Source organism: Pseudomonas sp. NPDC087185, assembly GCF_044744955.1.
Taxonomy (GTDB): domain Bacteria; phylum Pseudomonadota; class Gammaproteobacteria; order Pseudomonadales; family Pseudomonadaceae; genus Aquipseudomonas.
This window is the reverse complement of record NZ_JBIUZK010000007.1, coordinates 1-57,671: the sequence shown is the minus strand read 5'-3', so window position 1 is coordinate 57,671 and position 57,671 is coordinate 1. Positions and strand designations below refer to the sequence as shown.

At 57.1% G+C, this 57,671-nt stretch carries 52 protein-coding genes and 1 pseudogene (1 of these 53 running past the window's edge); 20 read left to right on the top strand and 33 right to left on the bottom strand.

Annotated features, from left to right (window positions below; all coding sequences use genetic code 11):
* The 3 genes from ACIPIJ_RS22765 to ACIPIJ_RS22755 form a co-directional block, all read right to left on the bottom strand.
* A protein-coding gene (locus ACIPIJ_RS22765; protein WP_401080796.1) for a branched-chain amino acid ABC transporter permease LivH crosses the window boundary here: on the bottom strand, nt 1-690 show its 5' portion. The gene continues 225 nt to the left of window position 1, outside the view; 690 of the gene's 915 nt are visible here — the first part of the coding sequence; it begins with the start codon at nt 688-690; its stop codon lies beyond the left edge, outside the window.
* Between the two features lie 76 nt (nt 691-766).
* Nucleotides 767-1,882, bottom strand: a complete 1,116-nt coding sequence (locus tag ACIPIJ_RS22760) for an ABC transporter substrate-binding protein (RefSeq protein ID WP_401080794.1) — start codon at nt 1,880-1,882, stop codon at nt 767-769.
* A 252-nt stretch (nt 1,883-2,134) separates the two neighbouring features.
* Nucleotides 2,135-3,310 carry an NAD(P)/FAD-dependent oxidoreductase gene (locus ACIPIJ_RS22755; protein WP_401080791.1) on the bottom strand — a complete coding sequence of 392 codons (1,176 nt, stop codon included), beginning with the start codon at nt 3,308-3,310 and terminating at the stop codon, nt 2,135-2,137.
* A 322-nt stretch (nt 3,311-3,632) separates the two neighbouring features.
* Here ACIPIJ_RS22755 and ACIPIJ_RS22750 point away from each other — a divergent pair, with 322 nt between their 5' ends.
* The 4 genes from ACIPIJ_RS22750 (at nt 3,633) to ACIPIJ_RS22735 (ending at nt 9,222) form a co-directional block, all read left to right on the top strand.
* Nucleotides 3,633-4,409, top strand: coding sequence for an SDR family NAD(P)-dependent oxidoreductase (locus tag ACIPIJ_RS22750; RefSeq protein ID WP_266033168.1), 777 nt, complete (start codon nt 3,633-3,635; stop codon nt 4,407-4,409).
* A 463-nt stretch (nt 4,410-4,872) separates the two neighbouring features.
* Complete coding sequence (locus tag ACIPIJ_RS22745; protein ID WP_279838996.1) at nt 4,873-6,579, top strand: DUF5597 domain-containing protein; 1,707 nt, start codon at nt 4,873-4,875, stop codon at nt 6,577-6,579.
* Nucleotides 6,580-7,112: 533 nt separating this feature from the next.
* Nucleotides 7,113-8,270, top strand: a complete 1,158-nt coding sequence (locus ACIPIJ_RS22740; protein WP_138736392.1) for a S9 family peptidase — start codon at nt 7,113-7,115, stop codon at nt 8,268-8,270.
* 16 nt (nt 8,271-8,286) lie between these two features.
* Nucleotides 8,287-9,222: a VOC family protein gene (locus ACIPIJ_RS22735; protein WP_243055402.1), complete on the top strand. Its 936-nt coding sequence runs from the start codon at nt 8,287-8,289 to the stop codon at nt 9,220-9,222.
* Nucleotides 9,223-9,318: 96 nt separating this feature from the next.
* On the opposite strand, the gene ACIPIJ_RS22730 is transcribed toward ACIPIJ_RS22735, so the two are convergent.
* From ACIPIJ_RS22730 to ACIPIJ_RS22695, 8 genes are all read right to left on the bottom strand, one after another.
* The gene (locus ACIPIJ_RS22730) at nt 9,319-10,107 is read right to left on the bottom strand and encodes a cyclase family protein (RefSeq protein ID WP_401080786.1); all 789 of its coding nucleotides are present in this window, start codon (nt 10,105-10,107) and stop codon (nt 9,319-9,321) included.
* 44 nt (nt 10,108-10,151) lie between these two features.
* Nucleotides 10,152-11,135 (bottom strand): fumarylacetoacetate hydrolase family protein, encoded by a 984-nt coding sequence (locus ACIPIJ_RS22725; protein ID WP_266033152.1) that lies wholly within the window; start codon nt 11,133-11,135, stop codon nt 10,152-10,154.
* A gap of 40 nt (nt 11,136-11,175) precedes the next feature.
* The gene (locus tag ACIPIJ_RS22720; RefSeq protein ID WP_279838989.1) at nt 11,176-12,381 is read right to left on the bottom strand and encodes an MFS transporter; all 1,206 of its coding nucleotides are present in this window, start codon (nt 12,379-12,381) and stop codon (nt 11,176-11,178) included.
* Between the two features lie 9 nt (nt 12,382-12,390).
* Nucleotides 12,391-13,740, bottom strand: coding sequence for a carbohydrate porin (locus ACIPIJ_RS22715; RefSeq protein ID WP_401080782.1), 1,350 nt, complete (start codon nt 13,738-13,740; stop codon nt 12,391-12,393).
* 94 nt (nt 13,741-13,834) lie between these two features.
* Nucleotides 13,835-15,049 carry an MFS transporter gene (locus tag ACIPIJ_RS22710; protein WP_401080780.1) on the bottom strand — a complete coding sequence of 405 codons (1,215 nt, stop codon included), beginning with the start codon at nt 15,047-15,049 and terminating at the stop codon, nt 13,835-13,837.
* A 70-nt stretch (nt 15,050-15,119) separates the two neighbouring features.
* Nucleotides 15,120-17,570, bottom strand: coding sequence for a glycoside hydrolase family 3 protein (locus tag ACIPIJ_RS22705; RefSeq protein WP_401080777.1), 2,451 nt, complete (start codon nt 17,568-17,570; stop codon nt 15,120-15,122).
* Nucleotides 17,560-18,180: an NADPH-dependent FMN reductase gene (locus tag ACIPIJ_RS22700; protein ID WP_132845601.1), complete on the bottom strand. Its 621-nt coding sequence runs from the start codon at nt 18,178-18,180 to the stop codon at nt 17,560-17,562. The genes ACIPIJ_RS22705 and ACIPIJ_RS22700 overlap by 11 nt, the downstream gene beginning before the upstream one ends.
* An 18-nt stretch (nt 18,181-18,198) precedes the next feature.
* Nucleotides 18,199-19,293, bottom strand: a complete 1,095-nt coding sequence (locus tag ACIPIJ_RS22695; protein ID WP_266033135.1) for an LLM class flavin-dependent oxidoreductase — start codon at nt 19,291-19,293, stop codon at nt 18,199-18,201.
* A gap of 369 nt (nt 19,294-19,662) precedes the next feature.
* Here ACIPIJ_RS22695 and ACIPIJ_RS22690 point away from each other — a divergent pair, with 369 nt between their 5' ends.
* The gene (locus tag ACIPIJ_RS22690; protein WP_132845603.1) at nt 19,663-20,307 is read left to right on the top strand and encodes a TetR/AcrR family transcriptional regulator; all 645 of its coding nucleotides are present in this window, start codon (nt 19,663-19,665) and stop codon (nt 20,305-20,307) included.
* Nucleotides 20,308-20,506: 199 nt separating this feature from the next.
* On the opposite strand, the gene ACIPIJ_RS22685 is transcribed toward ACIPIJ_RS22690, so the two are convergent.
* From ACIPIJ_RS22685 to ACIPIJ_RS22620, 14 genes are all read right to left on the bottom strand, one after another.
* Nucleotides 20,507-21,418, bottom strand: a complete 912-nt coding sequence (locus ACIPIJ_RS22685; protein WP_266033126.1) for a LysR family transcriptional regulator — start codon at nt 21,416-21,418, stop codon at nt 20,507-20,509.
* A gap of 75 nt (nt 21,419-21,493) precedes the next feature.
* Nucleotides 21,494-22,726: an OprD family porin gene (locus ACIPIJ_RS22680; RefSeq protein WP_266033123.1), complete on the bottom strand. Its 1,233-nt coding sequence runs from the start codon at nt 22,724-22,726 to the stop codon at nt 21,494-21,496.
* An 81-nt stretch (nt 22,727-22,807) separates the two neighbouring features.
* Nucleotides 22,808-23,209: a hypothetical protein gene (locus ACIPIJ_RS22675; RefSeq protein ID WP_279838976.1), complete on the bottom strand. Its 402-nt coding sequence runs from the start codon at nt 23,207-23,209 to the stop codon at nt 22,808-22,810.
* Complete coding sequence (gene accC / locus ACIPIJ_RS22670; protein WP_266033117.1) at nt 23,199-24,575, bottom strand: acetyl-CoA carboxylase biotin carboxylase subunit; 1,377 nt, start codon at nt 24,573-24,575, stop codon at nt 23,199-23,201. Before accC ends, ACIPIJ_RS22675 begins: the two co-directional genes overlap by 11 nt.
* On the bottom strand, nt 24,568-25,002 hold the full coding sequence (locus ACIPIJ_RS22665; RefSeq protein WP_279838973.1) for a biotin/lipoyl-containing protein: 435 nt from the start codon (nt 25,000-25,002) through the stop codon (nt 24,568-24,570). The genes accC and ACIPIJ_RS22665 overlap by 8 nt, the downstream gene beginning before the upstream one ends.
* On the bottom strand, nt 25,002-25,784 hold the full coding sequence (locus tag ACIPIJ_RS22660) for a LamB/YcsF family protein (protein ID WP_266033111.1): 783 nt from the start codon (nt 25,782-25,784) through the stop codon (nt 25,002-25,004). Before ACIPIJ_RS22660 ends, ACIPIJ_RS22665 begins: the two co-directional genes overlap by 1 nt.
* A gap of 15 nt (nt 25,785-25,799) precedes the next feature.
* Nucleotides 25,800-26,765 carry a biotin-dependent carboxyltransferase family protein gene (locus tag ACIPIJ_RS22655; RefSeq protein ID WP_401080771.1) on the bottom strand — a complete coding sequence of 322 codons (966 nt, stop codon included), beginning with the start codon at nt 26,763-26,765 and terminating at the stop codon, nt 25,800-25,802.
* Nucleotides 26,762-27,448 (bottom strand): 5-oxoprolinase subunit PxpB, encoded by a 687-nt coding sequence (gene pxpB, locus ACIPIJ_RS22650; protein WP_401080768.1) that lies wholly within the window; start codon nt 27,446-27,448, stop codon nt 26,762-26,764. The genes ACIPIJ_RS22655 and pxpB overlap by 4 nt, the downstream gene beginning before the upstream one ends.
* 71 nt (nt 27,449-27,519) lie before the next feature.
* Complete coding sequence (locus tag ACIPIJ_RS22645; RefSeq protein ID WP_401080765.1) at nt 27,520-28,851, bottom strand: MFS transporter; 1,332 nt, start codon at nt 28,849-28,851, stop codon at nt 27,520-27,522.
* Nucleotides 28,851-29,492, bottom strand: coding sequence for a hypothetical protein (locus ACIPIJ_RS22640; RefSeq protein ID WP_401080762.1), 642 nt, complete (start codon nt 29,490-29,492; stop codon nt 28,851-28,853). The genes ACIPIJ_RS22645 and ACIPIJ_RS22640 overlap by 1 nt, the downstream gene beginning before the upstream one ends.
* Before the next feature lie 270 nt (nt 29,493-29,762).
* Nucleotides 29,763-30,971: a pyridoxal phosphate-dependent aminotransferase gene (locus ACIPIJ_RS22635; RefSeq protein ID WP_401080759.1), complete on the bottom strand. Its 1,209-nt coding sequence runs from the start codon at nt 30,969-30,971 to the stop codon at nt 29,763-29,765.
* Nucleotides 30,968-31,597, bottom strand: coding sequence for an RraA family protein (locus ACIPIJ_RS22630; protein ID WP_060545570.1), 630 nt, complete (start codon nt 31,595-31,597; stop codon nt 30,968-30,970). Before ACIPIJ_RS22630 ends, ACIPIJ_RS22635 begins: the two co-directional genes overlap by 4 nt.
* Nucleotides 31,594-32,259, bottom strand: a complete 666-nt coding sequence (locus ACIPIJ_RS22625) for an RraA family protein (RefSeq protein WP_387524243.1) — start codon at nt 32,257-32,259, stop codon at nt 31,594-31,596. The genes ACIPIJ_RS22630 and ACIPIJ_RS22625 overlap by 4 nt, the downstream gene beginning before the upstream one ends.
* Before the next feature lies 1 nt (nt 32,260).
* The gene (locus ACIPIJ_RS22620) at nt 32,261-32,923 is read right to left on the bottom strand and encodes an RraA family protein (protein ID WP_401080755.1); all 663 of its coding nucleotides are present in this window, start codon (nt 32,921-32,923) and stop codon (nt 32,261-32,263) included.
* 107 nt (nt 32,924-33,030) lie between these two features.
* Between ACIPIJ_RS22620 and ACIPIJ_RS22615 the strand changes: the two genes are divergently transcribed.
* From ACIPIJ_RS22615 to ACIPIJ_RS22605, 3 genes are all read left to right on the top strand, one after another.
* On the top strand, nt 33,031-33,930 hold the full coding sequence (locus ACIPIJ_RS22615; RefSeq protein WP_387524247.1) for a LysR family transcriptional regulator: 900 nt from the start codon (nt 33,031-33,033) through the stop codon (nt 33,928-33,930).
* A 90-nt stretch (nt 33,931-34,020) separates the two neighbouring features.
* The gene (locus ACIPIJ_RS22610) at nt 34,021-34,830 is read left to right on the top strand and encodes an alpha/beta fold hydrolase (RefSeq protein ID WP_401080752.1); all 810 of its coding nucleotides are present in this window, start codon (nt 34,021-34,023) and stop codon (nt 34,828-34,830) included.
* Nucleotides 34,831-34,913: 83 nt separating this feature from the next.
* On the top strand, nt 34,914-36,350 hold the full coding sequence (locus ACIPIJ_RS22605; RefSeq protein ID WP_401080749.1) for an alanine/glycine:cation symporter family protein: 1,437 nt from the start codon (nt 34,914-34,916) through the stop codon (nt 36,348-36,350).
* A gap of 165 nt (nt 36,351-36,515) precedes the next feature.
* On the opposite strand, the gene ACIPIJ_RS22600 is transcribed toward ACIPIJ_RS22605, so the two are convergent.
* Nucleotides 36,516-36,749 carry a hypothetical protein gene (locus ACIPIJ_RS22600; RefSeq protein WP_401080747.1) on the bottom strand — a complete coding sequence of 78 codons (234 nt, stop codon included), beginning with the start codon at nt 36,747-36,749 and terminating at the stop codon, nt 36,516-36,518.
* A gap of 295 nt (nt 36,750-37,044) precedes the next feature.
* On the opposite strand from ACIPIJ_RS22600, the gene ACIPIJ_RS22595 reads away from it, so the two are divergent.
* On the top strand, nt 37,045-37,545 hold the full coding sequence (locus tag ACIPIJ_RS22595; protein ID WP_401081333.1) for a S8 family serine peptidase: 501 nt from the start codon (nt 37,045-37,047) through the stop codon (nt 37,543-37,545).
* A gap of 248 nt (nt 37,546-37,793) precedes the next feature.
* Nucleotides 37,794-38,183 (top strand): DUF4209 domain-containing protein, encoded by a 390-nt coding sequence (locus ACIPIJ_RS22590; protein ID WP_401080744.1) that lies wholly within the window; start codon nt 37,794-37,796, stop codon nt 38,181-38,183.
* A gap of 598 nt (nt 38,184-38,781) precedes the next feature.
* Here ACIPIJ_RS22590 and ACIPIJ_RS22585 read toward each other — a convergent pair.
* Nucleotides 38,782-39,057: a hypothetical protein gene (locus ACIPIJ_RS22585; protein ID WP_401080742.1), complete on the bottom strand. Its 276-nt coding sequence runs from the start codon at nt 39,055-39,057 to the stop codon at nt 38,782-38,784.
* Nucleotides 39,058-39,561: 504 nt separating this feature from the next.
* On the opposite strand from ACIPIJ_RS22585, the gene ACIPIJ_RS22580 reads away from it, so the two are divergent.
* Nucleotides 39,562-41,010: a tyrosine-type recombinase/integrase gene (locus ACIPIJ_RS22580; RefSeq protein ID WP_401080739.1), complete on the top strand. Its 1,449-nt coding sequence runs from the start codon at nt 39,562-39,564 to the stop codon at nt 41,008-41,010.
* Between the two features lie 281 nt (nt 41,011-41,291).
* Here the strand turns inward: ACIPIJ_RS22580 and ACIPIJ_RS22575 are convergent.
* The 5 genes and pseudogenes from ACIPIJ_RS22575 to ACIPIJ_RS22555 form a co-directional block, all read right to left on the bottom strand.
* Nucleotides 41,292-42,016 (bottom strand): annotated as a pseudogene (locus tag ACIPIJ_RS22575) (2-oxoadipate dioxygenase/decarboxylase family protein).
* A 273-nt stretch (nt 42,017-42,289) separates the two neighbouring features.
* The gene (locus ACIPIJ_RS22570; protein ID WP_401081330.1) at nt 42,290-43,621 is read right to left on the bottom strand and encodes an NAD(P)/FAD-dependent oxidoreductase; all 1,332 of its coding nucleotides are present in this window, start codon (nt 43,619-43,621) and stop codon (nt 42,290-42,292) included.
* 153 nt (nt 43,622-43,774) lie between these two features.
* Nucleotides 43,775-43,891, bottom strand: coding sequence for a hypothetical protein (locus ACIPIJ_RS22565; protein WP_401080736.1), 117 nt, complete (start codon nt 43,889-43,891; stop codon nt 43,775-43,777).
* Nucleotides 43,892-44,211: 320 nt separating this feature from the next.
* Complete coding sequence (locus ACIPIJ_RS22560; protein ID WP_401080733.1) at nt 44,212-45,246, bottom strand: ABC transporter substrate-binding protein; 1,035 nt, start codon at nt 45,244-45,246, stop codon at nt 44,212-44,214.
* Nucleotides 45,247-45,711: 465 nt separating this feature from the next.
* On the bottom strand, nt 45,712-45,960 hold the full coding sequence (locus ACIPIJ_RS22555) for a hypothetical protein (protein WP_401080730.1): 249 nt from the start codon (nt 45,958-45,960) through the stop codon (nt 45,712-45,714).
* Between the two features lie 1,015 nt (nt 45,961-46,975).
* Between ACIPIJ_RS22555 and ACIPIJ_RS22550 the strand changes: the two genes are divergently transcribed.
* From ACIPIJ_RS22550 to ACIPIJ_RS22530, 5 genes are all read left to right on the top strand, one after another.
* Nucleotides 46,976-48,295, top strand: coding sequence for an NAD(P)/FAD-dependent oxidoreductase (locus tag ACIPIJ_RS22550; protein ID WP_401080727.1), 1,320 nt, complete (start codon nt 46,976-46,978; stop codon nt 48,293-48,295).
* 9 nt (nt 48,296-48,304) lie between these two features.
* Nucleotides 48,305-49,090: an NAD(P)-binding domain-containing protein gene (locus tag ACIPIJ_RS22545; RefSeq protein WP_401080724.1), complete on the top strand. Its 786-nt coding sequence runs from the start codon at nt 48,305-48,307 to the stop codon at nt 49,088-49,090.
* Between the two features lie 284 nt (nt 49,091-49,374).
* Nucleotides 49,375-50,724 carry an MFS transporter gene (locus ACIPIJ_RS22540; protein WP_401080721.1) on the top strand — a complete coding sequence of 450 codons (1,350 nt, stop codon included), beginning with the start codon at nt 49,375-49,377 and terminating at the stop codon, nt 50,722-50,724.
* A gap of 39 nt (nt 50,725-50,763) precedes the next feature.
* A complete protein-coding gene (locus ACIPIJ_RS22535; protein WP_401080718.1) occupies nt 50,764-51,114 on the top strand; it encodes a cupin domain-containing protein in 351 nt (116 codons plus the stop codon).
* A gap of 11 nt (nt 51,115-51,125) precedes the next feature.
* Nucleotides 51,126-51,467, top strand: coding sequence for a RidA family protein (locus ACIPIJ_RS22530; RefSeq protein ID WP_401080715.1), 342 nt, complete (start codon nt 51,126-51,128; stop codon nt 51,465-51,467).
* Between the two features lie 56 nt (nt 51,468-51,523).
* Here the strand turns inward: ACIPIJ_RS22530 and ACIPIJ_RS22525 are convergent, their stop codons facing one another.
* A complete protein-coding gene (locus ACIPIJ_RS22525; RefSeq protein ID WP_401080712.1) occupies nt 51,524-52,570 on the bottom strand; it encodes a GlxA family transcriptional regulator in 1,047 nt (348 codons plus the stop codon).
* A 208-nt stretch (nt 52,571-52,778) separates the two neighbouring features.
* Here ACIPIJ_RS22525 and ACIPIJ_RS22520 point away from each other — a divergent pair, with 208 nt between their 5' ends.
* The 4 genes from ACIPIJ_RS22520 to ACIPIJ_RS22505 all read left to right on the top strand — a co-directional run.
* On the top strand, nt 52,779-54,170 hold the full coding sequence (locus ACIPIJ_RS22520; RefSeq protein WP_401080709.1) for an NAD(P)/FAD-dependent oxidoreductase: 1,392 nt from the start codon (nt 52,779-52,781) through the stop codon (nt 54,168-54,170).
* 11 nt (nt 54,171-54,181) lie between these two features.
* The gene (locus ACIPIJ_RS22515) at nt 54,182-55,156 is read left to right on the top strand and encodes an NAD(P)-dependent oxidoreductase (RefSeq protein WP_401080706.1); all 975 of its coding nucleotides are present in this window, start codon (nt 54,182-54,184) and stop codon (nt 55,154-55,156) included.
* Nucleotides 55,153-56,604, top strand: a complete 1,452-nt coding sequence (locus ACIPIJ_RS22510) for an aldehyde dehydrogenase family protein (RefSeq protein WP_401080703.1) — start codon at nt 55,153-55,155, stop codon at nt 56,602-56,604. The genes ACIPIJ_RS22515 and ACIPIJ_RS22510 overlap by 4 nt, the downstream gene beginning before the upstream one ends.
* A 102-nt stretch (nt 56,605-56,706) precedes the next feature.
* Nucleotides 56,707-57,671: acetolactate synthase large subunit (locus ACIPIJ_RS22505; protein WP_401080700.1), on the top strand; the 965-nt coding region annotated here is incomplete at its 3' end.

Sequence of the window (57,671 nt, the reverse complement as noted above, 5' to 3'; positions counted from 1 at the left end):
CGCATAGAAGTCGAACGACCCGTAGTTCAAGGTAATCAGAACGCCGGCAAGTGCCGCCATGGCGGCACCGATCATGAACACGTAGCTGATGATCCGATCATTATTGATACCGAGGATCGAAGCCATCTTGGCATCCTGCTGCACGGCACGGCACATGCGACCCAGTTTGGTGTTGCCGATGATGTAGGCCAACAGCGACATGCCCGCGAGCGCCGCGAACAAGATGAACAACTTGATATGAGTGACCTGGATGAACCCGCTGCCCAGTTCTATTCGCAGGGTGCCTTCCAACAATGTGGGTATACCCTGCTGGCGACTGCCTTGGGAGACCTGCACGTAATTTTGCAGAATGAGCGACATACCGATCGCGCTGATGAGGGGCGCCAGGCGCGTTGATTTTCGCAGAGGTCTGTAAGCGATCCGCTCTATGACCAACCCATACACACAAGTCACGACCACGGCAAAGATCAAGGTGCCGAAGACCAGAAATGGAAATGACTGGATTCCAAAAAAGCTCAGAACAGCGAGACCGATCGCCGCTAGATAGGCAGAGATCATGTAGACCTCGCCGTGGGCGAAATTGATCATGCCGATCACGCCGTAGACCATCGAATAACCCACGGCGATCAAACCGTACACTGCACCTAGGGTCAGGCCATTGATAAGTTGTTGCACGAATAAGGGATCCACGATTACTTGTCCTCACCAGGTTCCGGCGGGCGTAGCTACCCCTCACGCAGAGCGCGAAGGGCATGCTGCGCAAGGATTAGAGTTGTTTGTACGTGCCGTCTGCGGACCACTGATACATCACGTAATCCGAGTGAGTGAGGTCACCCTTAACGTCCCACGAGCGAGCGCCGAGCGAGGTAGGAACCGGATTGCTCTTCAACCATTTCGCAGCCTGGGCAACATCGAGATTGCCATTGGCTTGGTAGGCGGCGGCAATGGCCTGAAGCGCGGTGTAGGCGTATAGCGTAAAACCTTCCGGCTCGTAACCCCGGGCCCGGAAACTATCTACCACTGCCTTACCGGCCGGGTTTAGCCTGGGGTCTGCGCCAAAGGTAAACAGGACACCCTCCACGAACTGTTTACCACCCGCAGCGGTCACCATGTCGTCAGTCATGATGCCATCGTCCGAGATGAATGCGGCATTGAGCCCCTGCTCCCGCATTTGACGCACCAACGGACCCGCCTCTGGATGCAGGCCGCCAAAGTACACCGCGTCGGCCTCCAGCGCGCGCATCTTGGTAACCACCGAACTGAAATCTTTCTCGCCGCGGGTCAACCCTTCGTATAGCACCGCCTCAATACCTTTTTTGCGCAGCTGAAGACGAGTTGCGTCAGCGATACCCTGTCCGTAAGTGTCTTTGTCATGCAGGATGACGATACGCCTGGCCTTGAGAACGTCGGCGATGTAATTGGCAGCCACAGCCCCTTGTTGGTCATCTCGTCCGCAGTTGCGGAACACGGTATCCAGCCCTCGCTCCGTCAATTGTGGACTTGTCGATCCAGGGCTCATCGCAAGCACACCGGCATCGGCGTAGATGTCGGAAGCAGGAATGGAAGAGGAAGAGCAAAAGTGCCCTACGACTGCTGTCACCTTGTCCGCATCCACCAGTTTGTTTGCTACTGATACCGCCTGTTTGGGTTCGCAGGCATCATCGCCTTTGACCAGGCGAATTTTTTCACCGTTAACGCCACCTGCAGCGTTAATCTGTTCTGCAGCTGCGGTTGCGCCTCGCCAGAGTTGCTCGCCGTAATTCGCATAGGGTCCACTCATGGGGCCGGCGACGCCGATGACCAGGTCGGCATGGGCAACGTTGCCAAGTGCCAGTGTGGAAAAAGAGAAAGCGCACAGCAAAGAAGGTTTAAACACGTGCATTTCGTTCGCTCCAGTGCAAGGAACCGATCAAGACGTGCCGTTACAACCACGGTGGCTGAAGGCCCGGCATGCTATCGAAACAGCAGTGAATGCAGGGCCTGGGATGGCCATGCAGCTTGAGCCATTATTTGTTTGGTAAACGACGGCAGGCTCTCGCGTCGTAAGTTATTTTGCGACTCCGCCGGTGCAATAGCTTGTACGCAGCCGGCACCGTGTTTGCGGTTTTTTGCATAGCCGCCGCAGCCGGAGTGCTTAGTAGACCACGCCTTCTCGAATCGGTTGGTTGCGCACGACTCGGTCAAACGACAGCTCACTCACGTCGATGCTGCGGTATTCGCCGTGGACAATGTGCTCCGCAACCGCACGCCCGGTTGCAGGTGAGTGCATGACGCCATGGCCAGAAAATCCAGTCGCCAACACGAAATTGCTGATCTCGGGATGAGCGCCAATGAATGCGTTGTGGTCGAAGAGATTCATTTCGTAGTAACCGGCCCATGCCCGCTTTACCCGCAACTGCTCGAGGGCGGGAATGCGATGAGCCAGCAGTGGCCAGACCCTGTCTTCCAACAGGTAGTGATCCGGCTCGAAATCTCCGTCTTCGCACTGGTCCAGATGCTCCTCGGGAGCAATGCCGCAGATAAAGCCCTCGCCTTCAGGCCTGATCCACGCACCCGTTGAATCGAAGAGCATGGGAAAGCCGGCCTTTTCAAGAGGAGCCTTGATGTGAAATGCGGTCCGCTTTCGTGGCTCCACCGGCAATTGCAGCCCCGCCATTCGCGCAAGCATCCCACCCCAGGCGCCAGCGGCGTTAACGCACCAGTCACAACTCAATCGCTCGCCGCTATTGGCTAGGCGCAGACCCGTTATACGCCCCCCCTGAACGTCCAGGCCCACCACTTCGTCATGGATGTATTCAACGCCCCTTTGACGAGCAGCACGCCTGACCAGTTGCATCAAAGCCCAAGCATCGAACCAGCCTTCGTTGCGGGTGCCGTATGTTCCAATGCCGATATCCTCTACATTCATCCATGGGAATCGCCGGTTCACTTGCTCCGGGTCGAGAATATCGATCTCGGCGCCCAACTCGATTTGCACCCGCGCGGCATTGCGATGACGCTGCTCATGGCCTTTGTCACCCAAGATCAGATAACCCTGCTCCACAAAGCCTATGTCAGCATCCTGTCCGAACCACTGCTTGATGTTGCGGAACAGGTTCGCGCCGAACAGGCTCATGGCGATGTTATAAGGCTGATGAAATTGACTTCGAATAGATGCGGCGGATAATGCCGTTGAGCAAAACTGATACGTACTATCACGTTCGACTACCTTGATCTGGCCTGTGAATCCCTGTTCCCGCAGGAAGAATGCGGCAAAGCTGCCAATCACTGCGCCGCCGACGATCACTACGGTTTCTGAAGTTTCGGGCATTCCGCCCTCCTTGCGCCTTTATGGTTTCAATGAATGACTCACTGTTTTCGCAGTGAACGCTCCCTCATTGTGCGGCGTCCTCTACCCGCTGACTTGTATTCACGGCTTGGCAGGCTGGCGGTATTTAGCACAACGAGGGCGATGCACTCTCTATCGCGCGTCATCGCACAGCCAACCTGGCTTGTGCAGAAAGCCGCAGAAGAGATGGTGCGTTCATACAAGTCAGATTCCTTCTCCAGCGGCACCATATCGCTACCGCACAGCCGTGCTCCTCGTTCGAGTGCAGGGGGGCTGTGCCAAGTAGTCTTATAGGAGTAAACAGATGAAGCATGCAGGCAAAGTGGTCATCGTCACCGGTGCAGCTCAAGGGTTGGGGCTGGCGTGTGCACAACGCTTTATTGCAGAGGGCGCGAAGGTGCTACTGGTGGATGTGCAAGAGGGCAAACTGCACGAGCAAGTAGAGCGGCTGGGCGAAAATGCCGCTGCGTTCACTGCCGACCTCGATGATCTGAACGCAGGCAAAGCCAAGCAACTGGTCGAGCATGCACTGCAGCACTTCGGCTCGCTGGATATTTTGGTGAACAATGCCGGTGTCATCCACACCGCAGAGTTCGTCGATTTTCCGGAGGACCAGTTCGACCGAACACTGCGGGTCAACCTCAAGGCACAATTCCTTATCGGTCAAGCCGCTGCCCGTGTGATGATCGAACGCGGCATCAAAGGCGCCATTGTCAACATGTCGTCTATCAATGCCGAGTTGGCCAACCCTACCGCCGTGGCGTATGCCGTCTCCAAAGGCGGAATCAAGCAGCTGACTGCAGTCATGGCTGTGGGCCTTATCAGCCACGGTATTCGAGTCAACGCGGTAGGGCCAGGAACCATCAGCACGGACATGGTTCGCAACGCGATCATGTCGAACCCTACCCAGCGTCACGCCGTTCTCTCCCGCACGCCAATCGGTCGTCTTGGCGAAGCCTCTGAAGTCGCCAGCGTCGTGTCATTCCTGGCCAGTGACGACGCATCGTACATGGTAGGCCAGACTGTTTACCCTGACGGTGGCCGCCTTATCCTCAACTACACCGTGCCAGTCAACGAGTGACACGCCAGACGGCGCTGATGTAGGCAACGTCTCTGCCGGGTGTCGTAATACTTTCTCTCATGCTGAAAGCCCCCGGCTGCTGCGCAGCCGGTACCGGGGCAAGCGCTTGTTGGTTCTGGATGTCGAGTGTGTCGACATCTGCGCTCGTTCGCTCTGCGATGGAGGAGCACGGTGCTCGCGTTACCAGTCCCACGCGCACCAGGGTTATGACGATTCACTTCATCGTCGACAATCCTGGTGCTGCTGCCCCCCTTCGTATCCCATGCGTTCGCCAGTGCCTTACGATTGACGCCCTCCGCTTCCAATGCTAGCGTGCAATTTATAGAATCTTCGTTCTATTTAATGCCAATGCTGATCCGATTAACCCTCTGTAAAGGGTTTATTACGCGAACTATTGTTCTATTAGCACGGGCGCGCCGGATAGCAACGCGCTGCACCTAACAAAAATAATGAGGACGTTTTGATGTACAAAGGCACGAGATTTCCGCTTTGGCAGGGCATGAGTTGGCTGATACTGGCCGCCACACTGAGCTTGGGAAGCGCCTATGCGAAAGATTCGCCGACCCCTGAAGTACGTCGTAACAATGGACTATTGCAGCTCATGGTCGATGATCGCCCCTACATCGCACTTGCCGGTGAGGTGCATAACTCCTCGGCTTCAAACACTCAGTATATGAAAGCCACCTGGGACAAAATGGAGGCCCTCAACGTCAACACTGCAATCATCCCCATCTACTGGGAGTTGACTGAGCCTGAGGAGGGGCGTTTTGACTTCGCTTTAATCAAGGATCACTTAGCTCAGGCTCAGGCCAGAGGCATGCGGATAGTACTATTGTGGTTCGGTAGCAAGAAAAATGCGCGCTCGACCTATGCCCCTGACTGGGTGCGGGCTGATCCCAAGAGGTTCCCTCGCACCGTTATCGGCTCGCCCGGCCTGCAGCAAAAACAAGGTGAATTGCCGGTACTCAGCATTTTCAGCCAATCGACGCTCGACGCCGACGCCAACGCGTTCGCTCAAGTGCTGAAGTTTCTTGCGACACATGACAAACAACACACAGTCATCGCCGTTCAGGTGCAAAACGAAACGGGGCTGCTCGGCGATAGCCGTGAGCGTTCACCGGAAGCAGAAGAGGCCTGGAAGCGTGAGGTGCCAAGCGAATTGATGGCTCACCTTGAACACAACAAGCAAGCCCTATCGCCGTTTATCAAGGAGGCATGGGCCAAGCAGGGTTACCGGACTACCGGCACGTGGCCTGAAGTATTTGGTGACGACATGAGGGGAGATGAAATTTTCATGGCGTGGCACCAGGCACGGTCTGTCGATACAGTCGCCGCTGCGGGCAAGAAACAACTTCCACTGCCGATGTATGCCAACGCCTGGCTGGGCCCACAAGCTCCACAGGACAGCGCAGGCACGTACCCTTCCGGGGGGCCGGTGCCGCAGGTAATGGATATTTGGACCGCTGGGGCCCCCCAGCTTGACTGGCTGTCACCCGACATCTACGTAGATGACTTCGATGCATGGGCCAGCCAATACACAACTTCCGACAATATGCTGTTCGTCCCCGAGGCTCGATTTATCGTGGGCAATTTATTCAAAACGATCGGCCTCTACCGCGGCGTCGGCTTTTCACCTTTCGGCATTGAGGACGGGTTTCTGGGCAACGAGATCGCAGAGGTTTACGGCCTGTTAGGCCCTATGACAGAAGTGATTGCGCGTGCACAGGCGGACAATAAAATTCGCGGTTTCGCGCTCGAGCCCACCAGCCAGGAACAATTCACGTTCGATAATTACACCATTACGGTTAAAGGCCAACATGAAAGCCTATTGACTAAATTGCGTGACATGGGGGTCCCTCCGCCAGTGGATCGCAGAGCCAAGAAACAGCAAGCTGACTCGAGCGTTGCTCCCGACAGTAGCGACCTGCGTCCCAGCGGCTTGATCATTGAAACAGGTAGCGACGAATTTCTGATCGTGGGCCGTGATCTTTATTTGGAGTTCAAACCCAAGCAAGGCAGTCAGGAGTCTGTAGAGATTTCTCGCGTCGAGGAAGGTAGCTTCCAAGCGGGCAAGTGGGTCGCAGGCCGCGTATTAAACGGTGATCAACGCTTGCGACTGGTCCCTCCGGATCGCTTCGGTATCGCTAAGATCAAGCTGATACGTCACTAAGCCTTGGTGTGCTAGGGCTTTGGGCGGCCCTAGCATCGAACCTCACAGTTGCCCTATTCACGGTTGGCAGCGTCGAAGAACAGGTCAGCACTCCCTTGCGGTACCACCATGCGACCACACACGCGGCTAACAAATGCCTGCGGCGCTGGCGTCAACGATCACCTGTTGACGATCTACCTCCTGCTTGCGCTGCAGGTTGCCCCCCCTCCGCACCTCGATGTGATCTTACACAGCCAGGCATGGGACGCTTAGCAAGCCCAAATTGGAAGCAGAGCGCATCGGCAGCAGCCCTCGGTACGGTTGCCCGCTGTCCAGCAAAGCACGGTGTTAACAGCGATTAAAACCTAAAAAGCTGGCTAAATCAGAATTGTGATTCTAGTATTGGCATTCCAGGATTAGCTCAGTGGCAGCGCATCACTCAAACCTGCACCTGCGGGGTGAGCGTGGGAAGCCCGCGCTTCCTGGGCATCAGCTACCAGCACCTGTTGAACGTGTGTTGTTAGTCGTTTAGCTCCAAGAGGAAAATAATAATCATGTTCCGATACTTCCCCACCAACTACGCGTGGAACTTGTCCGTGGATCTTGCCTTGGAAATGGGTGCCCGTATCGGCGAAATCGTCGAAATGTGCGAACCCCTGCAGGACGCCGCAAAGCAGCCGGACGCAGCAGGTACCCAGGCGTTTCGCGAAACGTGGTCGAAAATGGCAGACAAGCTGTGCGACCTCGCAAGCGAGGACCTTGCCTTGGGCCGAAGGTTGTCTGCCGGTGAAAAGTACAATAGAGCGGCCATCTATTACCTGACATGCGAGCGCCTGCAAGCGCACAACACCCCCGGTAGGCTTGCCCTCTACCAACGGTTTCTGGACACCTTCGCCCGCGGCGTCGATCTGTCGAGAGAGAACTGCGAACGTGTCGAGATTCCTTATGCAGATGGGGTGCTATCTGGGTTACTGGTACGCGCCGAAGGTGTAACCGGGCGTGCCCCCTTGCTGGTACAGCTCAATGGCCTGGACTCCGTAAAAGAGATGAAATATCGAGTTGGGCTACCAGCCTGGCTGGCCAAGCGTGGTGTGGCCTCGCTCATACTCGACCAACCCGGGACCGGCGAGGCGCTCCGTTTGCATGGCCTCAAAGCGCGCTACGACGCTGAACATTGGGGCAGCCGCGTGTTCGACTGGCTCGAGACGCGTGACGATGTAGATACCCAGCGCATTGGCTGCGAAGGCGTTTCTCTAGGCGGTTACTACTGCCCGAGGATTGTCGCCTTCGAGCCCCGTTTTGCCTGCGGCGTGGTCTGGGGCGCCAACCACGATTGGCGAGACGTGCAGCAACGTCGCCTGGAGCGAGAAGGCGACTTCCCCGTGCCACATTACTGGGATCACGTGCGCTGGGTCTGGGGCGGTAAAGACATCGATGAATTCATGAGCATCGCTGAAAACGTTCATCTCGACGGTGTAGTCGAGCGGATCAAGGTGCCGTTCTTGGTGACCCATGGCGAGCAGGACTCGCAGATCCCAGTCAAGTGGGCGTACCGCACCTTCGAGCAGTTGGTGAACAGCCCCAAGCGCGAGTTGAAGATTTTCACCGCGCGCGAAGGCGGCGTACAGCATTCGAGCTTCGACAACTCCATAAACGCGGGACACTTCATTGCTGACTGGGTTGCCCAGACCCTTGGCGGCCGCACGGCCTGACAGAAGAGAGACAATCATGAACATCATTGGACCCGATTACCTGGTGTTTGGCGTGGACGACGTCCAGCAGTGTGTCAAGTACCTGACCGACTACGGCCTCAAGCCCGTCGATGTAGATCAGCATGGTGGTTACCTGGAGGCGCTGGACGGCACCGGTGTGCTTGTCCGTCACCGCAGTGACGGGCGTTTGCCAGCGCCCATGGAAACCGCCACTATGCTTCGCGAAACCGTCTATGGGGTCGCCGACGAACAAGCCTTGCAAGCCATCGAAGCCGAATTGAGCAAGGACCGTGTCGTTGTCCGCGGTGAAGATGGGGTACTGCGAGCCGTGGACGACATGGGCTTCGCGCTGGGCTTTCAGATCACTCGTCGTCAAGCACTCCAGCTCCCCGGCGAGATCAGTAATGCGCCGGGGGCGCAGAGTGGCCGTCCAGTCAACGACCTGGGAGCCAGCGACGCGATCGAAGCTCTCCCGCGTAGCCTGTCGCATGTCGTGTACTTCGTGCCCGACTACGCCAAGGCGGAGGCGTTCTATGCTCGACTCGGTTTCGTCTGCACTGACCGATTCACTGGGGTGGGGCCGTTCCTGCGGCCTGCTGGCACACTCGATCACCACACCTTGTTCCTGATCCAGACCCCACCCTTCCTGAAGGGTATCGAACATTTCACCTTCCACTTGGGCGGCCCGACTGAAGTGCTACTAGCCGGTAGCCGTTTCGTCAAGAAAGGCTATGAGTCGTTCTGGGGCCCGGGACGTCATCAGTTGGGGTCGAACTGGTTCTGGTATTTCAATAGCCCGCTGGGCTGCCACGTAGAGTACGACGCGGATATGGACCTGCATGATGACGACTGGGCTGCGCGCGAGGCGCTGCCGGGTGCCGACAACTCGCAGTACTTCCTGTTCAGTCACCAGGAAAAATGGGCGCCAGGGGGGCCGCCACCCAAGCATTGATCGCACATAACGACAAAGGGCTAAGTCTGTATCCCAGACTTAGCCCTTTTTTATGTCCCAGAATCAAAGCTGGCGCCTTTTTGCAGGGCCCGCTCATCACTGTTCGAAAATCGCTACCGCCCTTACGAAACCTGCCGAAGCATGCTTGATCTTGTAGGGAAAGCACGAAACGAGAAAGCCTTTGGCTGGCAACGCCGCAAGATTTGCGAGTTTTTCCATCTGGCCGTAACCGATATCCCGACCTACCTTGTGCCCTTCCCAGATCAACGAGGCGTCACCGCTTACAGCGAACCGTTCACGGGTGTATTTGAACGGCGCGTCCCAGCTCCAGGCGTCGGTGCCCACCACCTTGACGCCTCGATCGAGCAGATAGAGCGTGGCCTCACGCCCCATACCGACCCCGGCGTCCAGATAACCAGGTTGTCCAAACAATTCACCTGCGCGGGTGTTGACCAACACGATGTCCAACGGCTGCAAGTCATGCTCGATACGCAGCAGCTCGGCCTCAACTTGCGCTGCAGTTACCACATGCCCATCCGGCAAGTGACGAAAATCCAGTTTCACACCAGCTTGCAAGCACCAGTCCAAGGGCAGTTCATCGATACCGAAAGCTGGCTTGCCGCCGTCGGTGGTCGACGCATAATGCCATGGCGCATCCATGTGAGTGCCGCTGTGCGTGGTAAGGGTCAGCCGCTCTGCCGCCCAGGACTCTTTGCCGGGCAACTGCTCCAGGGTTAGGCCGGGGAACATCGCCGCCATTTCCGGCCATCCCTGCTGATGGTCCATATAGTCGATGTGCGGTAGTAACGGCGGCGGGTCGGTGTACGGGTTGTTATCCAACGTCACGGAGAGGTCGACGAGGCGTCGTTTGCCTGGAAGCGTCATGCGCTGAGTCCTTGAAGAATGAGTTGAGGGTTGGCAGCGCTCAGTCAAATACCGGCGCGCACCACACGCTGATCAATCGCGCCAAACAAGGCCTGCCCTTGCAGGTCTCTTGCCTCCATGCGCACCCGGTCGCCGAAGCGCATGAACGGCGTCCGTGCCGCACCCTGCTCCAACATCTCCATGGCGCGGCGCTCGGCAATACATGCCGAGCCGACATTGCGATCGGCATTGGATACCGTACCGGAGCCGAGCACGGTGCCTGCGCTCAAGCGCCGAGTCAGCGCAGCATGAGCGATCAGTTCATGAAAGCCGAAATTCATAGCGCCACCGTGGGGGTGGCCGAACCATTCGCCGTTCCACTCCACGCTCAATGGCAAGTGCACCCTGCCCTCGTGCCAGGCGTCACCCAGCTCGTCAGGGGTAACCGCCACCGGAGCAAAGCTGGAGGACGACTTGGCTTGCACAAAGCCAAAGCCGGTTTTCATTTCGCGCGGCCCTAGCGCGCGCAAACTCACGTCGTTGAGCTGGACCAACAGGCGGATATGGGCGAGCGCCTGATCGGCCGAACAGCCCATCGGTACTTCATCTACCAGCACGCCAAACTCGCCTTCAAAGTCGATGCCATGCGCGTCGCTTGGCAGTGCCAGATCATCCGTCGCCCCCAGAAAGTCATCCCCAGCCCCTTGATACATCAATGGTATGGACTCGATGCCATCCAGCGGTTCAAGTTGATATGCGCGCTGCATGAGGTCGGCATGGTTCAGAAAACACGAGCCGTCTAGCCACTGCCAGGCCCGCGGCAATGGTGCCATCGCCTGGTGTGGGTCGAAGGCCAGTGCATGCCCCAGCTGGCCAGCATTCAAAGCTTCATAGCGCTTCTCCAGGGCAAAGCTTACAGTGCCCCAACGCTCGATTGCTGCTTGCAGCGTGGGTGCGATATCTGCGGCGCATACCATTTGTGTGAGGTCTCGGGAAATCAAATGCAGACAGCCATCGCGACTGCCATCTCGAAGCGTTGCCAATTTCATTTCAAGAAGCTCCCTGTAATTTTGCAGAAAGACTGAACGGTCATGAGGGGGTGCCTGCCACGTGTTCGACAGTCCGTTCAGATGTCACGGAACGCAGCATGATCACACCACTCAAAAGCACCGCGACAAACAGTGCCGCCGCCAAGGCGGTTGCACTGGGCTCCAGGGCGGGGCACAAAAATGCCGTGACCGCGGCAAAGAAAAGCGTTTGCTCGAAAGACAACAGAGAATTGGCCATGCCTCTATAACCGGCGTGGCGTTCCACAGCCATCAGGCAGATGCATGGGTTGAGCAGCGCAAAAGCCAAGCTCGCCAACGCCAGTGCCAGTACAGCGAAAGGCACCTGTGGCGAATCGGTACAAATGAAGTAGGCGCAGTTGCAAGCACTGGCTGTGAGCATCAGCCCGTAGCCCACCAGCATTTGCTTGCTGCGTGACCAGCGCGAGGCCTGCCGCGCACTGACAGCGGCGCCGAGCATGGCACCCGCCACCAGGGGAATGAACACCCAGCCGAACTCGGTCACCTGCAACGCCAGTACCTGCAGAACAAACCAGGCGGCGGCGCCGATGTAGAGTGAGAAGATCATGAACGTCAGGCTGCCGGCCAGGACCATTGCCTGATACTGCGCGTCCCTGGCGACCGCCAGGTAAGTGCGGCCCATGGCGCGCATACCTAGCCTTACGCGATGCGCTGGCTGCAGCGTTTCGCCGAGCTGCACTAGTGCCCAGGCGAACAACGCGGCAGCGAACCCGGCCTGAGCCAGGAACACCGCGCGCCATCCCAGCGCGTCGAGCAGATAACCGCCTAATAGGGGGGCAATGGCGGGCGCCAGCACGAACGCCATGATTACCTGCGACATGGCGCGCATGGCTGCCGGCCCTTGCAGCGTATCCTGAATCAGTGCGCGGCCGACAACACCTCCGGCCCCGGCAGATAGGCCCTGCAAGACGCGGAACAGCAGCAGCTGCTCCGCATTCTGCGAACAGGCTACCGCCAGTGAGCAGAGGCTGAAAGCGGCCGTAGACCACAGCAGGACAGGTCGCCGGCCGACGCGGTCGGAAAGTGCTCCGTAGACCAACATCATTGCTGCCAGCCCGACCAGGTAGGCGCTGAGCGAAAGCTGCACGAGCCAAGACGCAGCACGCATTTGCTCGGTGATGGTCGGCATCGCAGGCAGGTACATGTCGATGCCCAGTGGTCCAAGCATGCTCAGCCCGGCCAACAGCAGGATGTGGGTGAACTTCATTCAGACTCCTCAGAAACTCAGGTTCAGACCCGTTTGGAAGATCAGCGCGTCATCGCGCGCTGGCGAGAACGTGGGGCCTTCCTGGTAAGTAAGACCGTTTACCCAATACACCCCACGGGTCATACGTGCCGCATAGGACACGGACAAGGCAGTCGACGTGCGCTCGGCATCGCCTCCCCCCGCCTCTACCGCATCGTGCGCGTACGTGCTGAAGTAGCTCCGGGTAAAACCAATCGACGCCATGTCACGCTGGCGAGTCTCGAAGGGACCGATGTAGAAGGCCGTGAGCTGAAAGTCCTTGGTGTAGAGGTTGCGGTCCTCTGGGGCATAGTTGATCTTGGCGTCCAGATACAGGCCTCGGGGGCCAGCCTTGTTCGGCTGCGTCAGTTGATGCGTAACGGCCGCGTAGCCACCGTAATTGTTATCGGTCATGCCGCCGTTACGCATGTCGCTGTAGTGACTGGTGTTGTAAATCGCCCCTGCCCTCGCCCAGAACGCTGGCCGATTAGCCCCCGCATCGATTTTATAACCGATCTCGTCCACCAGCAGTGCGCGAGAACCTTTGACCTTGATTTCAAAACCGCTTGGGTTCTCGTCCAGGTCGTACTGAAAGCGGTTGGGGCTAGCACTCCGTGCCACAGACGCGCGGTTGTACCAACGCTTGCTCGGGTCCTTGATGCCGACTGTAATCGCCGGGCTTGGGGTAAACAGTGACAAGCCAAGTTGCACCGGAATCACACTGGTCGGGCCAAGTGCTGCCGCAGAAGAGTTCCCACCCAAGACCATCCCGTAGTATTCACGGATCAAGTTGTAGTAGCCGTATTGAAGCTCCAGTCGGCCATCGTAGAAGCGCTGATTGACAGCGAAGCTGGACATCGTCGCGAAGTTGGGGTTGCCTGACTTGTAACTCCCGGACTCCCAGGTGCCGCCCAGTACAAACTGGGCATCGCCACCCCACCCCATGCGGGTCAGGTCGTAGGTCAACTTGAAGGTTGTCGATTGCCGGTAGGTTGGGTTCTGTCCGTTATACAACTGTGGTTTTTCATTGTGGCCGAGTACGTCGTAACGGAAGTTCGGCTGCACATTCAGCGCCAGCCCCATACCGTTTTCGGCCAGCGTCGAACGCAATCCGAACAATTCGGGAGCGATCGTCTCGCAAGGTTGTGTCTGATGAAGCACCGCTTCGGTGCGTGGCATGAATTTGGCGAAGTCCTGACAGCCATCCGCTGCGGCAGGCAAGGCACTTTGTGGCAGGTTACCCGGGCCGGTTCTGCTTTCGGCCGCCATCGGGGTCACGGCTAGCGCCACAGGAGAGGTTGCAACGCACAGCAAGGCAAACAGCATCTTCGAGAACTGCATAGCTCCATCCTTTATTGTTTTTGATAGATCAAGGTTTCAGGCGCGCAGAAGCCCGCACCGCCTGTAGCCAGGCAGTGGAGGACAGTGTTTTGAATCAGCCGGTCTGCGTAGAGGTGTGGCGCAGGTTTCGTGGGATAAACCAGACAACCAGTAGCGCAACCGACGCAACTCCACCCATGGCGACAATTGCTGTCGCCAGACCGCCGAACGCAGAGGCCAGCAGAGTGACTGCAAACGGGCTGACGAACTGACCGATAAAGAATGCGCCCGTCCAGATACCCACCCCACGGCCGCGGTGTTGTGCACTCAGGCTGCCCAGGCACCAGTTGATCAGCGCGGGGATCAGCATGCCGCAACCCACCTGCGCAACAAACGCTGCGCCAACGGCCCAAGGTATGGTACTGGCTTGGCCAAGCCCAACCAGGCCTATGGCAAACAGGGTAAACACCGTGAATACATGAACGTGGATGTCCTGTTTCGACAGCTTCGCGAACAGCAGCGCGCCCAGCGGCACACCCAACCCGGCAATCGCGCCAGCCATGCCAATATCTGCTGTGCTGGTCAAACCGAGCAAGTGGAACACCTGACTGACCTGCAACACTTCAACGTAATACAGCACCGCACAAAACAGCGTGACCAAGGCAATGACGCCCATTTTCCGCACCGGAAAGCAAGCTGCGCCGGCAAAACCTGAAGGCTCGCGATGGGCAACCGGCTCCCAGGTAAAAAACAGCAACATTGCAAAGATCGGGAACGCCAGCAGGTAAAGCAGGAAAGGCCCTTGCCAGCCATAGCCTCCGAGTACTCCGCCGAGGAACATCAACGTCGTGCCTGATAGGGAGCCCACCGCACTTTGCACAGCCAGCCACTTACGCCGCGGCTCGGGCGGATAGAAGTCGCCCATCAGGGTGTTTGCCACGGTCATGATGACTGCCTCGGTGATCCCCAGGCCAAAGCGGCTGATGATAATCGAGGTGAGGTCATGCAAAAAGTACGGAGCGAACCCGCAGATGCCATAGCCAAACACCGCAGCGAGCAACAGACGGCGCCTGCCCAGGCGGTCGGCCAACCACCCCGCCAGCGGCGAGAGCAATGCGATGCAGGCGCTGGGCGCGGTGATTAGCAGCGGAATCAAGAAGCGCGCTTCATGATGGCTACCAAACTGTTCGAACAACAATGGAACGATGGGGATCAGCGACAGCAATCCCATGATCGGCAGTTGCGTGGTAAAGACCAGTATCAGCGCTTGGGCCGCGCCAGCTTTACGCTCGGCTGATGAACCCTTGCTGCTAGAGACCGCATTGGACATGATCGACTCCTGGCACACTTGAGGTGCCTTTTGTTTTTGTTGTGGATCACACAAAGGCTTGAATCAATGATCAATCGTGAAGTACTTCAACATCCCCCTTGTGCCCCACCGCCAGGCTGTACTGAATCAACGCGTCATCGACGGCGTGTCCGATCTGCAGTTGATAACGCCCTGCGATCAATACGCTGCGGTTGGCACGGCTGTCCCAGCGGGAGAACGCATCTGCCTGCAGCGTGAGGCGAACCTCCTGCTCGGCCCCGGCTTGCACGAACACCGCAGCGAAGGCTTTAAGCGACAGGCGTGCAGGTTCATCGGCGGCTGATGGCTCCAGCAGATACAACTGGACCACCTCCTTGCCCGCCCGCGCGCTGATATTGCGCACCGTCAGCGAGATCACCAGTTGATCCACCCGTTTGCCGTGCACAGCGCCAGGGCTGTACGCGAAACGGGCATAGCCAAGCCCATAGCCAAAGCTGAATGCCGGATGAGTATCACGTGCGATAAAGCTGCGATAGCCCACCCACCAGCCTTCGTGATAAGCAAGGTCGCCATTGGCAGCAGGGGTCAGCGACCACACCGGATAGTCGGCTTCATCTCGGGCGAAGGTCACCGGCAGGCGCCCTCCCGGTTCACGCTCGCCAAATACCACGCTGGCCAGCGCGGGCCCAAACTGCTGCCCTGGATACCAGGCAACGATGATCGCCGCGGCATCTTGCAGGCACTCCATATCGACCGGATGGGCGACATTGAGTACCACCGTGGTACGGTTGTTCACAGCGCAGACCCGACGGATCAATTCTTCCTGCGCGGCAGGCAAATGGGTACTGGAGCGGTCGACGCTCTCAAGCCCGGCGTCTGCCGTTTCGCCGACCACCAGCAGAACGTGGTCGGCCTCTTCCGCCAACGCAATCGCCTGCGAAAGAAGGTCGCAAGGCTCTGGCACCTGGCAGCCCAGCCACAGACCGTGGGCAAGGCTGCGGGCGATGTCCATGGTCAAACTCAAACGGACTGTTTGCCCCTGTTCAAGGTTGAATGCCGCCGTCGTATGGGGCGCCTGCATCAATTTGCCCATTATGTCGCCTTCGGCAGTAGCACCATCGAAGGTGCCCAGCAACGCACCATCGAGCGTCAACTGCACACGCCCGGTCCCGCCCCAGTAAAAGCGATATTCACCGCTGCGCGGGGCAACGAAACGAGTGTTTACCGTCACTTGCGCCTGGTCTTTCAGGGTCAACAGCGGCCCTATACCCGGCATGTCCTTGAACCAGACCAGCGAACTCGCATGGCGGATTTCGCGGTGGCACGGTTGAGCAGCGCCGGGGGCGAAAAACTCAACCAACAAGCCTGGCTGGCCTTCCCCACACGACAAATCAAGTTCAGTGATCGGCGGTATACGGTGCTCAGCTGCAGCACCCTGGGCATAAATGACTCGTTTGCCAGTGTCCGCCAACGCCTGATTGAGGGCCTCGAGCGGCGAAACCACATCGTCGGCCAAGGCGACCTTGGCAAAGGTCCCGCCCTGATAGCACGGCCGGATCGCATTAGGCCCAATCACCGCGAGCAGCCCTTTTGAGTCAGACTCCAAGGGCAGCAGATCGCCCTCATTACGCAGCAATACCATGCCCGCTGCAGCCGCCTCTTCGAGTACTTGCAGGCGCCTGTCAGTAGCCGCTGCCGAGCGGTCAGGTGCCTGTGTCGGTTGTGCCCGTGCGGTCAGTCTGCGCAGACGTTCGATTGCATCGTCCAGACGCGCTTCGTCCACGGCATGAAGGCTAGGGTTACCCAGCAGCGCAGCCCCCATGTGTCGGCCTGGTCCAGGCATCTCGAGGTCCAGACCGTTATTCAAGCTGACGATGCCATCCTGCGTACCGAACCAGTCCGACATGACCAAGCCGTCCCAACCCAGGTCGCCCTTCAGCCACTTGCGCAGCACCTGTTCATGCTCGGCACACGCCCGACCATTGACCCGGTTGTAACCCGTGAGCATTGCCCATGCACCGTGGCGCGTAGCATATTCAAAGGGCTTGAAGTAGACATCGCGCAACGCCTGTTCATCGACCACCGCATTCATGCTGCGCCGGTCGGTTTCGGAGTCATTGCACACCACGTGCTTGATTACTGCGGCAACGCCTTCTTGCTGCACGCCCTGCGCCCAGGCCCAACCCAGTTGTGCAATCAACAGCGGGTCTTCGCCGAACAGTTCAAATGCTCTACCGGCCAGCGGGCTGCGCATTAAATTCAGGTTGGGTGCCAGCACCGCCTGAACGCCCATGCGCACGGCCTCTTCGGCAATCACCTGACCAACACGTTGTACCAGCTCGGCGTCCCACGAAGCCGCTAATGCCAAGCCACACGGGGTCAATAGGGCGACATCGCGCTCGTCTACCCGGCCACCTGTGACGCCCATCGGGCCATCGGCCATGCGCAACGCGCTCAGCCCCCATTGCTGATCCGTGCAGGTCGACCACATGTCGGCACCGGCGGTGAACATCAGCTTTTCGGCGAGATCTTCACCAGGCATTTTCAAGCTCCGCAGCCACAACCCGTACAGGGGCTGCCAACGCCTGTTCGGCCACCAGTTGCAACGCTTGGGTGACCCGCTCATCAGTGCAGCTGCCACTGGTGTCGAACAGCTTTACGCCGGCGGTGTTCAACGTCACGCCCAATGGCGTAGGCCAGCCGCGCATCGCATGGACGATCGAACGCAAGGCTCCCAACGTTGTATTGCAACCCTGCCAGCCGGCGGCGGTGACGATGCAGCCTACCGCACGCCCGTCGAAGTACACACGGGTGTCGTCACGCAGATCTTCGAGAAGGTCCAGCGCATTTTTTACCAGCCCCGAGACACCACCATGGTAGCCAGGTGTGGCGAGGATAATGCCGTCCGCCTGGCGCACGGCTTCGATCAGCGCCAACTGTCCAGCGCTGCGGGTATTATCCTCGGGGTTGAATGCCGGCAGCTGTGCAAGCTCGGCGCCGCCGAACATGAGGGTGCGGGCACCGCATTGCCTGGCATGCTGCAAGGCAAAGGCAAGCGCGCGCTCGGTGCTTGAGCCGGAACGGGTAGTGCCGCCGATACCGACGATGAGTGGCCCTTGTTTCAAAGGTTTAAGAGTATTGGCTTCTGTCATGGGAAAGGGCTCCGGCGGTCACTGAAAACGAGGCATGACGTGTTTGGCAAACAGCTCCATGGACTGACGGCCATAGCGCACTCGCTCTTGCGTGAGGGGGCCATTGGTGAAGCCCATCAGCACGTTGCCGATACCCAGCTGACGGTGCTTTTCCAGCTCTGCAGCAACGGTTTCCGGGCTACCGTGCAGGCACCATGTCTTGATCCATTCACGGCTGAAGCAATCGGGGTGTGGATGCAACTCAACGCCGCTGATCTGCTCGGCTCGCTTGTTGAATTCATACTCGCGGTCGATCGCGCGCTTGTATGCCTTGAGGATTATCTGAAGCTCTTGCTCGGCCTGTTCATCGGTTTCTGCGATGTGCACGCATTGGTAGGTGTGAGTGGTCCAGGACAAGCAATGGTCAACCACCTGCTGGGTATGCCCGGCGGCCTCCAGGGCGTCGCGGTAGCGCGTGAAGTACCGACTAAGGTGCTCGAAGGGCTCGGCGCTGGCGGGTACCGGAGGAGTGAATGCAGGGATAAACGCCGGCCAGCCCATATCAGCGGCGCGCTGCATGCTGGTTTCACGCAGTGCCACTGGCATGATGCGATTGAACGGCCGCTGGAACGCCGTAGGTACGATGCGCTGTACCACTGCCCCTTTGTAATGGCTGGTCTCGAAGGTAATCGGCTCATCTTCGACGCGCTTGTCCCAAAGCCGTTGCACCAAGTCGAGGTTTTCCTGCAAGAGAGCCGATGCTTCCTTGTAGTTCACGCCAAAACCGATCATCTCTTCAGGTGTAGTACCGCTGCCGATACCTACCAGCAGGCGGCCCTCGGTCAACTGATCGAGCAGGTTGACACGTTCGGCAAAACGCACCGGGTGATGCAACGGCACAGTGGTAACAGACATGCCAAAGTGCACGCGTTTGAGCCGACTGGCCAGATACGCGGCGAACATGAACGGGTCACTGGACATCGGTGCGTAGCCCGTGAAGTGGTGATCGGGCATGAAAATCGCGTCGAAACCCAGGGTTTCAGCCTGACAGGCGTGATCGATCAACGCGTCCATGACCGCCTTGTCGTCTTCTGCGGCGGTGGAGCGGCCTACAAGGAACACTGAAAAACGCATAGAAAAACCCTTCTTATTATTGAATCGGAATTCTGATTCTAGATAATTGTCGAAATTAGACCTGAAGTACGGTGCCAGGGAAGATCTCAGAACACGTGCGCCAACGTCTGCAGCACTGAAAACAAGCCGTCATTTGAAAGCCGCGAGAGACAAGGATGGAGGATGGTAATGGGAGCCATGGAATAATTACCTTTTCTTGTTATGCGTGAGCAATCCACCTAAATAGAATGCACGTTCTATTTGCAGAAAATAGCAGCTCGTCCAAAGCTCGTCAACACGTCCAGATGCCCGCTAATGTATGACCTTCGCGACACAATCTTTCTTGCAGCAGTTAAAATCAGCGTTTCATTTCCAACCAGAGGCAGATCCATGTCCATTGCGCCTGGCGCCAAGCAACCCAAACAAGACCGCAGTCGAGCCTCCCTTGAGCGCCTGATGGCCGCTTCACGTGAGTTACTACGCGATGGCACGTTTGAGCAGCTCACCATCGGCGCGATCAGTAAGCTCTCAGGGGTCTCGGTGGGGTCAATCTACGCGCGTTTTCAAGGCAAGGATGATCTGTTCCTGGCGGTAATGACCAATGTACTTGCCGAAATCGATGCGGAGTGGGCCACCCTCTTAAGCGCCTTACGCGCGCGCGAGCTGCCACTCGACAAGCGTGTGCCTGCAGTGGTGGAGATGCTCGCCGAACACCTCAAGACCCATGCCAACCTGTTGCGTCCGCTGATGGGCCGCGCATCGGACAAGCACGTCGCCAATTGCGGCAAAGCCAGCTACCTGAAAGCTGCCCATGGTTTTCAGAGCCTATTGCTGGAGTGCTGCGCTGATATCCGCCATCCGAATCCGCCCCATGCGGTAGAGGCGTGCTTTTCGATCACCTATGCCGCACTGGCACGATTCCTGGGGCTTGGCTCTGCGGCCGAAGCCTCTGGCGAGGGTAATTGGGAACAACTGAAAAAAGACCTCGGCATCATGTGTCGGGGTTTCCTTTGCCTGGAAATGGACCACAGTTGATCGGCTTTGCCTTGGTTTGCCGCGCGCAGTGCCCACTTAGCTGGGTCGAGTGGCAAGATATCGACATCCTGCTCTCCCCAATCCAGGTTCACCGATGCGTACCACTGCCTCAGGGGCTTCTTCGGTGATGCACGCCGCGCGTTCGGAGAGTTTGCGGTCTATCACCCTGTTTGAATAGCGCTGCATGAATTCGTCAACGTCAGGTAGCAGCGTACGGAGGCACCAAGGCTCGTACGTATTGATCGCATTCACGGCACGCAAGCTCTGCTACCAACCGAATAGCCTCGGACGAATGCGCTTGGGTATAGCTTACAACCAACGGCTGGTTGGGGATTGCCAGCCCGCAGTCCACCAGCCTCACTTGACCCGACTCGATGGCATAGCGCACCGGCGCAAGAGGAACAAACGCGTTGCCAAAACCAGCCTGAACCAGTTGCACCAGTGCGGATATCGAACTGACATGGTGCGTCTTGCCGACCGGGAGGCTGAACCTGCGGTAAAGCTCTTTAAGGACCAGATGGGGTTGTGAGTTCTGGCTCATGGTGATGGTCGGCTGCCCCAGCAAATCCAGAATGGGTTGCTGGGCACTGATCATCGCCTGGTTGCTGACTATCCACCCTGTGGCAATCGAGAGGCAGGGAATGCTGGTGATACCGTCACCTTCGATAGGATGCGTCTGCAGGGCGATATCGATCACCCCATCACGTAATGCCTTATGAACACCGGCGCTGGTTTCCGAGGTCAGCTGAACCTCGATACCCGGGTAAGTCGACTGCAGGCACTTCAGGAAGGCAATCAGCCAAGTATGCACAACGCTGTCTACCGCACCAATGCGCACTAACCCCAAAACTTCGTGACTGGGCCGACCCAGATGGCGGATCTCTTGTTCCAAATCCAGCATGCGCTCGCCATAGTCGACCAGCCGCGAGCCGACCGCAGTCAACTTGAGCTCTCGTGTTTCCCGCTCAAACAACCGAGCACCGATCTCTTCTTCAAGCGAAGCGATCCGGTTGGATATGGCAGCTTGGGTCAGGTGCAGATGCTCGGCCGCGGCTCTGAAGCTTTTCAGCCTTGCAATCTGTAAGAACGCCTCGATGAAACGCGTATTCATTGATTCCCCACGAACTCGATCCGGCGGATAGCCCCGCTACCAAGCGGGGCGTTCGATCTATGAATCGATGATCCATCAGAACAGGCTCAGTGGGTAGCTGATCACGAGGCGGTTTTCGTCGATATCATTACCAAAGGTTGAGCGGACAGTGGCGTTGCGCCATTTGATTGAGGCGTTTTTCCATGAGCCGCCCTGAATGACATAGGTGAGCTCACTATTGCGCTCCCATTCTCGTCCTTCGCCGCCGCTCGAAAGTTGTACTTGGTCGCCCCGGACGTATCGGCTCATGAAGCTCAACCCAGGAACACCCCATGCGGCCAGATCCAGATCGTAGCGCAACTGCCATGAACGCTCTCCAGCATTGGAGAACTGCAGGATCTGAACGAAGTTAACAAGGTAGGGATCGGTTCCGTTTACGTACGGATAAGCATCGTGCCCGCTCATCTTCTGGAAGCCCAGACTCAATGTGTGGTGCTTCTGGCGGAACCCTACCAAGGCGCCCACTGCCCTGTTGTCGATGTCGCGAAAGTCCTCTACCTCTTCCGCCTTCGCCCAGCGCAAATCGAAAGAGAGGTGTCGATCCGCCGTGAAATCGACGCGCCCTTGGTAATTGGCCAGCGTGTGTTGGTAAATGCCGTCCAGCTTTCCGTAATAAGCCCGGACTTGGCTTTTGTCATTCAGCGCGTAATCCGCTCCGTACAGGGTGAAATCCTCGCTGCGCCCGCCATAGCGGCTGGTCAGCCGCTCCCAGTTAGATGAATCCAAACCCATCGTTTTGGTCACGCGTGCAGCCTGAAGGGTGAGGCCCGCCAGCTCACTGGATTCCAGCGTGGTGGCTTTGAACAGCCCAGGTAGCAGCCGAGAGTCGGCGCTTTGAAGCACGGGCTTACGAAAGGCCATGACGCCCGAGCGAACAAGCGTCTTGGAGTACTTCAATTTGAAGCTCGCGCCCAGTCGGCTGAATTCATCATCCGAACGTCCGTCACGCTCAGTTGGGAACATACCGGTGCCTGCACGATCTGGGCTGGAATCGAGTTTGAGGCCGGTCATGGCGACGCCATCGATCCCCAGCCCAAACGTACCTTGAGTAAATCCGGATTGGAGTGTCAGAACGGCGGCTTCACCCCACTCCCGTGCTTGGCTTTGACCGTTTGCACTGTTACCTCCAGGCTGGCGAAAGTCTCGATCGAAATACAGGTTTCTGAAGTCGACGTTTGCCCGGCTGTCTTCGAGAAAGCCAGCGGCTCTCAGGTCCGTTGCAAAGGTCAAACACAGGACAGCAGGTACCACGGGCCAATGTGCACGCATGCAGCGACCTCTTCTTCTTGAATAGATGAATACCGCAGGAGGGAGTGCGCACGATAAGGTCGTGCGCGTGCTGGCATTCCCTTAGGAAGGGATCAGCCTTGCGATTGGCGCCCCGTAGCCGACAAGCTCGCCGTCGACCGGGCAGTAGCCGACCATGACGCCGGCAGCTTTCACTTTGACGGGTTGAAGGGACTCCCCAACCTGAATGAAGCCGATGATTGCACCCGCCTCGACAGGTTCGCCAACGGCCGCCAGAGCGACGCCCTGCAAAGGATGGGAAGACAAGAACCGGCCGGCCTTCGGAGCCTCGACTAAAGTATCCTGGCGACCCGGGACAGGCAGTTGAACCGGTTCCACGACAGATGTACGGGATTGTAACGCGAAGACCAGAACCACTGACCCCTGCTCAGTTTCGTACTCACATCTCGCAATACCTCGCCCCTGCAACTGCTCAATCAGTACCGCGAGTTCTTCAACGCTCATGAGGGCTCTCCGCAGACTGACCAAAGCCTTGTTCGAAAAGATGTTCCAGGTGATGGATGTTGTAGCCGCCAGCTGTGAACCCAGGTTCATCCATCAATCGTCTGTGCAGTGGAATGGTGCATGAAATCCCCTCCAGCACGGTTTCTTCTAGTGCCTGGCGCATCCTGTTGACGGCCTCCTCGCGGTTGCTGCCATACGTAAGTATCTTGGCCACCAGCGAGTCGTAGTGGGCCGGTACTTGGTACCCGGAATACAAGTGGGACTCGACACGAACTCCCGGGCCGCCAGGCGCAAGCCAATGGTCAACTGTGCCCGGTGCCGGCGTGAACCGCCATGGATCCTCGGCGTTGATGCGACACTCAATCGCGTGCCCGGTCACGGCGACATCTTTCTGGCCGAACGACAGAGGCTCCCCCCGGGCGATTCGCAACTGCTCCACCACCAGATCGATACCGGTCACCAACTCAGTCACCGGATGCTCGACCTGGATTCGGGTATTCATCTCGATGAAGTAGAAAGCCCCGTCTTCGTAGAGAAACTCGAAAGTGCCCGCGCCGCGATAGCCGATGTGCACGCAGGCGTCGACGCAGCGTTGCCCGATCTCTGCGATCGCCTCTCTTGAAACACCGGGGGCAGGAGATTCTTCGATCACCTTCTGATGCCGCCGTTGCATGGAACAGTCACGCTCACCGAGCCATACCGCATTGCCGAATCCGTCTGCCAGGATCTGGATTTCGATGTGCCGCGGATTTTCGAGAAAACGTTCGATGTAAAGGGCCGGGTTACCAAACGCACGATTGGCTTCTTCCCGCGTGGTGATCACCGCCTGAGCCAACTGGCTTGGCTCGCGGACGATGCGCATTCCCCGCCCGCCTCCACCACCTGCTGCCTTCACAATCAGCGGATACCCCACATGTCGGGCTATGTCAGCCACCGCCTGTGGGTCGCCAGGCAGAGCGCCGTTCGAGCCGGGCACGCAAGGCACGCCGGATTCCAGCATGGCCTTTTTGGCACTGACCTTATCGCCCATCAGGCGAATGGCTGCAGCGGTGGGGCCGATGTACACTCGACCGGAGCGTTCTACAGCCTCGGCAAAATCGGCACGCTCAGACAAAAAGCCGTAGCCGGGGTGGATGGCGCCCGCACCGGTTAGCTCGGCGGCCTCCAGCAGGCGACCGATATCCAAGTAACTTTGAGCCGAGGCGGCGGGGCCAATGCACAGTGCCTGATCGGCCAATTGCACATGGCGCAGATCGGCGTCTGCCGAGGAATGCACGGCAATAGTCCGAATCTGCAATGCCCGGCAAGCACGCAGGATTCTCAAGGCGATCTCGCCTCGGTTGGCGATCAAGACTGAGTCAAACATGGCCATCCTCCATCGATTGCAGCTCGAACAGCGGCGTCCCTGCCTCTACCGAAGCACCGTCCTCTACCAAGATGCGCACCACACGCCCGCTGCGCTCGCTTTCGAGCACGTTTAGCATCTTCATCGCCTCAATGATTCCTACCTGCTGGCCTTCCTCAATGACAGTGCCAACATCGACGAAAGCGGACTCATCCGGCGAAGGGGCGCGGTAGAAAATGCCAGTCAATCCGGCATCAATGGTCCAACTCGATTGGCGTGTCGGCGTTGCCATTGATGACTGCGCTTCAGGTGGGCGAGGCTGCAGGGGCACCGTCCACCCCGACTCTTTGACCAACCGAATACGGGTGCCGTCTGCCGAATATTCGATTTCACTCAATGCGCTGTTTTCGAGCAGGCTGACGAGCCGTTCGACAAGGGGTTTGTCCATCAGCGGGATCCCTCAGCGAAAGCACAAACCTGGACGCCGGCCAACTCCAAGGTCTTGCGTAGTACCCGTGCCATGCTGATTGCACCTGGCGTGTCGCTGTGCACACAGATGGTGTCGATATGAACTGGAAGCATGCGTCCGCTCACCGTTTCGATACCGCCTGCCTGAACCATGCGCAGCATGCGCTGGGCGGCGAATTCCACGTCGTGGAGCACTGCACCAGGCTCCTTGCGATGAACCAGATGGCCCGCCTCGGTATATGCACGGTCCGCGAAGACCTCTGCACGAGTTTCGAGGCCCATATCATTGGCAATCGGAATCATGAGTCCACCCGCGAATGTGACGCAGACGAGCTTGGGGTCGACGGCTTTGACGGCCTTGGCGATCGCCTTGGCAACCTCAGGGTCCGTTTGGGTGAGATTCCCGAGCGCACCATGGGCTTTGACGAACGTGATGGGGTGACCGGCGTAACTGGACAGCGCCACAGCTGCACCGACTTGGTAGGCAACGAAACGCTCAATTTCGCCGATCGTGTGCGGAATCACTCTTCGACCGAAACCCCACAGGTCTGGAAAACCGGGATGGGCTCCCACTGCTACGCCCTTGGCTTTGGCCTGGGCGAAGGTGGTAGCCATGATCTCAGGGTCGCCGGCATGCAATCCGCAGGCGACATTAGCAGAGGTGACCATATCGAGGATGGCTTCATCGTCACCCATTTTCCAGGGGCCGAAGCCTTCGCCCATGTCCGAGTTGATATCGATGCGTAAAGTTTTGTTGTTCATTGTCTGTTCCTCGAATCAGGCTGATGAGCTGACGCCCAGGTGTCGCTGAATGTTTGCGAGTGCCGCACGGTGCTGGGCAAGGGCTTCGATGCCCTCGGCTACAGTGACGGGCTTGAAATGGATGCTGCAGCCGACGCCTGCTTGGGCAAGGCGCCATAGGTCGCAATCGAGCACCGTGGCGATCTTTGGATAGCCGCCACAGGTATTGGCTTCTGCCAGTTGCACGATGGGTTGCCCTGCCGGCGGCACCTGAACAGTGCCCGGCGCAATGCCATGAGAGAGCAATTCGATGGGTCGAACTGTATGCAGGGGTTGGCCCTGGAGGCGGTAACCGACCCGGTTGGACTGCGGAGTGACTTCGTAGGGAGTGGAATAGAACGCGTCCAACGAAGTGGAGGAAAAGTCGTCAGCCTGAGCTGCAGCGATCGCCCGCACCGTCACCTGCTGGCCGCGCATAGCCTCTGCATGCTGCACCCGCTCAAGGGGCAGGATGGCACGTCCTGCTAACGAAAGGCTTTGGGGCAACAGTTGAAGACGGTCACCACGATTGAGGCCCCGCCCTTCATGACCGCCGAACCCCGCTTTCAGATCTGTCGCACGGGAACCCAATTGCACCGGTGCGTCAACACCACCTGAAAACGCAAGATAAGCCCTGACACCCAAGCGTGGGCGCTCAACCACAACCTGTTGGCCAGCCCTGATCTCCAGGCAAGTCCAACTGGGTACGGGATACCCATCTACCTTCAGTGCGCAGTGTGCACCGGTGCAACTGACGAGTAACTCGCGCTCTGCCTTGAAACGGAACGGAAAGATGTTCACTTCAAGACCTGCAGCGTTTTCCAGGTTGCCAACCAGCCAGTTAGCAATCATCAGCGCGGGCGCATCCATGGCGCCACTACGGCTAACCCCCATCGCCATGCACCCCGAGCGCCCGAGATCCTGGACCAGGTTCAGCGCACCACCACTCAGTACTTCGATCATGACGCGACCTCCCGAACCAGGAACCGGACTTGATCGCCGGGCAACAGCAGGCATGGCTGCTGTCTTTGAATGTCGAACAGATCGACGTCAGTACGCCCTATCGCGTGCCAGCCTGAGGGTGCGGTGCATGGCATTACACCGGCCTGGGCCCCACCAATAATCACAGTACCTTTGGCGAGCTGTGCCCGCGGCGACGCTCTTCTGGGTTTGGCCAGTTCAGGGGGTAGCCCGGTCAGGTAGGCGAAGCCGGGCATGGAGCCGACACACGCTACCTCGTAGGTCGCGTTACTGTGATAGTTGATCCACTGGTCAATGCTGAGCCCCGCGTGCTCGGCGAGCATGTCCAGGTCCTCACCGGTTTCACCGCCGTAGCTCACCGGGATTTCCATAACCCTGGGGGTGGAAGGAAGCGCGTCGGGATACAGCCAAAGGCTCTGAATCAGTTGTTCAATCGTCGACGGTGAACTAACGAGCGGGTCAAACATGACCAACAGATTGTTCACCCCGAGCACCAATTCGCTGATCTGTTGATCAGTTTTCAGTGCGCGCGCCAGTGAAAAAAACTTTCTTTGCACGCTTGGCGAAAACACCGATTGGGAACTATCAACAAGCACTGCACCACACCCTGACGGGCTAAACAGTAATTCGGCGGCAGGCGTTTCAATAATGTCTATATCTCGCATGGCTTGATCCCACAGCGAAGTTTTGACAGGCAACCCAATTGGGCATCAGGAAGTTGCCTGTCTATTTCGGATTATTCTTCCAACGGTTTCTTCGCGGTTTCACGTGCGAATGCAAGCGCTATCAAGGTGATGATCAGCCCGCCGGCGATATATAGGCTGACTGCGAACGAAGACTCGTAGACCTTGAATATCCCCGTGATAACCAGTGGGGCCAGTCCGCTTCCCACAATGCCGGCCAAGGTATAAGCCAACGACGATCCGGCATATCTGACGCGAGTAGGGAATTGCTCGGTAACGAAAGCAGCTTGGGGGCCGAACATCATTGCCTGGAAGATCATGCCGACAATGACTGCCAGGCAGATGAGCACGGGGGATGCGGTATCTAGCAAGACGAAGAACACGAACCCCCAACCAATCGATAGCACAGCTCCCAACGCGTAAACCGGCCGGCGTCCCACTCGGTCGGAGAGCATACCGAACAGCGGAACACTGACGGCATGGAACACAGAACCGATAATCGTGGCAGTCAGCGCAGTAGAGCGAGGTAAGTGCAGGACGTTAGTCACATAAGCGAGCGTGAATACCACCAGCAACGCGTAGACGATGTCCGAGCCGATACGTGCGCCGCCTGCGACCAGCAACCGCCGCCAGTGCCCAACGAACACTTCCCGCACAGGTGCGTCGACTTTGGCTTCCTTCGCCTCGATCGACTTAAATACCGGCGTTTCATCTACACCACGACGCAGCCAGAAACCGAGCATCACCAGCAAGACACTGGACAGGAATGGAATACGCCAGCCCCACTCCTGGAACGTCTCTGGCGTCATGACGAAAGTGATCAAGGCGATGAACCCGGCACCCAACAGGGTCCCGCAGGCCGGCCCCACCTGTGTGAAGGAAGCATTCCGACCACGATGGCGATCTTCGCCATGCTCCATGGACAACAGTACTGATCCGGCCCACTCCCCACCAATGGCCGCTCCCTGCAGGAAGCGCAGCAGGACCAGAAGAATTGGGCTCCAAATACCCCAGGTTTCATAGGTAGGTAACAATCCCATCAGCCCGGTCACCGTCCCCATCAAGATCAGTGTCGCCACCAACACCCAGCGCCGGCCGAGCTTGTCGCCCAGGCTGCCGAAGACGATCCCGCCCAGAGGGCGTGAGACATAGCCCACCGCGTAGGTGGAGAACGCAATGACGGTACCTGCCAATGGGTCGAACGAAGGGAAGAAGATGACATTGAAGACCAGCGCCGCCATCAGGTTGTAGACCGTGAAGTCATACCATTCGAGCGTAGTCCCAATCGAACTGGCAGCGGCGAGTCGCCTGATGTCAGCGCGCTTGCCAGGATTTTCGGTGCCGATGGGTCCTGACTGATCCACGGATGCGATCGAAGTGTTCATCAACGCACCTCCCCAACCGAGTCCTTGCTCAGTCTCTGATACACGCCAAAACGAGTGCTACCGGGGCGCAAATGGATCAGGCTGGTTTCGGCAGCCTGTCGCGCCGCACTTTCGCTGGCGCACTCCACGATGAGCATGGGAGCCATCGGCCGCGGGTTGCCGGCTTCCTGGGGCAACGGCAAGCTCAGCGCTTGCACGGGACTTATAGCGTAGCTCTGGATGTACCCTGGGATCTCGGCAAGTGCTGAATGAAGCGTGTTCAGCGAGCGAGGTTCAGTTGCTTCGGCTGCTGCGACGACTGCCACCCACTCCCCTCCAGGCTGGTCAAATTGCCCAAAAGCTTCACCGATGCGACGGGTGGGGTTCTGCATGAGCGGAAGAATCTTCTTGGACCAGACAGACTGGTACTTGAACGCATGCGCATATTCCGGGCAGTCGAAGACAGAGATGCCCTCTGCCCAATAGAGCGCGAGGTATTTGGGAGAATCGGATGGGGATTTAAAGCGTGTTGCCTTGATCACTCCGGCCATCGATGCACGGTCCGGAAGATGCTCCTCGTCGTACCAGCGGTTGAATTCAAGTTCATGCACTGCATCAATGTCAGATGCAACAAATAACATTCCAAATGGTGAGCCGTTCATTGTTATTTTCCTCAGGGTGGCTTGACCTTTTGGCTATGTTCATCGATAGAAAAAACTTAGGCAAACGAGTTTTTTTACCCATCTTTGATAGAAAAAACTTTTCAAACAGCTCGTGTTTCTGCTTCTTTTTGAGTCATTAGATAACTTGTCAGCACCTATCCAGAGCGGACATTGGCTGCGTCCAAACAAAAAGGCTGCACCACCTGTATCGCACGTATGCAATTGAGGAGGTGCAGCCTTACGCTGCTCTACTTCAGCGTCGTTATCTAGCTATCGTGCGCCCTCGCAGAAGCGGTGGATGGCCTGGCACGCCGCACGCAGCGAGTCATCATCGAGCGCGTAAGCAATGCGCAAGTACCCTGAAAGACCAAAAGCACTGCCCTGGACGACTGCAACGTTGGCCTCCTCCAGCAAGGCCAGGGCCACGGCCTCATCGTTGACCAACTCACAGCCGGCGGGAGAACGCTTGCCGATCAGCCCAGAACAGTCGGCGAAAGCGTAGAAAGCCCCTCCTGGAACTTCGCAACTGATGCCCGGCGCCTGGTTGAGCAGCTCGACCATGAAATCGCGACGCCGCTGGAAGACTTCGCGGCTATGGGCGATGAAGTCCTTCGGGCCGTCAAGGGCAGCGATTGCTGCGTGCTGCGAGATGGAACAGGCGCCTGACGTCTGCTGCCCCTGAAGCTTCTCCATCGCCTCAAGCAGCCAGCGAGGACCGGTAGCAAACCCGATTCGCCAACCCGTCATGGCATAGGCCTTCGACACGCCGTTCATGGTCAACGTCCGTGCAGCCAGACGTGGTTCAACCTGGGCAAGCGTGAGGAAATCACGATTGTCGAAAATCAGGTGCTCATAGATGTCGTCAGCCAGAATCAGAACCTGCGGATGGGCCAGCAACACCTCGGCCAGCGCTTGCAGTTCGCCGCGATCGTACACGGCGCCCGTGGGATTGGACGGCGAATTCAGGATCAGCCAGCGGGTGTTCGGGCCGATGGCTTCGGCCAGTGCTTGCGGGGTCAACTTGAAGCTCGATTCGGCGCCACAGGCAACAATGCGCGACTCGCCACCACACAGCTCAACCATTTCTGGATAGCTGACCCAGTACGGCGCGGGGATCACAACTTCGTCGCCTTCGTTGAGGGTTGCGGCCAGGGCATTGAAGATGACCTGCTTGCCGCCGCTGCAAACCAGCGTGTCCTGCCAGCTGATGTCGAGACCATTTTCACGCTGGTATTTGCGCGCGATGGCTTCCCGCAACGCACGAAGGCCGGCCACTTGGGTGTAACGAGTTTGACCATTGTTGATTGCACTGATCGCTGCGGTACGGATGTGCTCCGGCGTATCGAAGTCAGGCTCACCCGCGCAAAGCGAAATGATCTTCGCCCCTTCTGCGCGTCGCGCAGCCACGCGGTCGATGATCTTGTAGGTTGCCGAAGGCTTGGCAGCCTCCAAGCGACGGTTCAGCGTTTCCAGGCTCACGCGTGTTCCTCCGGGTGAGTAAGGCCCATCAGGTCCATGGTGGTGTGACCCTCGCGTAGCTTGGCCATGAACAATGCCTCTTTGTCCGCACGTTTCTGGCCTTCGCGTAGCGTGCGTTCGACTGCATCCGCCGGGATGATGATCACACCGTCCTCGTCCGCGACGACCAGATCGCCGGCGCTTACTTGTGCACCGCTAAAGTCGAACGGTTTACCTACTGAAGGCGTAGTCGCCTTGACGGTACCTTTGACCGATATACCACGCGCAAACACTGGGAAGCCATGCGCTTCAAGCGCGGCGATGTCGCGTACGCCGCCATTGATTACCAAACCGACAATGCCTGCGGCTTGCGCCGCCACCGTGAGCACTTCACCCCAGTAGCCAGCAATGAAGTCGGCGCAATCACAGACCAGGACGCTACCGCGCGGCGCTTTGGCCACGGCCAAGTGCAGGCCCAGGTTGTCACCAGGCGAACACTGCAGCGGGTAAGCGGGTGCGGCAATAAAGGCGCCCTTCCAGACAGCGCGAATCTCGCGGTCGACTGCAGACGGCAGCCCAGAGGCCTCGTACAGGGTGGAACTACCGAGGACCTTTACAATGTTCTGATAATCGTGTGGAAGGCTCATGGCTGTTTGCTCTGCAGGGAGTGGTAACCGAGGGCGGCACGCGCTTCTTTGAGGCTCTTGCCAGTGGCGATCTGTTCGCGGATTTGCGCTTCGACATGTTCGATACGACGTGCCGTTTCAGCGACCTCCTGAGCACGATTACGCGGGACGATGACGACACCATTGGCGTCAGCGACAACGATGTCGCGGGCGCAAACTCGAGCTTGGCCAACCGACACCGGCTGGTTTACAGCCGCGACTTCCACGCGGTCCTTACCGGTACGCATGAAACGGCCTTTGCTGAACAGCGGGTAGCCCTCGCCCAGCGCCTTGTTCACATCGCGGCAGACTCCGTCAATGACCGTGCCGGCAATACCACGGGCCAGTGCGTACTGGGTCATGATGTCGCCCCACACCGTGCAATCGGTACGGCCGTCATTGGCGATGACCACCACATCGCCTGGTGCTACTTCATCAATGAAGTCACCGACAGTGCCGGGCGGTGTACTGGCACTGACGTACTGAACAGTGAAGGCAGGGCCGACCACGACCTGGCTGTAGTTGGCCAATGGCGCGATACCGAAGGCCTGGCCTGGAAGCCCCAGTTTATCCATCGCGTCGGACACGCCCGGGGTATCCAAGCCTTCGAACAAGGCGACCAGGTCTTTATCAGAAAGGCTCATATCAGTGCTCCACCTTGATGGCTTCGAATTGCGTGTCGTGCATGACTTCTTCGACCGAGCGACCGGCGCGGACAGCGTCGACCATGCCGGCTTGGCGGCGGTCAATACGCTCGGCCAGATCAAGCACTTTCTCGATGGCATTGGCCGGAACGAAAACCGTGCCGCATTCGTCGGCGATCACATAGTCGCCCTCATCAACTTCAACACCAGCCATGCGAACTTTGACGGCTGCATCGATCTGGATGAGCCTGTTGCGCGCGCTGATCATGGTCACGCCGCGACCGAAGACCGGGTAACCGATATCGGCGCTGCCGCGGATGTCGCGGCTGAAGCCATCGATGATCGACCCACGGATGCCTTTGCGCTGGGCTGCGTTGGCGAGTATGTCGCCCCAGCTGGAAATACCGTCGACACCACCGGCGATCACCAGCACTCGGTCATCGGTGGTGACATGCTCCACGACCGGGGTAATCAGGTGAACGGTGGGCGCCACGTCCTGCTTTGGCCCCAACTGCACGGTGCTGGCTCGGCCGACGATTTTGGGGCAGTTCCAGAGCGGCATCAGGCCATTAGTGGCGCCAGGCAGTTCGAGGAAGTCCAGAGCGTCCGACACTGTGTTGGTATCGAGCGCAGCCAGGCGTTCAAGCGGGACTTTCAAGCTCATCTGTTGCAGGCCTCTTATAGGTGAGGCTTGAGTATCGGCGCTGAGATTTGATACGTATATTACGAAGAAGCTAAGCTTGTTATATCCTAAACCTATGGAAAAGCGCCGTGATCAACTTTCGCTTGATACGCCACCTTTGGCTGTTCCTGGCTGTGGCAGAAGACCAAAATTTCAGTCGCGCGGCCAAGCGGCTGGGTATGTCGCAACCGCCGTTGACCGAGCAGATCCAGGCGCTCGAACAGTCGCTACGCGTTCAACTTTTTACCCGTTCTCGCCGCGGTGCACAGCTGACCGCCGCCGGCGCCGCGATTCTTCCCGCGGTCCGGAAATTCGCTGATCAACTGGAGCGACTAGAGTTGGCGGTTCACGAAGCCGTCGCAGGCCATGCCGGCGTGGTGACCATCGGAGCGATTACATCGGCCATGATCGACGTGCTACCCCCGTTGATCGAGCGCTTCAAGCAGAATCATCCCTTGATTACGGTATCGGTTCGGGAGATAGATAGCGCGGAAGCCATACCCGCACTGGAGGCGGGTGATATCGACATTGCATTCGCACGCCTGGAAGGGAATCTCGGTCGACATATTCAATCATTGCCGTTGTCCGAAGATAGGCTGGCTGTCGCACTACCCAAAGACCATCCCTTAGCTGCAAGGGAGTCAATCTCTCTACAATCCCTCGCGGACGAAACCCTGGTCATGGCATCACGGGATGTGAGTCCTGTGTACTTCGACTACCTGGTTGGGCAGTGCAAAGCCAGCGGCTTCGCACCGCGCATCGTCCACCAGGTGCGGTCCGTATCGTCACAAGTCGCCTTTGTCAGTTGCGGTCAGGGCATCGCACTGGTACCGACGTCTATGGGTAAACTCGCGCCGGAGAACGTCGTCATCCGCCCTCTGCATCCCGAAGTAAAAGTGGTGATCACGGCCATGGCCTGGCATAGCGAACACAAAAATCCATTGGTGGAGGCAATGATCGACCATGCAAGACAAGATTTACTGTCATAGGCCGGGCGTATGACAGGGTTCGTGGCTTCGTATTTTACAAATCATTTAGCTCGTTCAAGATTGGGGACTCTGTTATAGGAGTTTGTATCCGTGTCCCATGCAGCTCGCTTCACGTACGAGAAAATCCCACTGAGCATCGATGGTGTGCAGCTCGATCTGGCTGTGATACACCGCACCGGGCCAAAAACGCCCATCCTGTTCCTCCACGGATTCGGTTCTACAAAAGAGGACTACGCCGATATCACCCTGCAGGCGTCTTTCGAAGGACACCCCTTCATCGCCTATGATGCGCCAGGCTGCGGTGAAACAGAGTGTGCCGACCTCTCGCGCATCAACATCCCATTCCTGGTGAAAACCGCGCACGCCGTGCTCAAGCATTTCGGGATCGACAAGTTTCATCTGGTAGGCCATTCCATGGGGGGACTGACCGGCTTGGTATTGGCTCACGAAGAGCCTGATCGCATTCAAAGCTTCGTTGATATCGAAGGCAACATCGCCCCTGAGGATTGTTTCCTCAGTCGACAGATCCACGATCATGACCGTGATGACGACGCGGGCTTCTTCCGTGATTTTATAAATCGCACTCGGTTGGCTTCGGATCCTGCAAGTGCACTCTATGCCGCCAGCCTCGCACATAAAGTACGGACCGGCGCTGTGCGTGGCATTTTCGAATCGATGGTCAATTTGTCCGACAACGCTCAGTTGATGGAAAAGTTTCTCGCACTACCATTCCCGCGCCAGTATATGTATGGGGTAACCAACTCACACCTCTCCTATCTCGACCATATCGCTGCACAAGGCGTGGAACTGGCGTGCATCCCTGATTGCGGTCACTTCCCGATGTATTCGAATCCCGCCCTGATGTGGAAGTACATCAAGGCTTTGCAAGATCGCTCCTGAGCGGTTCATGTGTTTACCACGCGGCTAAATTAGCCGCGTGAAGCTCGCACTACCCCCAGTAATAATAACAATGAGGTTGCGCCATGCTCGAAGCCATCAATGGTTTTCTTTCGGGAAAGCTGCTCATCGTCCTGGTCGTCGGACTAGGTACTTATTTCACCATCAAGACACGCTTTGTGCAGCTTCGGTACTTCCTGCACATGTTTAAAGTTTTCAAAGACAGCCTCACCAGCAGTTCAGCGCAAATCAGCTCGTTTCAAGCGCTCATGCTAAGCCTCGCGGGTCGGGTAGGTGCAGGCAACATTGCTGGCGTTGGGGTTGCTGTAACAATGGGTGGTCCGGGTGCTGTCTTCTGGATGTGGGTCACAGCCCTGGTTGGAATGGCGACCACCCTTATGGAATGTAGCTTGGCCCAGTTGTACAAGCGTAAAGATGCCAGCGGCCAATTCTATGGCGGACCGTCCTTCTACATTGAATACGGGCTGAACAAGCGATGGCTCGGCGTACTGATGGCAATTTTGCTCATCGTCACCTTTGGCTTTTCATTCAACGGTCTGCAATCGCATGCCGTATCCCACTCCCTGCAAAATGCCTTCGGCATTGATCCTACTCATTCGGGCGTCGTCCTGGCAGTCGTGCTGGGGCTGGTGTTTGTAGGCGGTATCAAGCGTATCGCGAAGGTGGCAGACCTGTTGGTACCGGTGAAGACGCTAGCCTACGTAGCGGTAACACTCTACGTGATTGTTTTGCAGATCGATCACGTGCCAATGATGCTGCTGACCATCATCAAAAGCGCCTTCGGCCTGGACCAGGCTTTCGGCGGCCTCATTGGCAGCGCCATCGTGATGGGAGTCAAACGCGGCGTGTTTGCCAATGAAGCCGGCCTGGGCAGTGCACCAAACGTGGCGGCAGTGGCCGATGTCAGACACCCAATTTCTCAAGGAGTGGTACAGGCGTTTAGCGTGTTCTTCGACACGTTCGTCATTTGTACCTGCACTGCTCTGCTGATCCTGCTGTCCGGCTTCTACACCGCTGGCTTCGCCGGTGACGGTCTCATTCTGACCCAGAACTCACTAGCTGCGGTTGTGGGCGACTGGGGGCGCATTTTCATTAGCGCTGCACTGGCATTGTTCGTGTTTACCTCGATCCTCTACAACTACTACCTCGGCGAGAACAACCTGAAGTTTATCCTTGGTGAAAGCCGCAAGGTCCTTCTGGGCTACCGCGCCGTCGTGCTAGCACTCATCCTCTGGGGCTCGATGGAAGACCTATCAACCGTATTCGCGTTTGCCGATATCACCATGACCCTTTCCGCCCTGGTGAACCTGATCGCCCTGACGCTACTGTGCAAGGTTGGCCTCAGGCTGCTCGCAGACTACGACAAGCAACGTAAAGCGGGTGTTACCGAACCAGTCCTGACCGCTAGTGCTTTTCAGGATGTGAATATCGACCAGGGTATCTGGGCTAAGCAAACCCCTGGACCCGTAGATAACCCAGCGGTTGTGGTTAGCCACCGCTAAATCTGGCTGTGGCGATGGAGTCACTTGCATGGCCCCATCGCCTGCATAACCTAGGAGGTTCAACATGAATGCGAGCCCGCTGCCTACTCCGAAGATCTGTTTTCCCGGGGGTAACTATTTGCACTTCGACGTAACCGCCAAAAATTTCAACTTGCCGGCTCAGGATCAGCTCACGCGGATCAAAAGAAAGGTCTTGAAAACAATCAAGGGTATTGAAGACATCAACCTCGGCCTGAACCCGCGCAGTTCGTCAAGGCGGCGCTGCTGTTCCTGCAGCAGACGGTCCTGGCGATCGCGAATCAGATCCTGCTCGCCTGCCGTAGCCGCGAAGGTGGTTTGAGCTGCGCACAGCCCCAAGGCCATTAAGCACAACCTCATCACGAGGTAGTGAAACTGCATGTAACATCCTTGTATATGTCATTTTGCCATCACTTACGGCGAATCTTAGGTTGATGGAAAAATGACGTCAACAAAAATGCGCCTAACAGTTGCGCCTGGGATATCTCATCGTTCGAAATAAGCCGTCCTGCCTCAAGGGATGATGCGCAACATCGTTGGCGCAAGCAGCGATCAGTCGCATCTACTTCGAAAATTGAGAGGCATGCTGCAGCGTTACAAGGGAGAGCGTGGCTACCTCTATACCGGCGCGACGCTTCGCAATGTGCCATGGATCTTTGCTTACATGTCGGACGCCATCCGCCTATTTGGCCACACCGTTAACCCTCAGTGGGATAAGCACGATGAGGAGAACCACGGCACCGACATGGCAGCTCTCGCAGCCTATGGCGATCTTACCGACTGCCTATCATCACTTGAACGTGTGAGCATTCATCATCGGCTTGAGTCGGTGAAGCTTCTTCCAAGCCAGGGGGCGAACGAGGGGAACGCACTGCTTCATGCATCGCTTTTTGCTGAAGGGGTGGCGCGACCAGAAATTAGCCATGCGGATCGATCCAGGGTCTTTAATTCAGCAGTTAGCGCCGAGGACTATCGCGACCGCGGTCGCCCATCCTACTGGTCTTCAAATCTGGACAGCCTAGCTGCGGATGCCGATAACGAAGGTGAGTTCCCCAGGCTGTCCCTCAGGGCAGGCAGCAAGCGGCCAAGACGGAACGTATCGGAAACGTATTATGACAAGCAACAAAAAACCGCAATACTGCACGATCTGCGAATGCCTACTCGACAATCCGGATGATCCGCTATCAGGCAATACCGGTGGAGATTGCTGGAGATGCATAGGCGCTATAGAGGCGGAAATGGGATGTGCGGAGTCGCTCGCTTACGTACGCAAAGAATACGAGGCAGGACTTCGGCCTGGCTGGATCGATCCGCTCAAGACCTGATTCGGAAGCTGCATTACGACCGCTTTGGGTTGGCCGCAGCCCTTCAAGGCCGGCAGCTTTCGACCCAAGCGGTCATTCGCGGAAGAGAGCTATCGGCCAGATGCGGCCCTTCACCGCCTGCCATCTGCTTTTCCCGCAGCTCGAAAACTCCCTACGCCATGTGCTCAGCGACGCTGGGATCGATACATCAAAACTTGACGAGGAATTACTGCAAGAGGACCGGTCGCTGAGTGCGCTACTGGGTACCCGACGAGAGCAGTTGGAGTCAGTTTTTGGCATCGACCTGATTTATACGATTGACCTGCTGTTCAATCTCAAGGGGGGCCCATGTCTACGCCACGAGTTAGCACATGGCAAGCTGGCATCCGGTAGCTGCTACCTGCATTCCAGCATCTATGCGTGCTGGCTCATGTACTACTTGGTGTGCCTGCCACTGCAGCGGTGTTGGAGCACACATGTCGCCCCGCAGCTAGAAAGGGTTTCACTCTAGGCTATGTACGAAATGTATTCGAGCTAATGCTAGGCAAGGCAGCAACAGGGGGAGGCCATCCACCACGGCAGGCAGAAGACAATGAACTCAACGACAGCCAGCACATCGTATCCAGGCCCAGCAGGTTAAAAAGTGAGGGGCCGTTCGGCGGAAAATTCCAGCGATGCACGCTGGAAGCCAGCCCCCAACGTATGGGCTAGGGTATGGGCTGAAACCGATCAGGCACAAAAAAGCCCTGATAAATCAGGGCTTTAATGAAAATTAGTGGCGGAAGCGTAGTGATTCGAACTCAGCATCATAGATGAACCGCATGCCCAACCTCGTGCTTGTAATTCAAGGGCCGAGTGGCTTGGCACCAAACCTAGCCGGCATCACTGGCCGGATACTGAAGATCCGGTCCACATGGAGCCGACCTGATGGTGATCGGTCCGCACGGTAAACTGGCGGAGTTACTTTTTGCTGTGGAATACACGTTGAGGCAGAGCAGGCAGAATGAACCTGGCTAATTTAAATCACATTGCGAGGACTTTTCTTTCACTCAATTTTCACAGCTCCATAGGGACAATCATGCCATCCCTACGTGATAGACCTCGCCCGCCTAGCAGCGGGCTTTCTTTTGCCGCGCAGAATGTGAAAGCACGGGACCCCATCCGTACCCTATCAGACGATTACCTTCAGCACCTTCCTGGCTATTCCGGCATGCACAGGCGTACTCCGCCTCCGACCGGGTGGGATAGTTCAAAACCAGCCGTGTTTTGCCATGGGTATCGTAGAGATCATACCCAGCACCAAGGACGGCTGGGACGCCGATACGGCGAGGAAACTGCTCTTTCTCTGGTGGCATGGCGGGGATTACAACAAAGCGTGTCTGCATGACCGTCCCTCTTCGCAGCAGTCCTTTAGTATTAGTCCCATTACATGAAAGCATCAAGGCAACTCAGGGCGGACTGGCGTTGAGATGTCCGCGTGAAGAAGTGCTCACGGACAGAGCACTGCTGGAGGTTCAATGTAAGGCTGCCACGCCGAGGATTGAGCGCTGTCTCCGAGTAGGGGTATAAGTAGGGGTATTTCCGCCTGACTTGGATTTTTCACCGCCCATAAAAAATCCAGTCACCGCTAAGTGACTGGATTTTTTGGAGTTATTTGGTCGGGACGGAGTGATTCGAACACTCGACCCCTTGCACCCCATGCGCTTATTTGGTGGATTTCCATGCATGTCCATGGACGCTGACGGAATCCTACAAACTAGTAAATTCAGGGCATACAGACTATATTTTCCTCCATCGCGATCCACCAGCATCCACCGACAGCCAAACGATTTGGTGGGGCAAAAGTGGGGCAAAATTCAAGGACGACCGAATCAGGCACGGTGTAAAAAGTGGCAAAACTGACGGCGAAGCAATTGGAGGCCCTCACCTCAGCCGATGACGGCAAGACGTTACGCGAAGACGGCGGCCTTGTCGCCAAAGTGCGTGCGGGTGTACGCGGTGTCACCGTCCTGTTTCGCTACGAGTTCAAGCTGGATGGAACCAAGCGCGATCACCGCTTGGGCAGTTGGCCCAAGAAATCGCTGGCGCAGATCCGTGCCGAGCGCGACGAAGTGAGAGCGACCGTCACCAAGGGCATCGATCCCTCCACCGCCCGCAAGGCCGCCAAGATCGAAGCCCAGGCCGCCATTGCCGCTACAATTGCCGAAGCAGAGCGCCAGGCCGCGGAGAACAAGACGGTCGCCGAGCTCTTCGAAGAGTGGATGCGCGACGGCGTGTCTCGCCAGGACGGCAACGCCGAATTGCGCCGCAGCTTCACCAAGGATGTGCTGCCCCTCATTGGCAAGAAGCCGCTGCGCAATCTCACCGAGAAAGACCTGCTCGCGGTCCTGCGCTCGATCAAGGCCCGCGGCCTGAACCGCACCGTCGTGATCCGCAACAACGACATCGGCCAGATGCTGCGCTGGGCCGAGAAGCGCAAACCCTGGCGTGGCCTGATGGCCGACGGCAACCCGGCCGACCTGGTGGACGTCAGCAAACTACTCGACCACGATTACCAGGAACAGCGCGACCGCATCCTCTCCCCCGACGAAATCCGGGAACTACACGACATATTCAGCCACCTCAAGCACAACTACGACGCCCTCCCCGCCGGACAGAAATACTCCGGCATCCGCCCGATCAATCGCCGCGTACAATGTGCCGTCTGGATCTGCCTGAGTACCCTTTGTCGCATCGGTGAGCTGCTCAAGTCCGAATGGCGCCATGTGGATCTGGAGAAAGGCACCTGGCTCATCCCTGCCGAGGCCACCAAGGGACACAAGGGCAAGCGCCAAGATCACCACGTGTTTCTGTCTTCATTCGCTCGGACCCAATTCAAGTACTTGAAGGAAGAAACCGGGCATACCCCGTTCTGCTTCCCCGGCAAGGACGAGAAAAGCCACGTCGACACCAAGACGGTCAGCAAGCTAATCGGAGACCGGCAATGCCGATTCAAAAACCGGAGCAAACCTCTTACTGGGCGCCATCATGACGACTCGCTATTGTTGAGCAAGGGTACCAAGGGTGAATGGACACCACATGACCTGCGGCGTACTGGAGCGACCATGATGCAGGGGCTGGGTGTCACCCTGGAGATCATCGACCGCTGCCAAAACCACTTGCTGGGCGGGTCCAAGGTGCGCCGGCACTATCTACATCACGACTATGCCAAGGAGAAAACCGAAGCATGGCGCCAACTCGGCGACAGACTGGCAGCAATCCTAGCCAACAGTGCAATCAGCAATAGCAGCAATAGCAGCAATAGCAGCAATAGCAGCAATAGCAGCAGCCAATCATGATCCGCACCATAAGCACAAGCAGAAGCCAAATACGAGCAATCAGATATTGTGTGCATCGACCGGTTGAATCCGCACCATAACCAACAGTGGACATGAGCGCTGCCCACTAAGGCCTCCACTGTTCACACGGCACATGCGCACCTCAGTGTCAGGTGGCCTCAAAAGCTCGAAGTGCTTGTCGTGCACCAAATCGAGATTGCCTCACGCAAGGGAGCAGACCACATAGAGTTTATTGAGCGTCTGAGCAGGGAGAGCCTGGAAGCTGCCCCCCAAATAGAGGTTCAAGTTTCTGTCGCTCCGGACAACGCACTTATCCTGGAAATGGTCCATGAATCGCCCCTGGTTTCGTAGACACCTCCACCTGCGTCGTAGGGGAAAGCGATGTGCTCATTCCAGGCCTTGAAACTGGTCTGGCGCAGAATGATGTCGACATTCCGTTTTGACGGCCCCTCAATGACAGCCTTCGGCACAATTCCCCCCGGCATGGCTTCCTGTGCGGCGTCAATGTTGAGCACTCTCGAGGTCAGGTGATTGATGGGGGGCCTTTGAATGCCACAACATCTGCAATCAACCGGTGCTGGTTCTGGAGTTCATTGAAGGTTTCCATGCTGACCGTTGCCATGCTGTGCCAGCGGAAAGTCTCAAGCACCTCAGCGACGAACTCATTCGCCTCTTCCTCAGTCAATCCACCCTTGGCCTCGTGAAGCTCGATGAATGCCAATGCACGTGGACTGAAAATGTTTCGTGCCTGGAGAGCTTTCTCTGCCGTTGTACGAAGGCGGGCATCGTCGATGAGCTCAAGGCGCAGAGGCGAGGTGAACACCCAGAATGGGGACTTGTTGAACGACTGCTCGTCCGCTGCCCTGAAGGCGGTTGCGTGTACAGGAACTCCAGCTGGAGCAAGGTCGTAGTAGCTTACTGGCTCCATCCTCATCACGGCAAAAAGCCGGCGCGGAGTGGACAGCTCCTGTGGGGTTCCGACACAAATTGCCCCGTGACGCTCCATGACTGCCAATTTGAGCAGTCAGACTTTTATCAGCTGCAACGTAATCGGCCACGTGCAGGATGTGGCCGACATGCGCAGTAAGGTCTCATCGTATAGCACCGCCCAGGATACTTCTGCCCCTTCCCACTTCCCGAATCCAACGCCGAGACTTGGCGACACTTGCTCTGGGAGCACCCTTACAATTCCAGCATTACCTGGTGGCCCGCCGCGTTGCGAGAACTGAAGATCACGATAGTCGACCACATACACAGGTGTCCGCCCCAGTGACAGACCTCATAGCTCGCCCCGGCTATTCCAGGCTGCCCACCGAATCCGAGCTTTAACACCAAGGCCAAGGATCGGCGCTGGGGGGTTAAGTGAAGGCATACCGCTGACGTATTGGATGTCGCTCAGCAACGATGAACTACCACCCACGACTCTCTCGGCGAGCAATCCTCCGCCTACAGTCCCCCAGGCAGCTCCTACGCCGTTGTCACAGGCCAACGCATGGACGCCATCTTCGAGTTTCCCGAAGAAGTTGGTGAAGTTGCGAGAGATCGCATAGGAGCCGCCCCATGTGTGGGTGAAGTGAACATCCTGGAGATGCGGGTAGCGCAGAAGCATGGACTTTCTATGCTTTGCCCGAACCTTGCTACGGAAGTCATCATTGACGCTTTGACCGTACTTAGGTACGTGCTGGTAGGAATTCCTGATGATCAGGCGGCGATCTTGGGTCATGCGCACGGTAGTGCCAGCGTGATCTGCGGGGGTCAGCCCCCAGTCAGCGGTGATCCCAGATTCAGCCATCTCAGCATCGGTGAGCGGGCGAGTCCAACTGGCGAAGGTCATCACCGGCAACAGTCGGTTTTTCAGGTAGCCGAACTCTTGGGTGAAAATGCTAGTGGTGAGCAACAGATTTTTGGTGGTGACTGATGCACCAGAAGCGTCAACAACCCAGTAACCATTGCTGCCTTTACGAAGCCCGCTTACTGGAGAGTTTTCAAAGAGACGAACATTGGATGGGAGCGCTTCCGCAAGGCCGCGAACGAGAGCCGCAGGCTGCATCAGGTAGCAACCAGGCGTGAAAACGGCTTGGCTGTAGTGTTGGGTTCCGAGAACCTTACTCAGCTTGTCGCGTTCAACGAGTTTGAAAGGCTCACCGAGGTCTCGCATTAGGTTTACGAAGTTTTCTAGGTAGCCCCTGCCCCGCTCGCCCACCGCCCCCTGATAACGACCTGCATGCGACCATTGGCAGTCGATGTTGTGCTGGGTAATCGAGCTTTCAAGGCTGGAAATGGCGGCCCGATTCAAACGCAGCAACCGTTGTTTGACCTCTGGATCCGGGTGTTCGAGTGCCATTTTGTGGGGCAGGTCAATCACGAAGCCCGAGTTGCGCCCAGATGCACCGAAGCCGACACATTGAGCGTCAATTAAGTAGATGGAGGCTTCTGGTTTCAGCTCTGCCAACCGACGAGCAGCTGCCAACCCCGCGAAACCAGCGCCGATCACCACATAATCTGCTCGATGATCACCTTTAAGAACAGAAGGAGCGCCAGGCGCCGGCAGAAGGTCATACCAACCACAGTTACGGTCGTCATTTGGAAGTTTTATAGATTTTGTATTCATTTCATCATTACCGGGCAGTTGGCAATTATTGGCACTTTGCAAGGAGCTCGAGCTGCTCTTCTGAGCTTGGCGATCAAGCAGGAAAAAACCAGTCGTTTTTCCAGCATCATTTTTATGGCTGGCAACTAAACCATCACTGAGCGAGTCGACATGCTACTCACAGCTACTTCCAAATGGAGGTGAAAGCAGAGACAGCGGGGCATGAGGTGTTTTCACCGTGATGGGCATCAGTGGGAACCCGACATCGACCTTTTCTCTCTGAGCACCCATCCGCGCAATAGGGGACGCCTAATACCCTAATCCCATAACAACAAAAACAGGTGCCCCCAGACACGTCCTGGCCGCCCTACGGCTGTGCCTTGGCTCGCTCCTGCGTGGGCCCAAGGGGTTTCTTTGCCGTATGGGTGCCCGCGTTAACATCCATCCCGCCCAGGAGGATGTTCGAAAGTTCATCTATCTAGTCTTCTGATGCGTGCTCATACTTCCAAAACGCCCCCATTTTAGTTTTCGACGGCCCACAGCACTTCAGATGCAACAGCCCAGGGCATACCTCTGCCCCGAGCTTAGCACGGTACTTATTGATGTGAAGGTCAAATCTCCTTCGCGACCCAGGCGTTGAAGCGAGTCTCCAGTTCTTCACTATGGTCAACCCAGAATTCATTATTGAAAGCCAGCGAATGCTCAATGTTTCCAGGAGCTGTGTTTAATTGAGCGGCCAGTGCTTGATCAAGCAGTTCGGAGGTATGGACGTTCACCGAGCCGTAGCCGAGTTTTGTTGAATGAATTCTCTGTGCTTCAGGCTGAAGAGTTGAGGCAATGAATTGTTCCGCGAGCTCCTTGTTCTTGCTGCCTCGAGGTATTGCCCAGTAGTCGATGGCATGGATGCTTCCCCCCCATACAGGCTTGATATGAGCGCCGGACTGTTGGGCAGCAAAGATCCGGCCGTTGAAAGCGGTAGTCATGACGACATCGTTCGCGACTAGGTATTGCATTGGCTGCGCTCCCGCATCCCACCACTGAATGTTTGGCTTCAGCTCATCGAGTTTGCTGAAGGCGCGGTCGATGCCATCAGGGGTGCCCAGGACTTTGTAGACCTGGTCTTGGGGCACGCCATCTGCAAGCAATGCCGCCTCCAGAGTGAACTTGGCGCCCCGCTTAAGAGCGCGCTTGCCTGGATATTTGGTGACGTTCCAGAAGTCTGCCCAACCTTGAGGAGCGGCGTTCAGTGTGTCGGCATTGTAGGCAATGGTCATCGACCAGACCAGAAGACCAGCTCCGCATTCCGAAAGCGTGCCTGGCACGAAGTCAGCAGCTTGGCCGAACCGGTGCGGATCCACCTGTTCGAACAGGCCCTCATCACATCCCAGGATAAGCTTGTCAGACTCAACCTGGACGACGTCCCAGTTCACACTGTTGGTGTCGACCATCGCCTTGATGCGGGCCATTTCTCCGTTGTACTCACCAGCGATGATTTTCACATGGTGAGCCTTTTCGAAAGGCTGATAGAAGGCTTCGGTCTGGACAGTCTTGCTGACTCCACCATATGAAATGACGGTCATTTCGGCGGCGTCGGTCATCGAGCAAAGCCCAATCATCAGGGCGAGTAAGGTCAATTGCTTTTCCATGTGCGTTCTTCCTTATTTTTAGTGGCGAAGACCGTGGTAGTGCGGGACGCCCAGTTCCATTTTTCTTGTGGCCGTCAACAGTCGCTATAACAGGCAGGACGATTTACAGCATCAATCTCATCCTGACGGAAATCTTGGAAATGGTCACCGGCGTTAGACATTGGCCCGCGGCGAGGCTTGAGTTATTCCGTCGTTCGACAGGGTAACAGTCAAGGCACCGAGCCCTTGGATATCAGCCAGTCTTAGAGCAGTTGCGCTCCCTGGCCAAGAGCTTTGCCCTTGGCTTTGATTAGTAGTAGTCCCACTCCGTTCGCAGGCCTACGGGAAAAGATGGGGCAAACAGCCCTGCTGGAGGTTTTCCTAAACTAGCCATGGGCTTCTGATTAGCATACTTGAAGCATCGATGGCGAGTTCCGATTGGCCAAACTTCAACCCTCTACGTATCCCGTCAAACGACATTCCGACCTAGGCCAGCCAGCGCGACCAGTAAGTGTGAGACGTGGAGTACAGCAACGTTGAATTGGACATGTCTTCATAGCGCACCTGGTTCAAACGGTCGCGGTACTCATGGCTGAAAACCGCCCGTACTTCATCTCCGAGCAGTAAGAACGCATCGAGGGCTGGGCCATCTCCGTCGAAGTGACGGATACGGCTCCACGGCGAACCCTGCGCGCAACTGACAAAGAGTTTGGTAACCGATCGACCTGACGTCATGCATGAACTTCGACCTGTTACCCCATTGTCGGGCTGCAATTGACGATGTAGTCGAAAAAACGGATACCGCCGCGTGCGAACATAATCTGGATATCATCGGCCAAGCCCACGAATCCTCGGCCCCCTTATGGGCCCGAGTATGGTATTTCGCTAATGCAACGTGCAGCCGATCCTTCACCACGGGAATCGAGCGAATCTGGTTATGTCAGCGTGTTCGGCGGTGGCGGCGACGGCGGGTTGTTTATCGACCGAGTTACCGGGCCGCAGCGAACCACGACGGGCACTCAGATGCCCCCGCTGGCAGCGAACAGCTCGATCACTGAAAAGCGCGCGTAAGGTAGCTCAATGATTGACGCAACCTCCTCGTTCATAGCCACGATTCCCTTGGCCATCAAAGCGTTCACACAGGCATCTATCGCGCCGGCCTCGAAGGCACCGACACCCAGGTGCCCATGGCATAGTGCATGGACACCAGATATTAGACGCTGAAGCGCTCGGCTTCGCGCGCCAAGGGGCGTGGCCAGCACTAGAGAGAAGGCCACTATGATACGCTCGATTGGCACAATTATGGGCGCATTCGCAATCGAGTAAGTGACGCTGACCTCCGCAGCGCGGGTCAATGTGATCGCGATCAAGATTGGCAATGAGCACATGCCTGCCTTGACGATATTTTTCGATTGGGCTCGAAGGCCTACTTTACCGACGCACCGATGCAAGCGAGGGCAGAGTTTGGCGCAGACCTGAGAATGCTCCACTGTACAACTGCGCACTGGGTCGGCCCGATCAAGTTCCTCAGATTGCGTAGCCTAATGCCCCCCCAGCTGTGTCGCAACCTCATGCACGCTCTGCGCACATGTTCTCACTTGGCTCACCCTGATACTCAAGCACGGCGATCACAAACGGTGTTTTGCCACTTGTGCTGTACCCAAACGTTCCATGAGTCGTCTCGCGCGTTATATTTCCCAGACCGGCTGAGTGGGATAGTGTGCAAAACAACATCGAAAAGTTGACGCACATGTACAGAAGCACCTCTACCCCGGCAGATGATAACGGTTGCGGTTGGTTCCACCTGAGCCGTGCTCGCCCCCCTCGGCCTAGCCATAGCGGCACAAGCACTGCACGTTGGGTCGTTCTCGGGGCCGGCTTTACCGGACTCGCTGCGGCACGGCAGTTGGCACTGCGCTACCCAAATGACGAGATTATCCTCGTTGAAGCTCAAGAAGTCGGATTCGGAGCCTCTGGGCGCAACTCAGGTTTTGCCATTGATCTGCCGCATGACATTGGTGCGCACGATTACATAGGCCCCTTACCAACAGCCCGGATGAACCTCAAACTCAATCTGCGCGCCCAGGAGATACTGACCAAGCAGATCAAGGACCACGGCATCGACTGTCAGCTTCGGCCTGATGGCAAATATCAGGCGGCAGTGGAGAGCAAGGGTCTGTCGGTGCTAGAGGCCTACCGTAGTGGCCTGGAAAAGCTAGGACAGCCTTACGAGATGATCGAGGGTCATGACCTGCCTGATCATCTTGGGACATCGTTCTACAAAAAAGCGCTCTACACACCTGGGACGATGCTTTTGCAACCCGCCGCGTTGGCGAAAGGCCTGGCCGACTCACTGCCAAGCAATGTGAGCCTTTATGAGCACACCGTCATCTCCGCTATCGAGCAAGGTGAACAAATTGTACTCAAACACGCCAATGGGAAGATCATCGCTGATCAGTTGTTGCTAACCAACAACGCCTTCGCCTCCCACTTTGGTTTTCTGCCGGGCAAACTGCTCCCCATCTTTACCTACGCCAGCATGACGCGGCCCCTCACCGAAGATGAGCAACATCAATTAGGCGGTAAAGCGACCTGGGGGGTGATTCCAGCAGACCCCTTCGGCAGCACGTTAAGACGCACTCCCGATCAGCGCCTGCTTGTGCGTAACAGCTTCAGCTTTAACGCTGATGGCAGGGCACACCAGCGCTACCTTGATCGGGCAGGCCGTCAGCACAGAGCATCATTCGAGCGACGATTCCCGATGCTATCGGGCATGCCATTCGACTATACGTGGGGTGGATCCATGTGCCTCTCACGCAACCACATGTCGCATTTCGGCTCACTGGCACCGAAAATTCATGCAGCGCTTTGCTGCAACGGCCTAGGTATAACGCGCGGCACGATTACCGGCACCCTGCTTGCCAATTGGCTGGCAGGTGAACGTGATGAGTTGATCGATTTTTTGCTCAATGCTGAAGGCCCAAATCGCAACCCCCCAGAACCGTTCTTGAGCCTGGGGGTTAATTTGAATCTGCGTTGGGGTCAACATCGCGCAGGTGTGGAAAGTTAAGGAGGCTGCATGCAATGCCTGGGAATACTTGGCGTCGGTGAGTTGACCGAAAAAGTCGTGCACGGACTGCGGCGCAGCGGCTTCGATGGCAGTATCGTGCTCTCCCCCCGCAATACCAAGCGGGCGCGAGCACTGGCCAGTGGTTACGACTGTGAAGTAATGAGCGACAACCAGTCAGTTGTCGATCGTGCCGACCTGATCATCCTTGGGGTGAGACCAGAGTCTTTGAGTGAACTGGTCACACAGGTCCGACTGCGCCCCGGTCAATGCTTGGTTTCGCTGCTGGCGGGTATCGGTCTCGATAAGCTCTCGACAGCCTTTCCAGGCGCACGCTGTGTTCGAGTGATGTTGTCGTATGCCGCGCAGTTCAACCAGTCCACAGTGGTTATCAGCCCGGCGGACAACCTAGCCCAGCAATGGCTAGGACCGCTCGGCGAAATCGTAGTACTGGAGGATGAATCGTCCTTCGAGTTGGCGACAGTGGCCGCATGCATGAACGGCTGGTTCTATTTTTTACTGCATGACCTCCAACAATGGCTGTGCGACCGAGGGCTACCCGCTAACCAAGCGCGCGACCTTGTGCTGGGAAACCTCCAGGACTGCTTGAGCAGCGCGCGCGAACAACCCCTGCTTACACTCAAGGCTCTGGGCCAAGCGATTGCAACCCCCGGAACATTCACCGCCGAGGGCCTAGCGGTACTTATGCATCAACCGGTCAGCGCGACTTGGGGCGCGGCCTGCGAGGTGGTGCTCGACGCCCTGCTGACCCGCACCCAGACACCAGACAATCATTGAGCACCGTCGCCTCAGCTAGCGCCCCAGTTCGACGCGCAGGCGAGACTGTCAATCACCAGACCGTACGTATGTTAAGTTGCCTACCAAAAAGTCACATGACTCGTCCGCCGCGTTATATAGAGCAAAGCAGGTTAGTGCCATAGTGATCAACGTACGGAAGCGACGGTACTTCAAGCAGCACTGAGCACGTAAGCGCTCAAGCTCTGCAACACCACAGCCACTCAACATTAAGTCTGCTTAGGCGGCCGGCAACAATGTGCGCGCGATAAAAATAAGGAGTAATGATGTCTGTTTCAAAACGTTCAGTCGAGGATGCCCCGCTTAACGGGTTCCATCGTAAACTGGCAGTCTATTCCTCTGGAGGCCCGTTCCTCGACGGCTACGTTCTAAGCATCATCGGTGTTGCCATGGTGCAGATTTCCGGGGCACTTCAACTCACTGCATTTTGGGAAGGGTTGATAGCCGCCTCTGCGCTGATAGGGGTATTTCTGGGTGGATTTCTGGGTGGCTGGTTTACTGATAAATACGGCAGAAAGATACTCTACCTCGTAGATCTGATTGCCATCGTAGGATTCTCAGTAGCACAGTTTTGGGTAGAGTCTGCCTGGGCATTGTTCGCTTGGCGCTTATTGATCGGCATCGCAGTAGGGGCTGATTATCCCATTGCCACCTCCCTACTTGCTGAGTTCTTGCCCCGTAAGCACCGCGGCCCACTTCTGGCGGCCATGGTCCTTATGTGGTTCGCTGGTGCAGCCGTAGCCTACCTTGTCGGCGAACTCCTGCTAAGAGTCGTCACAGAGGACGGCTGGCGTTGGGTTCTGGCGAGCGCAGTAGTACCTGGGGCATTGTTCCTCATTGCTCGCAGTGGCACTCCCGAGTCACCACGATGGCTTTTGAACAAGGGCAGGACTGCCGAAGCCGACGCCGTCATCAAGAAGGTCTACGGCCCGACTTATTCCATTGCGGACCTGCCGGAGCCCACCAAGGAAATGCCTGTTTCAGTGTGGTCACTTTTCCATTCCGGTTATGGAAAACGCATGGCTTTCATTACGCTCTTCTGGACCTGTGCAATTGTTCCGCTGTTTGCCATTTATGCCTTTGCACCGAAAGTTCTGCTCGCACTGAAACTGACAGGTGACTGGGCCAGTTATGGCTCCATCGCAATTACCTTCCTGTTCACTCTCGGCTGCTTGGTCGCTACCAAATTGATCAATCGCATGGGACGCAGGCAGATGCTGATCCACAGCTTCCTATGGTCAGGCGTTGCCCTTTTGCTGCTTGGCATGTTCCCTGATGCCTCCCCTTCAACGGTACTGCTGCTGTTCGGCACCTACGCTGTCATGATCGGCGGTGCGCAAGTACTGGAATATGTCTACCCCAATGAACTGTTTCCCACTGAAATCCGTGCCTCAGCCGTGGGGTTGGCAACATCGCTGTCGCGCATAGGCGCAGCAGTAGGCACCTACCTGATTCCTATCTCTCTTGCCTCGCTAGGCATTGCCAACACCATGTTCGCCGCTGCACTCATATCGCTATTCGGCGCCTTGATCTCGTGGTGGATGGCCCCCGAAACAAGCAGGCTCGACCTGCAACAAGCATCGTCTCTGAGCGGCAACACCAGAGCCAGCTATTGATGATTCGCCCTCCGTCAAATTCAAACCAAGGAGTTACTGATGAGCCACGTACTGACTGTTGTTAGAAACGCAATTGAGTCCCCGCTGGGTGAAACTGCACCTGCCAAACTTCCGCTGGGTGAACTCATTGCTCATGCGGCCACCGGCCAAGCACAAACAGATGACGCCGTCGGGGCCAGTATTGGGGTGTGGGAAAGCAGCGTTGGTGTATTCCGCCGTCATTTGAAGAACCGAGAATTTAGTCACATTGTCAGCGGCTGGTGCATTTTCACCCCAGACAACGGCGAACCGGTAGAACTGCACGCAGGTGACGCAGTGCTGTTCCCGGAGAACTGTGAAGGCATCTGGGACATCCGTGAACCCCTGCGTAAAACCTACGTTCTCTTCTAAAGGAGCTGGCCATGATCAAGCGGATCAATCCAGGTCCACGTGCCAGTCAACTGGTAGTGGTCAAGGGGCGCATAGAGACCTCGGGCATTGTTGCCGACCTCTCAAAGCGCGGTATCAGCGAGCAAACCCAATGCGTCCTCACTCAACTTGAAGAATGGCTCAGTCAAGTGGGCGCCGGGAAAGAAAACATCTCCCGGATTCAGATCTGGTTATCCGACATGTCGAATTTCGAGGCGATGAACGCCGTTTACGATGCCTGGGTGGGTGAGCACCCGCCCGCACGAGCCTGTGTAGGGGCTCAGCTGGCGGCACCAGGCTATCTGATTGAGATACAGGCGTTTGGCGAACTCTGACGCTCACAGATGGCGATATTGAGCCGCGGCCGGGATTAACCGCGCTGCGGCATCAATTACAGCTCTGGATCGAAACCGACTCGCTCGTGATGCCAGTCAAACCGCTCGACTTCGTGGCGGCGCTTGCGGAATGTATAGGGCGTTTCACCATACTGTTTGCGGAACCAGAGAATGAAATGAGACGCATCCGAAAAGCCACATGCCAATGCGATTGTGGTTATATTCTGACTAGTGTTGACCAATAAGCGACGCGCCTGGTCGAGCCGCAATTTGCGCCAATAATTCGCTGGAGGCTCTTGGGTGTTGGCCACGAACTCGCGGTGCAGCTGCCTAGGATGGGTACCCACCGCATCTGCTACCGCCTTGAGTGTCAGTGAAGCGTCTAGGTTATTGCGCATGAAAGCGATGGCTCGCTGCACACGATCGTTGAGATAAACCACACCCTCTGGGGCCACTGATTCACTCTCCTCGCGCTCTTCTACGAGCAGGTACTCCAAGCCTTTCTGCGCCCTGACTGCACCGCAGTGACGGCGAATCAAGCTAGCGGCCAAATCGATGGCGGTTCCACCAGGGCAGGTAATGATACCTCTGTCATCTACATAGTTTTTGTCGATCACCGCTGTGGAATTCGGGAAGCGCTCCTTGAACTCGTCACGCAGAGTGAAATGAAGTGCACAACGTCTTCCATCCAATAGGCCAGCCTTACCCAGAACGAAAGACCCAGAGCATAACGCGATGATCGGGATGTTGGCCGCATGCACGTCGCGCAATGCGTCTAAAAGCCAGTCGGGAGGATTTCGCGTTTCGCCAAGTAATCCACCGGCGATCACGATGTAGTCATATTGCGCCCACAAGTTCAGCGGCTTGGTAGGCAGAATCGGCATGCCGCAACTGGCAACGATGGGTTGATCGTTCAGGGTCATCCAATCCCACTGACAGAAGACCTGCTGGCTGCGAAAGGACTTGTCCGCTGCAAACCGAAGTGAATCCACAAGACCCGCAACCGGGACCAGCGTGAAATGATTCATCAGCACAAAGCCAACCCGCAGCTCCGGCTTGATGACAGGAACATTCATACTGATTTCACTGCCCTGCTCGCTCATGATTGGCCACCCCTGCTGTGCTTGAAGAGTCAACGATACGCCATCCACCAGGTCCTACATATCATATCAATCTCAACAAATAGAAAATTCATGACACCCGTACGATTGAGCGCATGCATACCATCAATTGTCATGCGTGTAATATCGCAAGGCCTACCCCGCTGAGCATCATGTATGCACAAGACAAACATGCTCAGAGGCACCCATCATGTACCGTGGATTCTGGTATGCCCAGGCGCTCGACCTGGACAGCGACCTCTCCCCTTCCCTGCAGGACTCGATCCAGGCCGATGTATGTATCGTTGGCGGCGGCTTCCTTGGCCTGTGGTCGGCCATCCGCCTGAAGCAGGCTCATCCCGAAAAAACCATCGTCATTGTTGAGCGCGACCGTTGCGGCTCTGGTGCTAGCGGTCGCAACGGCGGCGTTGCGACCAATTGGTGGGGCAAATACCTGTCAGTACGCACCATCTGTGGCGATGTGGAAGCACGGCGTATCTGCGAAGCTGCCGAATCGGCTATTGATGAGATCGGTAGTTTTTGTCAAGAACATGGCATTGACGCTCAATACCGCAAAGACGGGTGGCTGTGGACCGCAACCAACCAGCGCCAAATGAACTCATGGCGCGTACTCACCGATGGTCTTCAGAAACTAGATGTAAACCCATTCCAGGAACTCGACCGCCAAACCATCCGTGGCCGGGTCGGCTCCCCGCTGGTTCTGGGTGGAATCTACGATCCCAACGCCGCAACCGTCCAACCGGCCATGCTTGCACGCGGTCTGCGCCGGGTTGCGCTGAAACTTGGCGTACAGATCTTCGAAAAGTCACCCTTCACCCACTTGGTGCGAGGTGCCAATCCTGTAGTGCACACCGCCAAAGGCCACGTCAAAGCAAATCAAGTGGTATTGGCGCTTAATGCATGGGGCGCTCAGTTCCCAGAACTGCGCCGGATGATCGCGATCATGTCCAGCGACATGGTGGCCACTGCGCCAGTCAAGGCCAAGCTCGATGCCATCGGCTTCAGTGGCGGCGAATGCATGACCGACTCGCGCACCGTACTAAACTACTGGCGCAACACCCCAGATGGCCGCGTAGTCTTTGGCAAACCCCTGGGTCAGTTCGCGTATGCAGGGCGCATTGGCAATCTTTACGAGAAGCCTTCGCCTGCTGCCGACAAGGTAGCTGCAGAACTGCGTCGGCTGTACCCGCAGTTGGCCGATGTCCCCGTAGTCAGCAGCTGGACCGGGCCAATCGACCGCGCGATGAAAGGCTTGCCGAATTTCGGCTACCTCGACCATCACCAGAACGTCAGCTACGGCATCGGCTTCTCAGGTAACGGCGTGGCCACTACCGTCTTTGCCAGCCGCATCATTAAGTCGCTGGTATTGCATGCGAACGACGAGTGGGCCAATTGCGGCTTGGTCAACCAAAAGATGAAATTGCTGCCACCAGAACCGTTCCGTTTCTTTGGAGCGCACATGGTTCGTGATGCGTTGGTGCGCAAAGAATCGCTGGAAGACCACGATCAAGACGCTGGATTCATCACCCGTCAATTGGTGGCCATGGCCCCGGCCGGTTATGTCCCGGCGCAAAAGAAGTGAAGGATTGCAGCATGACTGAGCACATCGTTTTCTTGGATGACGAAGGCCTGGCGCCCTCCACGCGTCTGAAGCGACCTGATTGCGCGCATACTTGGCAGCAGTTTGCTTACACCCACCCCGATCAAGTTGTGGAGCATCTCAAGGATGCCACCATCGCTCTGACCTGTAGCGTACCGCTACGTGAGGAACAGCTCCGTCAGCTGCCAAAGCTGAAGATGGTATCGCTGGCCCTCACTGGTCGCGATATCGTCGATCTCGACTATTGCGCAGCTCACGGGATTGAAGTGTCGAGTGTTCCAGGCTATGCCGCCAACACGGTGGCTGAACACAGCCTGGCAATGATTCTCGAGCTGTTTCGCCGTCCGGCAGCGTTCACTCGACTGATGCGCCAGGTGCACGCGGGGGAAAAACCCCACCAGAACATCTACTTTAACCACCGCATCCGTGATGTGCGCGACAAACAACTGGCAATCATTGGCAGCGGCCCCATCGCCCTGCGACTGGCGCATTTGGCTCGCGCGTTCGGCATGCAGGTGTTGTTCGAAGACCGTGCGGGTAAACGCCCAGGTCCAGATGCACGACCATTGGCCGAACTCCTGCGCAGCTGCGACATATTGTCAATCAACTGTCCGCTCACTCCTGAAACTTACAACCTGATCGGCGCCGAGCAACTGGCGCTGATGAAGAATGATGCAGTAGTGGTGAACACCGGACGTGGGGGGGTCATCAACGAAGCTGCGCTGATTGAAGCGCTGAACAACGATCGGTTGGGCGGCGTGGCGCTAGACGTCGTCGAGCACGAGCCGCTGCATCCGAGCAACCCACTGTTCCAACTGATTGATCGCGACGACTTCCTGCTCAACCCACATATTGCATGGAGTAGCGAGGACGCCATGCAGCAATTGATGGATAGCGCAATCGCCAACATCACTGATTTTGTAAGCCGAGATACTCTTTCGCCGCTAAAAAGGACTGTTCACGCATGACCATCCCAACCAAGAGCAGCTATGTCGATGGGGCTTTTGTCGAGCTAGGCAACAGCCTGCAAATTCTAGAAAACCGTAATCCGTCCAATCCGGGTGAGGTGATCGAGCGGTTCGAACGGGCAGGACATGAGCTCACTGAGCAAGCGATCGCGGCGGCACGTCGTGCGGCACCGGGTTGGGCACGGAGCAATCCCCAGCTACGCGCCGATGCTTTGGATTTTATCGGCAACGAGATTCTGACAAGGCGTGAAGAGCTGGCAAAACTGCTGGCGCGCGAAGAAGGCAAAATCGTGCGCGAGGCCCTTGGGGAAGTAGACCGTGCAGGTCGATCTTTCAAATTCTACGCCCAGGAGGCGTTGCGTGCTGAAGGTGAGAAATATCAGTCCGTACGCCAGGATGTCGGTATCGACGTTTTCACTCAGCCGATGGGCGTTATTGGCATCATCGCCCCATGGAACTTCCCGATCGCGATTCCCGCCTGGAAGATTGCCCCGGCGTTGTGCTTTGGTAACGCTGTAGTTTTCAAACCCGCGGAGCTGGTGCCCTCCTCGGCATGGGCATTGGCTGAAATCATAAGTCGCTCAGGTCTTCCGGCCGGTGTGTTCAACATGCTGATTGGTCCGGGGCGAAGTGTAGGCGACAGCATTATCCGCTCAGCGGACATCGATGCGATCAGCTTCACCGGCTCGGAACACACTGGCCGCCAGATTGCCCAAACCGCCGCCCAAGGGATGAAAAAGGTCCAATTGGAAATGGGCGGTAAAAACCCGCTGATCGTTCTTGATGACGCTGATCTAGAGCAAGCCGTTGAAATTGCATTGAGCGGCTCCTTCCATAGCACCGGACAGCGGTGCACTGCGAGCTCACGAATCATCGTAACCGCAGGCATACATGACCGCTTTGTCGAGCGCCTTGCCGAGCGGACCCGTGCTTTGACCGTTGGCGATGCACTCGATGTCGATACGGATATCGGGCCAGTGGTAGACGACCGTCAGCTTGAGCAAAACCTGAGCTACGTAATGATGGGTAAGGAACAGGGAGCAACCCTGGTCTGCGGTGGTGAGCGAATAGAAAATGAAGCGGGAGCCTACTTCTTTACGCCCGCGCTGTTTACCGACGTAAAGCCTGACATGCGCATCTATCGCGAAGAGATTTTTGGCCCCGTACTGGCTGTGCTTAAAGTTCGTGATTACGCTGAAGCCTTTGCCGCTGCCGAAGACACTGCATTCGGCCTTTCAGCAGGCATCGTGACCAGGTCCTTGAAAGACGCCGAGCACTTCAAACGTAATAGCTCTGCAGGGATGGTGATGGTCAATCTCCCTACCGCCGGCGTCGATTACCATGTGCCATTCGGTGGAAACGGTGCATCAAGTCTTGGGTCGCGCGAGCAAGGCACGCATGCGCGACAGTTCTTCACTCGGGTGAAAACAACGTACCAACTGGCCTAACGCGAAGGCCACCCAAGCAACCGTCCTTATCTTTGGGGCCGAGACTATGGCCCCAACGATTTGCTATGCCCGAATAATGATAAATCTGAGGTATCAAGCAAAATGGCCAAGGCCGCCGATGTCGTTGTGCAATGCCTGGAAAGCGAAGGTGTCGAGTATGTATTCGGCATTCCTGGTGAGGAAAACCTAGACCTGCTCGAATCCCTGCGCAAGTCGAAGATCAAGCTGGTACTGACCCGCCACGAGCAGTCCGCAGGCTTCATGGCCGCCACTTATGGCCGCCTGACGGGCAAGACCGGCGTCAGCCTGTCGACCCTCGGCCCTGGTGCGACCAACCTAGTCACCGCCAGCGCCTACGCCTATCTCGGCGGTATGCCGATGATGATGATTACCGGCCAGAAGCCGATCAAGAAGTCCAAGCAGGGCCGCTTCCAGATCATCGACGTGTGCGGCATGATGCACCCCATCACCAAGTACACCCATCAGTTCGCCTCGGCCGACAACATTCCGGCTCGTATGCGTGAAGCGTTCCGCCTGGCCGAAGAAGAAAAACCGGGTGCCGTGCACCTGGAGCTGCCGGAAGACATCGCTGCCGAGCAGACCGATGCCATGCCGATCCCGCGCAGCCTGCACCGCCGTCCGCTGGCCGAGCATGTGGCCATCGAAGCCGCCATCGAGAAGCTGCGCACCGCGCGCAGCCCAATCCTGGTGATCGGCGCCGGCGCCAACCGCAAGATGACCGCCAAGGTCCTCAAGCAGCTGATCGACAGGACCGGCATCCCGTTCGTCACCACCCAGCTGGGCAAGGGTGTGGTCGACGAGCGCAGCCCGCGCTTCCTGGGCAACGCCGCGCTGTCGTCGGGTGACTTCGTGCACCGTGCGATCGAAGCGGCCGACCTTATCATCAACATCGGCCACGACGTGATCGAGAAGCCGCCGTTCTTCATGGTCCGTGGCGGCACCGAAGTCATCCACATCAGCTTCCGCTCCGCCGAAGTCGATGCCGTGTACTTCCCGCAGGTCGAAGTGATCGGCGACATCGCCAACGCCGTCTGGCAGATCGCCGA

Coding starts and splice junctions, on each gene's coding strand:
- ACIPIJ_RS22515 (WP_401080706.1), top strand. CDS start 54,182: ATGACTGAGCACATCGTTTTCTTGGATGACGAAGGCCTGGCGCCCTCC.
- ACIPIJ_RS22600 (WP_401080747.1), bottom strand. CDS start 36,749: ATGCAGTTTCACTACCTCGTGATGAGGTTGTGCTTAATGGCCTTGGGG.
- ACIPIJ_RS22545 (WP_401080724.1), top strand. CDS start 48,305: ATGCAATGCCTGGGAATACTTGGCGTCGGTGAGTTGACCGAAAAAGTC.
- ACIPIJ_RS22540 (WP_401080721.1), top strand. CDS start 49,375: ATGTCTGTTTCAAAACGTTCAGTCGAGGATGCCCCGCTTAACGGGTTC.
- ACIPIJ_RS22550 (WP_401080727.1), top strand. CDS start 46,976: ATGTACAGAAGCACCTCTACCCCGGCAGATGATAACGGTTGCGGTTGG.
- ACIPIJ_RS22525 (WP_401080712.1), bottom strand. CDS start 52,570: ATGAGCGAGCAGGGCAGTGAAATCAGTATGAATGTTCCTGTCATCAAG.
- ACIPIJ_RS22695 (WP_266033135.1), bottom strand. CDS start 19,293: ATGCGTTTTTCAGTGTTCCTTGTAGGCCGCTCCACCGCCGCAGAAGAC.
- ACIPIJ_RS22630 (WP_060545570.1), bottom strand. CDS start 31,597: ATGAGCCTTCCACACGATTATCAGAACATTGTAAAGGTCCTCGGTAGT.
- ACIPIJ_RS22565 (WP_401080736.1), bottom strand. CDS start 43,891: ATGGGTGCTCAGAGAGAAAAGGTCGATGTCGGGTTCCCACTGATGCCC.
- ACIPIJ_RS22685 (WP_266033126.1), bottom strand. CDS start 21,418: ATGAATACGCGTTTCATCGAGGCGTTCTTACAGATTGCAAGGCTGAAA.
- ACIPIJ_RS22560 (WP_401080733.1), bottom strand. CDS start 45,246: ATGGAAAAGCAATTGACCTTACTCGCCCTGATGATTGGGCTTTGCTCG.
- ACIPIJ_RS22640 (WP_401080762.1), bottom strand. CDS start 29,492: ATGAACGGCTCACCATTTGGAATGTTATTTGTTGCATCTGACATTGAT.
- ACIPIJ_RS22675 (WP_279838976.1), bottom strand. CDS start 23,209: ATGAGCGTTGAAGAACTCGCGGTACTGATTGAGCAGTTGCAGGGGCGA.
- ACIPIJ_RS22720 (WP_279838989.1), bottom strand. CDS start 12,381: ATGAAGTTCACCCACATCCTGCTGTTGGCCGGGCTGAGCATGCTTGGA.
- ACIPIJ_RS22725 (WP_266033152.1), bottom strand. CDS start 11,135: ATGAAATTGGCAACGCTTCGAGATGGCAGTCGCGATGGCTGTCTGCAT.
- ACIPIJ_RS22740 (WP_138736392.1), top strand. CDS start 7,113: ATGTTCCGATACTTCCCCACCAACTACGCGTGGAACTTGTCCGTGGAT.
- ACIPIJ_RS22755 (WP_401080791.1), bottom strand. CDS start 3,310: ATGCCCGAAACTTCAGAAACCGTAGTGATCGTCGGCGGCGCAGTGATT.
- ACIPIJ_RS22625 (WP_387524243.1), bottom strand. CDS start 32,259: ATGAGCCTTTCTGATAAAGACCTGGTCGCCTTGTTCGAAGGCTTGGAT.
- ACIPIJ_RS22555 (WP_401080730.1), bottom strand. CDS start 45,960: ATGACGTCAGGTCGATCGGTTACCAAACTCTTTGTCAGTTGCGCGCAG.
- ACIPIJ_RS22530 (WP_401080715.1), top strand. CDS start 51,126: ATGATCAAGCGGATCAATCCAGGTCCACGTGCCAGTCAACTGGTAGTG.
- ACIPIJ_RS22680 (WP_266033123.1), bottom strand. CDS start 22,726: ATGCGTGCACATTGGCCCGTGGTACCTGCTGTCCTGTGTTTGACCTTT.
- ACIPIJ_RS22715 (WP_401080782.1), bottom strand. CDS start 13,740: ATGCAGTTCTCGAAGATGCTGTTTGCCTTGCTGTGCGTTGCAACCTCT.
- ACIPIJ_RS22655 (WP_401080771.1), bottom strand. CDS start 26,765: ATGATCGAAGTACTGAGTGGTGGTGCGCTGAACCTGGTCCAGGATCTC.
- ACIPIJ_RS22735 (WP_243055402.1), top strand. CDS start 8,287: ATGAACATCATTGGACCCGATTACCTGGTGTTTGGCGTGGACGACGTC.
- ACIPIJ_RS22645 (WP_401080765.1), bottom strand. CDS start 28,851: ATGAACACTTCGATCGCATCCGTGGATCAGTCAGGACCCATCGGCACC.
- ACIPIJ_RS22705 (WP_401080777.1), bottom strand. CDS start 17,570: ATGCCTGGTGAAGATCTCGCCGAAAAGCTGATGTTCACCGCCGGTGCC.
- ACIPIJ_RS22730 (WP_401080786.1), bottom strand. CDS start 10,107: ATGACGCTTCCAGGCAAACGACGCCTCGTCGACCTCTCCGTGACGTTG.
- accC (WP_266033117.1), bottom strand. CDS start 24,575: ATGTTTGACTCAGTCTTGATCGCCAACCGAGGCGAGATCGCCTTGAGA.
- ACIPIJ_RS22520 (WP_401080709.1), top strand. CDS start 52,779: ATGTACCGTGGATTCTGGTATGCCCAGGCGCTCGACCTGGACAGCGAC.
- ACIPIJ_RS22665 (WP_279838973.1), bottom strand. CDS start 25,002: ATGGACAAACCCCTTGTCGAACGGCTCGTCAGCCTGCTCGAAAACAGC.
- pxpB (WP_401080768.1), bottom strand. CDS start 27,448: ATGCGAGATATAGACATTATTGAAACGCCTGCCGCCGAATTACTGTTT.
- ACIPIJ_RS22510 (WP_401080703.1), top strand. CDS start 55,153: ATGACCATCCCAACCAAGAGCAGCTATGTCGATGGGGCTTTTGTCGAG.
- ACIPIJ_RS22535 (WP_401080718.1), top strand. CDS start 50,764: ATGAGCCACGTACTGACTGTTGTTAGAAACGCAATTGAGTCCCCGCTG.
- ACIPIJ_RS22745 (WP_279838996.1), top strand. CDS start 4,873: ATGTACAAAGGCACGAGATTTCCGCTTTGGCAGGGCATGAGTTGGCTG.
- ACIPIJ_RS22620 (WP_401080755.1), bottom strand. CDS start 32,923: ATGAGCTTGAAAGTCCCGCTTGAACGCCTGGCTGCGCTCGATACCAAC.
- ACIPIJ_RS22660 (WP_266033111.1), bottom strand. CDS start 25,784: ATGAACAACAAAACTTTACGCATCGATATCAACTCGGACATGGGCGAA.
- ACIPIJ_RS22700 (WP_132845601.1), bottom strand. CDS start 18,180: ATGACAGAAGCCAATACTCTTAAACCTTTGAAACAAGGGCCACTCATC.
- ACIPIJ_RS22605 (WP_401080749.1), top strand. CDS start 34,914: ATGCTCGAAGCCATCAATGGTTTTCTTTCGGGAAAGCTGCTCATCGTC.
- ACIPIJ_RS22590 (WP_401080744.1), top strand. CDS start 37,794: ATGCGGCCCTTCACCGCCTGCCATCTGCTTTTCCCGCAGCTCGAAAAC.
- ACIPIJ_RS22760 (WP_401080794.1), bottom strand. CDS start 1,882: ATGCACGTGTTTAAACCTTCTTTGCTGTGCGCTTTCTCTTTTTCCACA.
- ACIPIJ_RS22710 (WP_401080780.1), bottom strand. CDS start 15,049: ATGTCCAATGCGGTCTCTAGCAGCAAGGGTTCATCAGCCGAGCGTAAA.
- ACIPIJ_RS22690 (WP_132845603.1), top strand. CDS start 19,663: ATGTCCATTGCGCCTGGCGCCAAGCAACCCAAACAAGACCGCAGTCGA.
- ACIPIJ_RS22585 (WP_401080742.1), bottom strand. CDS start 39,057: ATGCAGACACGCTTTGTTGTAATCCCCGCCATGCCACCAGAGAAAGAG.
- ACIPIJ_RS22570 (WP_401081330.1), bottom strand. CDS start 43,621: ATGAATACAAAATCTATAAAACTTCCAAATGACGACCGTAACTGTGGT.
- ACIPIJ_RS22750 (WP_266033168.1), top strand. CDS start 3,633: ATGAAGCATGCAGGCAAAGTGGTCATCGTCACCGGTGCAGCTCAAGGG.